The organism is Sphingomonas sp. DG1-23 (assembly GCF_030730875.1).
Lineage (GTDB): Bacteria > Pseudomonadota > Alphaproteobacteria > Sphingomonadales > Sphingomonadaceae > Sphingomonas.
Window position 1 is genome coordinate 57,672 of sequence record NZ_JAVAMA010000006.1, and the last position, 57,671, is coordinate 115,342.

Annotated in this window: 36 protein-coding genes and 1 tRNA gene (2 of these 37 cut by a window edge); 17 read left to right on the plus strand and 20 right to left on the minus strand. The window is 65.0% G+C overall.

Annotated features, from left to right (window positions below):
- Both Q9Q95_RS11295 and Q9Q95_RS11300 read right to left on the minus strand, forming a co-directional pair.
- A protein-coding gene (locus Q9Q95_RS11295) for a hypothetical protein (RefSeq protein WP_306097043.1) crosses the window boundary here: on the minus strand, positions 1-737 show its start. The gene continues 1,345 nt to the left of window position 1, outside the view; 737 of the gene's 2,082 nt are visible here — the first part of the coding sequence; it begins with the start codon at positions 735-737; its stop codon lies beyond the left edge, outside the window.
- A 78-nt stretch (positions 738-815) separates the two neighbouring features.
- Complete coding sequence (locus tag Q9Q95_RS11300) at positions 816-3,341, minus strand: TonB-dependent siderophore receptor (protein WP_306097045.1); 2,526 nt, start codon at positions 3,339-3,341, stop codon at positions 816-818.
- A gap of 591 nt (positions 3,342-3,932) precedes the next feature.
- Here Q9Q95_RS11300 and Q9Q95_RS11305 point away from each other — a divergent pair.
- From Q9Q95_RS11305 to Q9Q95_RS11315, 3 genes are read left to right on the plus strand one after another with little or no spacing between them, the layout of a single operon-like run.
- The gene (locus tag Q9Q95_RS11305) at positions 3,933-4,586 is read left to right on the plus strand and encodes a DUF1080 domain-containing protein (RefSeq protein ID WP_306097047.1); all 654 of its coding nucleotides are present in this window, start codon (positions 3,933-3,935) and stop codon (positions 4,584-4,586) included.
- A complete protein-coding gene (locus Q9Q95_RS11310) occupies positions 4,583-6,292 on the plus strand; it encodes a GMC family oxidoreductase (RefSeq protein ID WP_306097048.1) in 1,710 nt (569 codons plus the stop codon). Before Q9Q95_RS11305 ends, Q9Q95_RS11310 begins: the two co-directional genes overlap by 4 nt.
- Complete coding sequence (locus tag Q9Q95_RS11315; protein WP_306097051.1) at positions 6,289-6,984, plus strand: gluconate 2-dehydrogenase subunit 3 family protein; 696 nt, start codon at positions 6,289-6,291, stop codon at positions 6,982-6,984. Before Q9Q95_RS11310 ends, Q9Q95_RS11315 begins: the two co-directional genes overlap by 4 nt.
- Before the next feature lie 195 nt (positions 6,985-7,179).
- Here Q9Q95_RS11315 and Q9Q95_RS11320 read toward each other — a convergent pair whose 3' ends face one another.
- Together Q9Q95_RS11320 and Q9Q95_RS11325 are read right to left on the minus strand one after the other, a co-directional pair.
- Positions 7,180-8,331: a glycoside hydrolase family 76 protein gene (locus Q9Q95_RS11320; protein ID WP_306097053.1), complete on the minus strand. Its 1,152-nt coding sequence runs from the start codon at positions 8,329-8,331 to the stop codon at positions 7,180-7,182.
- On the minus strand, positions 8,331-11,069 hold the full coding sequence (locus tag Q9Q95_RS11325) for a TonB-dependent receptor (protein WP_306097055.1): 2,739 nt from the start codon (positions 11,067-11,069) through the stop codon (positions 8,331-8,333). Before Q9Q95_RS11325 ends, Q9Q95_RS11320 begins: the two co-directional genes overlap by 1 nt.
- Positions 11,070-11,290: 221 nt before the next feature.
- Here Q9Q95_RS11325 and Q9Q95_RS11330 point away from each other — a divergent pair, with 221 nt between their 5' ends.
- Both Q9Q95_RS11330 and Q9Q95_RS11335 read left to right on the plus strand, forming a co-directional pair.
- Entirely contained in the window at positions 11,291-12,706 is a 1,416-nt protein-coding gene (locus Q9Q95_RS11330) for a Gfo/Idh/MocA family protein (RefSeq protein ID WP_306097058.1), read from the plus strand.
- Positions 12,703-13,476 (plus strand): DUF1080 domain-containing protein, encoded by a 774-nt coding sequence (locus tag Q9Q95_RS11335; RefSeq protein WP_306097060.1) that lies wholly within the window; start codon positions 12,703-12,705, stop codon positions 13,474-13,476. Before Q9Q95_RS11330 ends, Q9Q95_RS11335 begins: the two co-directional genes overlap by 4 nt.
- Before the next feature lie 102 nt (positions 13,477-13,578).
- Here Q9Q95_RS11335 and Q9Q95_RS11340 read toward each other — a convergent pair whose 3' ends face one another.
- The 8 genes from Q9Q95_RS11340 to Q9Q95_RS11375 all read right to left on the minus strand — a co-directional run bounded on the left by Q9Q95_RS11340 (position 13,579) and on the right by Q9Q95_RS11375 (position 25,229).
- A complete protein-coding gene (locus Q9Q95_RS11340; protein WP_306097062.1) occupies positions 13,579-15,264 on the minus strand; it encodes a DUF4157 domain-containing protein in 1,686 nt (561 codons plus the stop codon).
- 20 nt (positions 15,265-15,284) lie between these two features.
- Complete coding sequence (locus Q9Q95_RS11345; RefSeq protein ID WP_306097063.1) at positions 15,285-15,524, minus strand: hypothetical protein; 240 nt, start codon at positions 15,522-15,524, stop codon at positions 15,285-15,287.
- A gap of 266 nt (positions 15,525-15,790) precedes the next feature.
- Positions 15,791-17,452 (minus strand): carboxylesterase/lipase family protein, encoded by a 1,662-nt coding sequence (locus tag Q9Q95_RS11350; RefSeq protein WP_306097064.1) that lies wholly within the window; start codon positions 17,450-17,452, stop codon positions 15,791-15,793.
- Positions 17,449-18,732, minus strand: a complete 1,284-nt coding sequence (locus Q9Q95_RS11355) for an MFS transporter (RefSeq protein WP_306097065.1) — start codon at positions 18,730-18,732, stop codon at positions 17,449-17,451. Before Q9Q95_RS11355 ends, Q9Q95_RS11350 begins: the two co-directional genes overlap by 4 nt.
- An 85-nt stretch (positions 18,733-18,817) precedes the next feature.
- Positions 18,818-19,684 carry a 3-hydroxyacyl-CoA dehydrogenase family protein gene (locus tag Q9Q95_RS11360; protein ID WP_306097066.1) on the minus strand — a complete coding sequence of 289 codons (867 nt, stop codon included), beginning with the start codon at positions 19,682-19,684 and terminating at the stop codon, positions 18,818-18,820.
- On the minus strand, positions 19,665-21,272 hold the full coding sequence (locus Q9Q95_RS11365; protein ID WP_306097068.1) for an AMP-binding protein: 1,608 nt from the start codon (positions 21,270-21,272) through the stop codon (positions 19,665-19,667). The genes Q9Q95_RS11360 and Q9Q95_RS11365 overlap by 20 nt, the downstream gene beginning before the upstream one ends.
- Before the next feature lie 5 nt (positions 21,273-21,277).
- Positions 21,278-23,995, minus strand: a complete 2,718-nt coding sequence (locus tag Q9Q95_RS11370; RefSeq protein WP_306097070.1) for a TonB-dependent siderophore receptor — start codon at positions 23,993-23,995, stop codon at positions 21,278-21,280.
- Between the two features lie 109 nt (positions 23,996-24,104).
- A complete protein-coding gene (locus tag Q9Q95_RS11375; protein ID WP_306097072.1) occupies positions 24,105-25,229 on the minus strand; it encodes an AraC family transcriptional regulator in 1,125 nt (374 codons plus the stop codon).
- A gap of 658 nt (positions 25,230-25,887) precedes the next feature.
- On the opposite strand from Q9Q95_RS11375, the gene Q9Q95_RS11380 reads away from it, so the two are divergent.
- From Q9Q95_RS11380 to Q9Q95_RS11400, 5 genes are all read left to right on the plus strand, one after another.
- Positions 25,888-28,281: a TonB-dependent receptor gene (locus tag Q9Q95_RS11380; protein ID WP_306097074.1), complete on the plus strand. Its 2,394-nt coding sequence runs from the start codon at positions 25,888-25,890 to the stop codon at positions 28,279-28,281.
- Positions 28,282-28,337: 56 nt separating this feature from the next.
- On the plus strand, positions 28,338-28,967 hold the full coding sequence (locus Q9Q95_RS11385) for an RNA polymerase sigma factor (protein WP_306097075.1): 630 nt from the start codon (positions 28,338-28,340) through the stop codon (positions 28,965-28,967).
- Positions 28,960-29,943, plus strand: a complete 984-nt coding sequence (locus Q9Q95_RS11390; protein ID WP_306097077.1) for a FecR domain-containing protein — start codon at positions 28,960-28,962, stop codon at positions 29,941-29,943. Before Q9Q95_RS11385 ends, Q9Q95_RS11390 begins: the two co-directional genes overlap by 8 nt.
- Before the next feature lie 81 nt (positions 29,944-30,024).
- On the plus strand, positions 30,025-32,943 hold the full coding sequence (locus Q9Q95_RS11395) for a TonB-dependent receptor (protein ID WP_306097079.1): 2,919 nt from the start codon (positions 30,025-30,027) through the stop codon (positions 32,941-32,943).
- A gap of 25 nt (positions 32,944-32,968) precedes the next feature.
- Positions 32,969-34,618 (plus strand): FAD-dependent oxidoreductase, encoded by a 1,650-nt coding sequence (locus tag Q9Q95_RS11400; RefSeq protein WP_306097081.1) that lies wholly within the window; start codon positions 32,969-32,971, stop codon positions 34,616-34,618.
- A gap of 167 nt (positions 34,619-34,785) precedes the next feature.
- On the opposite strand, the gene Q9Q95_RS11405 is transcribed toward Q9Q95_RS11400, so the two are convergent.
- Positions 34,786-36,843 (minus strand): hypothetical protein, encoded by a 2,058-nt coding sequence (locus Q9Q95_RS11405; protein ID WP_306097082.1) that lies wholly within the window; start codon positions 36,841-36,843, stop codon positions 34,786-34,788.
- A gap of 722 nt (positions 36,844-37,565) precedes the next feature.
- Between Q9Q95_RS11405 and Q9Q95_RS11410 the strand changes: the two genes are divergently transcribed.
- Positions 37,566-38,273 carry a FadR/GntR family transcriptional regulator gene (locus Q9Q95_RS11410; protein WP_306097085.1) on the plus strand — a complete coding sequence of 236 codons (708 nt, stop codon included), beginning with the start codon at positions 37,566-37,568 and terminating at the stop codon, positions 38,271-38,273.
- A gap of 90 nt (positions 38,274-38,363) precedes the next feature.
- Here the strand turns inward: Q9Q95_RS11410 and Q9Q95_RS11415 are convergent, their stop codons facing one another.
- Positions 38,364-41,216, minus strand: coding sequence for a TonB-dependent receptor (locus tag Q9Q95_RS11415; RefSeq protein WP_306097086.1), 2,853 nt, complete (start codon positions 41,214-41,216; stop codon positions 38,364-38,366).
- Positions 41,217-41,704: 488 nt separating this feature from the next.
- On the opposite strand from Q9Q95_RS11415, the gene Q9Q95_RS11420 reads away from it, so the two are divergent.
- Positions 41,705-43,033 (plus strand): Gfo/Idh/MocA family protein, encoded by a 1,329-nt coding sequence (locus Q9Q95_RS11420; protein ID WP_306097089.1) that lies wholly within the window; start codon positions 41,705-41,707, stop codon positions 43,031-43,033.
- 344 nt (positions 43,034-43,377) lie between these two features.
- Here Q9Q95_RS11420 and phoA read toward each other — a convergent pair whose 3' ends face one another.
- From phoA to Q9Q95_RS11440, 4 genes are all read right to left on the minus strand, one after another.
- Positions 43,378-44,784: an alkaline phosphatase gene (gene phoA, locus Q9Q95_RS11425; protein ID WP_306097091.1), complete on the minus strand. Its 1,407-nt coding sequence runs from the start codon at positions 44,782-44,784 to the stop codon at positions 43,378-43,380.
- A 24-nt stretch (positions 44,785-44,808) separates the two neighbouring features.
- Entirely contained in the window at positions 44,809-47,619 is a 2,811-nt protein-coding gene (locus Q9Q95_RS11430) for a TonB-dependent receptor (RefSeq protein WP_306097093.1), read from the minus strand.
- Between the two features lie 1,007 nt (positions 47,620-48,626).
- On the minus strand, positions 48,627-49,115 hold the full coding sequence (locus Q9Q95_RS11435; RefSeq protein ID WP_306097094.1) for a nuclear transport factor 2 family protein: 489 nt from the start codon (positions 49,113-49,115) through the stop codon (positions 48,627-48,629).
- Positions 49,090-49,254: a hypothetical protein gene (locus tag Q9Q95_RS11440; RefSeq protein ID WP_306097096.1), complete on the minus strand. Its 165-nt coding sequence runs from the start codon at positions 49,252-49,254 to the stop codon at positions 49,090-49,092. The genes Q9Q95_RS11435 and Q9Q95_RS11440 overlap by 26 nt, the downstream gene beginning before the upstream one ends.
- A 123-nt stretch (positions 49,255-49,377) precedes the next feature.
- Here Q9Q95_RS11440 and Q9Q95_RS11445 point away from each other — a divergent pair, with 123 nt between their 5' ends.
- The 5 genes from Q9Q95_RS11445 to Q9Q95_RS11465 all read left to right on the plus strand — a co-directional run bounded on the left by Q9Q95_RS11445 (position 49,378) and on the right by Q9Q95_RS11465 (position 55,652).
- Positions 49,378-49,635 (plus strand): hypothetical protein, encoded by a 258-nt coding sequence (locus Q9Q95_RS11445; RefSeq protein WP_306097098.1) that lies wholly within the window; start codon positions 49,378-49,380, stop codon positions 49,633-49,635.
- Positions 49,632-50,027 carry a hypothetical protein gene (locus tag Q9Q95_RS11450; protein WP_306097100.1) on the plus strand — a complete coding sequence of 132 codons (396 nt, stop codon included), beginning with the start codon at positions 49,632-49,634 and terminating at the stop codon, positions 50,025-50,027. Before Q9Q95_RS11445 ends, Q9Q95_RS11450 begins: the two co-directional genes overlap by 4 nt.
- A gap of 546 nt (positions 50,028-50,573) precedes the next feature.
- Positions 50,574-51,158, plus strand: coding sequence for a hypothetical protein (locus Q9Q95_RS11455; protein WP_306097103.1), 585 nt, complete (start codon positions 50,574-50,576; stop codon positions 51,156-51,158).
- A gap of 20 nt (positions 51,159-51,178) precedes the next feature.
- Entirely contained in the window at positions 51,179-52,546 is a 1,368-nt protein-coding gene (locus Q9Q95_RS11460; RefSeq protein WP_306097104.1) for a hypothetical protein, read from the plus strand.
- 94 nt (positions 52,547-52,640) lie between these two features.
- Positions 52,641-55,652: a hypothetical protein gene (locus Q9Q95_RS11465; RefSeq protein WP_306097106.1), complete on the plus strand. Its 3,012-nt coding sequence runs from the start codon at positions 52,641-52,643 to the stop codon at positions 55,650-55,652.
- Between the two features lie 299 nt (positions 55,653-55,951).
- Here Q9Q95_RS11465 and Q9Q95_RS11470 read toward each other — a convergent pair.
- Positions 55,952-56,028, minus strand: a tRNA-Trp gene (locus Q9Q95_RS11470).
- Between the two features lie 47 nt (positions 56,029-56,075).
- Positions 56,076-57,671, minus strand: the 3' portion of a protein-coding gene (locus Q9Q95_RS11475) for a bifunctional diguanylate cyclase/phosphodiesterase (protein WP_306097108.1). 762 nt of this gene lie beyond the right edge of the window; only the last 1,596 of its 2,358 coding nucleotides appear in the window; its start codon lies beyond the right edge, outside the window — the gene reads right to left on this strand; the stop codon is at positions 56,076-56,078.

Below are 57,671 nucleotides of genomic sequence, written 5' to 3' on the forward strand. Positions count from 1 at the left end.
GCGAGGAACTTCTCACGATAGCTGAGGAAGGCGAGGGCGTCGCGCGCGGCGGGATCGGCGGCGGCGTGGGCGTTGAGCAATTCGGCCTTGCTGAGGCCGGTGAGCGGGGTGTCGCCCGTCGCGGCGACTATGCGCAAGCGGACGCGGCCGTCGGCGCCGGCGAGGATCGCGCCGTTTGCGATCCGGCCGCCGAGCACCTCAAGCTCGAGCCGATAGCCTGGTGCGCCGTCGACACGATCGCGCGCGTAGAGGATGCGATTGCCTTCGATGCGGGCGGGAGTGGCGAGCTCGGGCGGAAAGCCGCGGATCGCCTGATAGTCGCGTAGGAAGCGGACGTTGGAGAGCACTGCCTGGCTGAGCGCGAGGCGCGGCGCATCGATCGTCGCGATCGTCTCGATACCGTGGAGCGGGCGGCCCTTGTCGTCGGTGAGGGTGCGGGGGCGGGGAGACTGGTCGAGGTGCCACGTCGCGGCGCGGGAGAGCGGCTCGAACCACAGGCCGACGCCGCTATTGCCCGCGGGGAAGGCAACGAGGATGCGCGGCTCGCTGCCGTTGCGAAGCAGCAGATGCGCCGCGACCTCGCCGTCGCGGACGAAGGCGTTGAGATTTTGTCCCTCGGTCAGGCTGTAGGCGAGTTCGGGCGCGTTGCCGCGCTGCTGGGCCACGGCTCCCGAAGCCAGAAGGGCACCTGAGAGCAGCAAACCTGCCGTCACCGCCGCGCGCATCGAACCTTGCATTGGCTTCTCCTCTTCCCGATACGAAAAGGCGCGGCGAACTTTTCAGTTGCCGCGCCCCCTTTGCGTCCTTGCGGTCGATCAGAACTTGAACGTGATCGTGCCGCCATAGGTGACGCCGACGATGCCGCGGGCATAGAAATAGCCATCGGTGATCGCCTGGGTCTGGCCCTGGCGCGGATTGCCTTCGGTCAGGCCGACCACGTCGAAGATGTTGTCGGCATTTACGCTGACCTGCAGCCGTTCGCTGAGGTTGAACGAGGCGCCGAGGCTGGTCACGCCATAGCTGGGAAGCGCCACGCCATTGCCCGCATCGGCGTAGATCTTGCCGATATATTTGTAGCGGCCATAGACCTCGCCGAGACCGTTCGGCAGCTTGAAGGTCGGCGTGATCGTGAACAATTGCGCCGGGGTGCGCTCGGGGCGATTGCCCTCGAAGCCCTCCTGGTTGGCGCCGTTGATCGCGAGATTGACCAGCTTGGGATCCTGGAACACGCCCTGGAAGTCGATCGAGAAATAGTCGACCGGACGCACATTGAGGTCGAGCTCGACGCCGTTGGTGCGCAGGTCCGCGTTGATGTTGCTCTGCTGCGTCGGGTTCACCGGATCGGCGAAATTATAGTTCTGGTTGCGGAAATTGGTGCGGAACACCGTCGCCGATCCCGAGAACAGGCGGCCATGCTGATAGCGGATTCCGGCCTCGTACAATTCGATCCCGGTGATCGGGTCGACATTGTTCATCTGGAAGCCGTTGGCGTAGCGGGCATAGACCGAGAAGCCCGGCGTGATCAGATAGTTGGCGCCGAAGGTATAGGCCACCGCCCGCTTCTTCGCGCGGCGCACGGCATAGGTCCCGTCCCAGGTCGAACCGACCGTCGGGAGCACGCCGGCGGTGCCGGCCGGAACCGGCTGGTTTACCGCCGCCTGGTTGCCGTCCCACGCAGTGGCGCTGTCCTGCTCCCAGCGCACGCCGGCGTCGACGTGCAGGTCGCCGATCGAGAATTCGTCGTTCACATAGAGCGAGAGGCTCGAATCCTTGCGGCTGCGGATGCCTGCGCCCCAGTCGCCATAGGAGACGAGGCCGTTGTCCGACAGCGTGCCGATGACGTTGTTCGCGGCGTCGAGCGCGACGACGTCGTAAATGTCGCTATTGGTGCGGACGTCGTTGACCACGCTCGCGGTGGCCGACTGATCCTGGCTGCGCCTGGTATTGTAGTACATCACGCCCGCGGTCAGCGAGTTGGTGAAGCTGCCGCTCTCGAAGTTCCAGCGGCCGCCTAGATTCATGCCGAAGTCATGGGCGTCGATCGCGTCGTGATTGAGCGTCGTCCGCTGGAGGAAGCCGTTGCCGTTGAGCGCGTTGAGCTCTGTGGTCTGGTTGGCGCCGAGCACCTGGCCGGTGCGCAAATTCTTGATGCCGAACCGTGTCGTCGTCGGGAATGCCGCCCGGCCGAGCGTGAGCAGGTCGTTGATCGGCGAGCTGGCGCCCGGCGTCAGATAGTTGACCGCGCTGGTGAGACCGGCATTGCCGGTGCCCGAACCCGGGAACAGGCCGTTGAAATCGTAGGAATAATCGAGATAGCGGCCATGGCCGAACAGCGTGAACGAATCGCTGACGGGCTTCTCGAAGTCGAGCCGCGCCTGCCAGGTCTTGGCAACCACGCCATCGCGATATTTGAAGTCGCGATAGCCGCTGGCATGCGCATTGGTCGAGACCGGCACGGCGATATTGGCGAAGGCGTCGCCGCCGACATTGCCGAATTGGGTGTCGAGGCTCGGGACCCCCGTCGGCTTGCCGTCCTCGAAGCGATAGGGCTGGTCGGCATAATAAGCGTTCTCGACATGGCCGCCCTTGCCCGACAGGCGGACATAGCCGCCATCGTCGAACTTGTATTCGAGCATGCCCTTGAGGCGCCAGCCCTGATAATCGAACGGGTTCTTGCGCACGCCGGGGCTCGACTGGATATAGCCGCCGACGTTGAAGGCGAGCTTGTCGGTGATCGGCTGCGAATAATAGAAATCGCCGCGCTTGAGGCCGTAATTATAGCCGGTGAAGCGGACCATGCCCTCGGGTTTGTCGAAGTTCGGCGCCTTGGAGATGAAGTTGATCGTCGCGCCCGCGCCGTTGACGGTGAGCACGCCCGACGAGCCGCCCTTGACTGCCTCGAGGCGATCGATGGTCAGGTCAGGATCGAAGAAGAAGTCGGCACCGCCGCCGCCATAGAGGATCGGCAGGCCATCCTCCTGGAGCTGGACGAAGCGCTGGCCGCCGCCCTGAAGCCCGCGGACCGAATAATTGTTCGAGATCTGGCCGGCGGTCGCCTCGACGAAGATGCCGGGGACCATTTCGAGCAGATCCGCGGTGGAGCGCGCTGCCTTCTGATCGATCAACTCGCGATTGGCCAGCGTGATGTCGGCCGAGGCGGTGATCAGCGGGCGATTGGGCGTGGTCTGGCCGGTAACGACGATCTCGTCCTCGGCGGCGACGTCCTGCGCGGCGGGAGCGGAGGCCTCGGCGGCCGTGGTCTGGGCCTGAGCAGCGAGCGGCAGCAGGGCGGCACTCGCCAAGAGCGCGGCGCGAACGCCCGCGCGAGCGGAACGCAACATAGATTCTCCTCTCCAACCAGCATCGTCGACGCCACGCGGTCGTGACGCCCGAATTATCGCGAAAGCGGGGTTGTGAAAACGTTTTCTCGAACATCGGCGAAAAATCGCCACCCGGTGGTGCATGATTGCAACATCCCTCTCAAGGAGGCGGTATCGCGATCGCACCGATCTGAAATGCTTTTCAGATCGGTGCGATTATCCAGGCAAGCTTCTCCGGTTTTTGGTTTCTGGCTAGGACCGTCGAGGCAAGCCGCCGTCAACGACCCGGTTGCGTTCGCTTCCCATGAAAGTGTGTCCGCTGGCAGGCCGAACATGTCTTTCAGATCCTGTTGCCGCCGATATTTCCGCTTCTGATCATGGCCGCGCAACGCGATGCTGCCCTGACACGATCCGCGGCGTTGGGGCGATTTCCGCTTCACCAAAGCACAAATCTGGTGGAACGTGGCGCCGCGACCGCAATGTATGCGATCGCCTGCCCGGAAGCGGGCGAGCCACGGGAGGGACCTGATGCGTATCTTATCCGGTTTGGGACTTTGCCTGACGGCGGTGGCGGCAGTTCCCGCACTGGCAGGCTTGCAAGCGGCGCCGAACATGCTCACCGCTCGGGAACGTGCCGAAGGCTGGCAGCTGCTGTTCAACGGCCGCGACCTCAGCGGCTGGCGATCTTTCGACGGGAGCGCGCCTTCGTCGTCGTGGGAAGTGCGCGACGGAATCCTGATGCTGACCGCGAACAGCGGCGGGATGAGCGGGGCCGACCTCGTCACCGCCGAGAATTACGGCGCATTCGAGCTGACGCTCGACTGGAAAGTCGAGCGCGGCGGCAATAGCGGGGTCCTCTATCTCGCGCGAAACGCGCCGCAGACCAGGCATATCTACGAGACCGGCCTCGAGATGCAGATCCTCGACGATGCCGGGCATTCCGACGGCAAGATCCCATCCCATCGTGCCGGGTCGCTCTACGACCTCACCGTGCCGCCGCCGGGCGCGGCGCATCCCGCCGGTAGCTGGAACCACGCGCGGCTGCGCGTCGAGCCGGGCCGCGTGCGCCAATGGCTCAACGGCAAGCTCACTGCCGACGTTACTTTTGGCGACGATGCCTGGCGCAAACGGGTGGCGGGGTCGAAGTTCGCAACGATGCCGTTGTTCGGCACCTTTCCCAGCGGAGTGATCGGTCTCCAGGATCATGGCGATCCGGTGGCATTCCGGAACATCAAGCTCCGCAAGCTCGGCCCCTCCGCGCGATGATGCCGGGTGCGATCGATCCGGCCGAGGGTCCGGCCGACGTCATCATCGTCGGCTCGGGCGCCGCAGGCGGCATGGCGGCCTATAGTCTGACCAAGGCGGGCTTGCGCTGCCTGCTGCTGGAAGCCGGCCGCGATTACGACCCTCAGGCCGAAGTCAACATGTACGCGCCGGAGAGCGATGCGCCGCTGCGGGGAGCCTCTACGCCCGACAAGCCGTTCGGCTATTTCGACGCGACGGTCGGCGGTGGGTGGCAGGTCGATGGCGAGCCGTACACGATGCGCGAAGGCACCGACTTTCGCTGGTATCGTTCGCGGATGCTAGGTGGGCGGACCAACCATTGGGGCCGCCACGTGCCGCGCTGGGGCCCGTACGATTTCAAGCCCTTCTCGCGCGATGGATTGGGCGTGGATTGGCCGATCGGCTATGACGACGTCGCGCCTTTCTATGACCGCGTCGAGCGGATGATCGGCGTCAATGGCGGGCGGATCGATCTAGAGAACCATCCCGACTCCCCGCCGGGCTGCCTGATGCCGCCGCCCAAACCGCGCGTCCCGGAAATGCTCCTCAAGGCAGCCTGCGAGAGCCTCGGCATTCCGGTGCGGCCGGCGCACACCGCGGTGCTGACGCGCGACATGCCCGACGACGTCGCGCCGCGCAGCGCCTGTTTCAACGCGACACCGTGCACGCGCGGCTGCACGATCGGCGCGATGTTTCAGACGACCACGTCGTTCCTGCCGATGGCGAAGGCCACCGGGCGGCTGACGATCGTGACCGACGCAATGGTCTCGCGCGTGGTAATGGCATCCGCAAACCGTGCTGCGGGCGTAGAATATGTCGATCGCAAGACGGGTGCGCGGCATCAGGTCAAGGCGCGCACGGTCATCCTCGCGGCGGGGACCTGCGAGACGACCCGGCTACTGCTCAATTCGGGCGGCGGCGAACGCCCCGGGCTCGCCAATTCCTCCGGGCAGCTCGGGCGCAACCTCACCGATTCTACCGGTGCGTCGTTCCGCGCTTTCATTCCCGGGCTCGCCGATCGGCCACGCTACAATGAGGACGGCATCGGCGGCCAGCACATGTACATTCCGTTCTGGCTGTACCAGCAGCAGAAGAGCGGCGAACTGGACTTCCCGCGCGGCTATCATTTCGAGCTTGGCGGCCGGTTCGGCGTGCCGCCGGCCGCTGCGCTGCCGCGTGTGTGGGGGGCGGGGCTCAAAAAGGCAGTGCGCAGCGCATCGGGCGCGTCGATTGCGATGGTGCTGCGCGGCGAGATGATCCCCAACAAGGACACATATTGCGAGATCGACTCCGGCGTGAAGGACCGATTCGGCATCCCGGTGCTGCGGTTCGCCTTCCGCTGGTCGCAGCACGAGATCAACCAGGTCGCGCACGGGCGCCGGACCGCGCATGCGGTGTTCAAGCGGATGAACGGCACGATCCTCGATCCCGATCTGCCGCCCGAAAAGCTCATCACCGCCGGTGGCGAGATCATCCATGAACTGGGCACCGCGCGGATGGGTGCCGACGCGAAGTCGTCGGTGGTCGACAGCTTTGGCCAGAGCTGGGACGTGGGCAATCTGGTACTGATGGACGGCGCGATCTTCGCCTCCGGCGCGCACAAGAATCCGACGCTCACCATCCTCGCACTGGCGCTGCGCGCCTCCGAGCGGCTTGCCGCCCGCTTCAAGTCCGGAGCCTTTGCATGACGCCGTCGCGCCGCGAGACGCTGCAGTGGATGATCGCCGCGGCGGCGCTGCCGCTCGCCCGCTGGTCGCCGCCCGCGATGGCGGCCGGGCAGGGCACAACCGCTCCATTCGACGTCGTTGACTGGCCCGAGGTGCTGCCCCCGCCGCCTGCTGCCAAGGGTTATGGCCGCGATCCGGATCTGATGACGCCCAAGGTCCCCTGGCCGCTGACGTTGAGCAAGAAGCAGCGTGCGACGGTCGATCTGCTGGGCGACCTGATCCTTCCTGCCGACGAACGCTCGCCGGGTGCCGGCGCGCTGGGGGTCGGAGCATTCGTCGATGAATGGATCAGCGCACCCTATCCGATCCAGCGAGCGGACGGAGCGCAGGTGATCGGCGGCCTGATCTGGCTCGATGCGCAGAGCCGCGCCCTGCACGGGGCCGCATTCGATGCGATCGCGCCGCACCAGCGCGCCGGACTGCTCGATGCGCTCGTCGTCGCGGCGCCCGTCGCGAGAATGACGAAGCCGGTCGCGTTCATGGACACGCTGCGGCACCTCTTCGTGCTGGGCTTCTACAGTCTACCCGAAGGCAAGGCCGACATGGGCTTCATCGGAGACCAGCCTACGCCTGGCGACTATCCCGGGCCGACCCCGGAGGCGCTGGCACATCTCGCGCAAATGCTGGATCATATGGGTCTGACGGGTTCTTAGGCTCGCGCGTCGGAGGGCCGGGGTAGTGCCCGGCGCGTGCGGAGGGGGCGGTGCGTGGTGCCTGCTTGCCCACATCTTGGCGCTCGCTCGAAATGCTCATCCTGGCCCGGCGGTGGCCGGCGCCGAGGGCGAATTTCTGTGCGACACTTCGCGGAAGCGATTCCCGCACGACAAGGCAACGGCGCGCAATCTGGCTCAGTAAAGGCGCGACCAATTGGACGGAGCCCAGCTCAGGACCGCCTCGATCTGCACCATCGCCGCGGTATCGATCAATTCGGCGCGGCCTTCGCGCGGCCGGCACAGCCCGCTCGCCGCGTCGCGACGGTGACGCCACATGCGATCGGCATAAGCGCGCATTGCTGCTGGATGCTGCCGGCCCCCGGTCGCGCTTTCGAGCAGCAGCAAATTCTTGAAATAGATGGCGTTGAACGGGGGCGGCTGGCGGTCGAGCCGCTCGATCGTGAAGCGCTTCGTGCTCGCCGCGGCGATCCGCCTGGCTTCGGCGAGGTAGCGGGCTTCGCGCGTCGCCTGCCAGAGCAGCACGTTCACGCCCACCGGGACGCCCTGATTATAGGTCCAGACGGTTTTCTCGACGGTGCCGTCGCGCTTCAAATGGTCGTGATAGAGGCCGTCGGGCCGTTGCAGCACGGCATTGGTCCAACGATAGAAGCGCAGCGCATCGTCGAGATAGGCACGCTCGCCGGTGATCTGGTGCAGCCGTAGCCCCAGTTGCGCGGCCGGCATGTTGGACACGGTGTTGCGATCGCCATTGTCGGCTTTCTGGGTCCAGCGCACGCCGCCGGGAGAAGGAAGGTCCGCATCGGTCGACCAGCCCGAGCGGATCAGTTCGAAAACCGCCCTGGCGCGTTCCAGCGAAGCGATGTCGCCGCGGAAGCGGTGATGCTGGACGTCGGCCAGCCCGACCCATAGATTGTCGTCATAATAGAGGTCGTCGCCTTGGCCGAGCGGTGCGACGACGCGCGACAGATAGCCGGGACGCCCGGTGGCGCTGGTGTTGGCCCAATAGAGCTGCTGCGCCGCGCGGATATCGGCCAGTGCCGCATCGTAACGGCGCGCGCTCGAGGCGTCGGCCATCACCAGATCGAGATAGGCGATGTGGGCCTGCGAAAACGGCCATTCGGTCGCATATTTGGCATCGTCCGCCGCCGCCGGCGCATATTCGCGGTAGAGCCCGGTGCCGTCATCCAGCGCGAAGCCGCGCTCCATCGCCGCGCGCCAGCTTTCGGCGCGCGTGACAGGTGCCGCCGCGCGGCTGGTGGCGGGCAGCAGCGTGGCGAGCGTTGCGCCCGCCGCAAAGCCGCGTCGCGTCAGTGCCGGCCCGCGCATCAGAAGCGGAAGCGCGCGCCGAGCGCGAAGACGCGGCTGTCGTAGCGCACGTCGCGCGGATAGCCCGGGCCTGCCTGGTCGGGCGATTCACGCAGCGCGCGGAAGGGCGTGCCGGTGATGTTGCTCACGTCGAAGGTCAGCGTCACCGCCTCGATCGGCGTGACCGCCAGCGAGAAATCGAGCCGCTCGATCGGACGGTTGAACTCGGCGCCGATCAACCGGCCTTGCGGATCGGTCGCGAAGAAATTGGTGACGCGTGAGCGCCAGTTATAGGCGAGACGTGCGGAGATCGGCCCCTTCTCGTAAATGCCGACTGCGTTGAAGCTCCATTTGGACACGCCGGGAATGTCGGTGTCCTGGCCCGCTGCGCCGAGCGCCGCCGGCAGCGATTGCGATGCGTCGATATAGGTCGCATTGAGCTGGGTGCCGAAGCCGCTCAGCCAGCCCGGCAGGAAGTCGAAAAAGGTCTGGAAGGCGATTTCAGCCCCCTGCAACCGGCCGCGCCCGCCATTTTCCGGGCGGTTGACCAGCACCTGACCGTATAGCGGGTCGTTCACCGGCACGTTGAGATTGGTGATGAATCCCTGCACGTCGCGGCGGAAGATCGCCCCCGTCAGCGATCCGGTGCGGGTGAAATACCATTCGAGCGACAGATCGTAATTGGACGACTGGATCGGCTGCAGCCCGATATTGCCGCTGCTGCCGGTCAGCGGAGTCGAATTCAGGTTGATCGTCAGCGCGGGGCTGAGCTGGTTGAATTCGGGCCGGGTGCGCGTCTCGGTGGCGGACAGGCGCAATTGGAGCTGGTCGCTCAGATGCGCGCGGAAGGTCGCGCTGGGCAATATGTCGACATAATTCTGACGCGACGTCGCCGGGGTCGGCACGCCGTCGACCAGTCCGGTCCCCGTCGCCTCGGTCGCGGTGTTGACGATGCGCGCGCCGATCACGCCGTCGATCGGCAGCGATCCGATCCGGGTGTCGTAATGAATCTGGCCGTACACCGCGTAGGAGCGCTCGGTCGCGTCGAAACGTTCGTTGGCGATGTAAGCGGGGATGTCCGGTCCATAGGCCGCCAGCTGGGCGAGCGCGTCGGGCGTGCCGATCTGCGCCAGCCCCGCGCGCGCGAGGTCGCGGATCGCATCGATATTGGCGAAGATCGCGTCGCGGGTCGGCGCATACCATTGGCGGAAGGGCTGGGCGTCGCCGCTGCCGCGGAAGCCGGCATGGATCGCGCCGCCGTCGCCCGGGATCGCCGAGAGCGGGATGCCGAGCGGACGCAGTGTCGCATAGCGTCCGCCGCTGCGCAGCCGCGCGTCGCGATCGGTATAGCGGAAGCCGAAATCGAACTGGGTGATGACCGGAAGCTCGGTCTTGATCTTGAGGTCGGTGCGCCACTGGACGCCCCGGCCGCCGGCATAAGAGCGGCGATCCCAGATGCCGCGCAGGATGAAATTGTCCGGGTTCAGCGCATCGAAGCCGGGGATAGAGAGCTGCGGCCCGCCATCGCCGCCGGGCACGTCGAACACGATGTCCGCCGACTGGCCGGAGGCAGGCGCGAAATCGACATTGTGATCGGTATAGACCGCGTTGGTGTCGGTATACGCCAGGTCGGTGGTCAGCGTCGCGCGATCGTCGATCTCCCAGCGCCCGCCGATCGCGGCCTGATAGGTGTTGGTCCGGCCGGCTCGGGTGCTGCGCGAGAAGTCGATATCCTCGCCACCGGCGAAATTGGGCGTGACCGTCACGCTCTCGAGCTGGCCCGGGGCGTCGGGATCGCGGACGATGTTGGTGAGCGCCGGGTTGCCGTTGACCATGTCGACTCCGACGAAGTCGTTCTCGACATTGGTCCGCGCCGCCTGCCACAGCCCTTCGACATAGAATTCGAGATTGGACGCCGGCCGCCATTGCACTGCGCCGTTGATCGACGGCCGCCAGCGCTTGCCGCGGTCGTAATAGACGCCCGCGCTCTCGGGCAGGACGAAGTCGCGCGGGCCGGTCACCGCCTGCTCGGCGCGCGGCGCGACGATGTTGCCGTTGATGTAGCGCGACGAGGTCAGATAATGCAGCTGGGTGTAGGAGAAGTTCACCAGCGCGCCGATGTCGCCGATGCCGGTCTCCCAGCGATCGGTGATCAGGACATTGACGTTCGGATCGATCTTCCCGGACTGATCGGCATAGGTCGCGCGGACCGCACCGGCGATCTGGAATCCCGAAAAGTCGAACGGGCGGCGCGAGCGGACATTGATCAGCCCCGCGATGCCCCCCTCGATCAGATCGGCGGTGGTCGACTTGTAGACCTCCAGCCCCGCCAGCGCACCGGCGGGAAAATCCTGCAGCGCGACGTTGCGCAGCTCGGCGGTGAACACCTCGCGGCCATTATAGGTGGTGGTCAGATTGGGCAGGCCGCGCACCTGAACCCCGCCCGCTTCGTCGCTGCCGCGATTGACCTGGACGCCGGGGATGCGGGCCAGCGCTTCCGACGCATTATTGTCCGGCAGCTTGCCGATGTCCTCGGCGACCACGGCATCGACGATCTGGTCCGAATCGCGCTTGATCGCTTGGGCGCTCTGCAAGCTGCGGCGGTATCCGGTGACGACGATGTCGTCTTGCTCTTCGGGGGCGGCAGCTGGGGCAGGCTCTTCGGCAGGTTGGGCAGCGGTTTGGCCCAGTGCCGGCGACCCCCAGATCAGTGTCAGGCCCGATACCGCAGACAGCAATACGCCCTGTTGCGTTCTCATATCACTCTCCCACACGCGCGCCTTTTGCCTGTTGGGCCGGCGCATTTGAGAGGAGGCATAGCTTGCTGCTGGAAAAGTAAAACAAGTTCGTTTATTATTTGCGATAAACCGTTGGTCGCTGACACCGGGTCGACAGCAATCGTCCCGAAACACAATAACCGGAAGCGTCGCGGACAGAGACTTCGGCGAACAGCCGGCGACAGGAGAGGGAGGACGAAGCCATGATCGACCCAGGAGCCGGCCTCAGCCGGCGCGACTGGATGCGCGGCGCCGCGGCGACTGCGGGAGCGCTCGCGCTGCCGGGCGGTGCATCCGCCCGCCGCATCGCGCCGAGCGACCGGGTCAATGTGGCAGTCATCGGCGCCGGCGGCATGGGCGCGCAGAACATGACCAAGCTCACCAGCCAGAACATCGTCGCGGTGGCGGACGTCGATTTCGCGCATGTCGCCAAGGCGTTCGTCGACGACAGGGGTGCGGTACGGGCAGACCGACAGCCGCTAAAACAGGCCTATGATCGCGCCGTGAAGTTCGCCGACTATCGCCGCATGCTCGACAGCCGCAAGGACATCGACGCGGTAGTGATCGCCACGCCGGATCATCACCATGCGATCGCAGCCAAGACTGCGATGGAACGCGGCCTCCACGTCTATGTGCAGAAGCCGCTGACCTATACCGTGCGCGAAGGGCGGACATTGCTCGATCTCGCCCGCCGCAATCCGAAGCTGGTGACCCAGATGGGCAACCAGGGCCATTCGGGCGATGACGGACGCCGGGTGGTCGAATTGATCCGCGGCGGCGTCATCGGCCGGGTGCGCGAGGTGCATGCCTGGACCAACCGGCCGGTTTGGCCGCAGGGGGAGGCGCGCCCCGCGGCGGTGCCGAAGCCGGCCAGCCTCGATTGGGATCTGTGGCTCGGGCCGGCAGCGGTCGATTGGGGCTACAATCCGGATTATGCCCATTTCAACTGGCGCGGCTGGGTGCCGTTCGGCATCGGCTCGCTCGGCGACATGGGGGCGCATCTTATCGACTTCCCGGTGTGGGCGCTCGAGCCCGGCCTGCCGACGCGGATCGAAACCCGCCACAGCCGCTGGGGCGGCGATACCGACATTTGGGATGGCAAGCCGCCCGCCGATCTCGGCAGCTATCCGCTCGCCAACATCACCACCTACCAGTTCGGCAATGCCAAAGGCGGGCCGCTCACGATGACCTGGTATGACGGCGGGCTGATGCCGCCGACTCCCGCGGCGATGCCGGCGACGGCGCGGATGAACCCCGATGGTGGCGTCCTTTATATCGGCGAGCGCGGGATGCTGATGCACGATACCTATGGCGAGAAGCCGGTGCTGATCGGCGAAGGCACCGCCGCGCGCGCGGCAGCGGTGCCGGTCTCGCTGCCCCGAATCCAGGGCGGTCGCGACGGCCATGAGATGAACTGGATCCGGGCGATCCGCGGGGAGGAGGCGATCTCGTCGCCTTTCTCGGTCGCAGTGCCGCTCAACGAGACGATGATCCTCGGCATGGTTGCGATGCGCGCGGACCAGCCGATAGAGTATGACGGCAGCGCCGGGCGAGTCACCAATCTGGCCGACGCCAACCGTTTTCTGGACCGGGAGTATCGCAAGGGATGGGCAATATGATCGTCACCGCTGCCGTGATTCTGCTCGGCGCAACGCTGGGCGCGCCGGCCGTGCAGACCGCGCCGCAATCGCGCCCGCAGGACACCGAGGTTTGGGCGCCCGAAGTGCCGCTGGTCACGCCCGGTCCGGCGTCGATGGTCCCGCCGCCGTCCGACGCCGTGGTGCTGTTCGACGGCAAGAATCTCGGCGAATGGGTTTCGACCAAGGACAAGGGGCCTGCGCGGTGGACCGTGGCCGATGGCGTGCTGACGGTGCGCAAGGGCACCGGCAATATCGAGACGCGCCGGAAGTTTCGCAACTATCAGCTGCACCTCGAATGGCGGATCCCGGCGAACATCACCGGCGAGGGGCAGGCGCGCGGCAATAGCGGTCTGTTCCTCGCCTCGACCGGCGACGGCGATGCCGGATACGAACTCCAGATCATGGATAGCTTCCGCAACAAGACCTATGTCAACGGTCAGGCAGGCAGCATCTACAAGCAGTTCGCGCCCCTCGCCAACCCGGTCCGGGCGCCCGGCCAGTGGCAGAGCTACGACGTGATCTGGACCGCGCCGGTCTTCGCCGCGGACGGATCGCTGACCAGTCCGGCCTATGTGACCGCATTCCTGAACGGCGTCCTCGTGCAGGACCATGTCGCGCTCAAGGGCGAGACCGTCTATATCGGCGCGCCTCGTTACACCGCGCATCAGGCTGCCTCGATCAAACTTCAGGATCATGGTGATCCCAGCCCGCCGATCAGTTTTCGCTCGATCTGGTTGCGCGAGTTATGAGCTGGCCAGGGCCTCGATCTCTTCGTGGAAGGATGGTGACGGCCGGTGCGCTTGCTGGAGGTCTGCCTGCGACGCTCGAGGGCGAGGCCTGAGTCCAGGCAATCAGATCGTGACTCCCTTGATCTTCGGAAATGGTTTGCTGAGAGTCCAATTCTCGAAGAAGCCGAGGAACAGTTTCCATTCGGGATAAGCGCTCATCCAGTTCGCCATGGGGATGTCGCCATCTTTGGTCTTGACCGTGGTCGCTTTGATTTCTGCCGCGAAGGCCATCACTTCGGCAGAACCGGCTTGTTGCGCCATCTGAAAAATCCCGATCGCGACGGCGCCGGACAAATAGGGTCCGAAGGATAGATAGTTCGTCTTGAGCCAGGCGCGGGCGCTGGCAATCTCCGCAGTCGTCGGCGGGCTGGAGATCGACTTTAGTTGCGCGAAGCCTGCTTTCGGGCCGACCGATCCCATCGTGCCCTGAACGGTAGGATCAAACCCGAATTTCTTGCTTTTGATATCGGCGGCGATCGCCGGTGTGGCGTCTGCACTATGCTTGAGGCGGGAATGCAGCAAAATAGAATCGTCGTTGCTTGTCGTCCCCCCTTTCACCGTCGCTTCGACATCGGCCTGCGTCTTGCCCTTTTCCCAGTCTTTCGAGTCGACGGTAACGCCTTCATAGTCCGGGCCCCATTTTGAAAGCTCGGTTGTCTTTAACGGCCGCAATCCCGTCGCCGCCAGGACCTGATTCACCGACTCGAGCGCGGCCAGGGTCGTGATGCCATCGGAATCCCAAGGCTTGCTCTTGAACCCCGGCGTCCGGAACCTGCCGGTGCCGTGCGCAATCACGTCGTCGATCTGGGTGCGATTGGCCGATGGAATGCTTGTCCAGGTCTTGGCCGCCATGGCATCGCTGCGTCCGGTGATCAGCGCGTCGCGGATCGCCCATTCGGTTTGAAGTATCTTCTCCGCTCGTTCCTGCGCCGTTCCCTTCAGGAAGATATGATTGTCGGTCGTGTCGTTCCAGTCATAGGCGTGATTTCCCAGCCAATGCCCGGCCGCGGCAATGTCGAATACAACGCGCCAATTGTCCCCCTGGGCGACACGTTTTCCCACCAGATAAAATGTGGCCTTTGCGCCGGCCGCATTCAGCGCATCGAGCACGAGGCGCGTGTTTCCGGCACTGTCGGGCCCATCATCATAAGTAAGCTGAACCCTTTGAATGCGGGCGTCCGCCTCGGACAGTGGAGGTGTGGACCGCGACGATCCGGACCCGACTGCTACCGAATATCCGGCAACGTCGAAATATCGGGAATGGAGACCTCCCCAAGCCAGCGAGTTGGCGGCATTGTCGGCTTCCGTCTCCGAAGTCGATCCGGGGGAAGACATCACTCGATCGGGAGTCTGTCCTTTTCGTTGCTGGACGACATGTGCCAGTTCGTGCGCGATGAGCCGTTGTCCGGACGCACTGTTCGGCTGATATTGACCAGAGCCGAATATAATTTCCCCACCCTGGGTATATGCGCGCGCGCCCAATTGACGCGCCGAACGGGCAGCGGCGGAATCGCTGTGGACGCGGATCTCGGCAAAACTACGGCCGAACGCTCGTTCGAATGGCGCTCTTAAATGGCCCTCCAACGGCTTGCCGGCAGAGCCGGACGATGCACCGGGAAAGGGAAGACCTTGATCGGTCCCTGTCAGCGCCTGCGTGTGCGGGGCTTGCGATTGCGGATCGAAGCTGCGGTCGCGATTTGGCTTTGCAGCGGCATCTGGATCCCTGGCAAGTGCGACATGTCTCGCCATCAGCGCCTCCGCCCCATTTCTTACGCGCCCGTCGGCTTTTCAAATTTGCGATCCATGCGGGTCGTGGCGACGAATTCGTATTGCGCAAGACGGCCATGATCGAGACCCTGGGTCGGTAGATCGGCCTGTTCCTCAATGCGCCGGCGCTGATCAGCGTTCGCCCGGCTGGCGTCGTCGATCCCATCGAAATGGGTCTCGAAGTCGACGAAAGAAAACATCTGCACCGCATAGCATAATAGCGTGAGTGCGACAATCTCCATACCGTCCTTTAGAACTATAATGGACTGCCGGCGTTGCACCGGAAAGAACCTGTTGAAGTGCGAAAAGTGCGACACAACGGGTAAAATACTTCGCAGCTTCGGACGGCCATCGCTTCAGCGGCCCGCGACGTCGCGAATATCTGCCGGATTTCTCGTGTCGACGATTTGTCCGCCGTGGGGTGCGCTGTGCGGTTCTCGGAATCGGCTGACGTTCGCATTGCCACGGGACACACCAAGGCGCCTCGCCACCCGAAACCGACTCCGACTTACGGCAACGATGCGCAGGCGGAGCTCGGCACCGGGAGGACCGGCGCGGTGCTGCCGGTGCGCCAGTTCCACGACTGGCTTCCTTCCGCCCGCCGGCGGCACGTCACGCGTTCATGGAGCGCGTACATGCCCGGCATGAGCCCCGCGGAAGCGCGCGGGCTTTCGGCGAAATGCATGAAGGCGCCTGCGGAGCCCGAAGCGTTCCAGGCTGGGCTGCCTGCGGCCGCCGGCTTTCCGTTGCGCGCGAAGCTCGTCCAATAATCCAGCATCTCGCCGGAGAACCGCCGTTCGGCAGCGGTGTCCGGGATCACCGGCCAGAATGACGGCGTGTTCGCGATCGTCCCGAACACGAACGGCACTTCGCTGGCGTGGAAGCCGGGGAGGCCCGTCGCGTCGGCGCTCGGATAGCTGTGGCTGAAATAATAGAGGAAGGCGGGCTGCCCGATCGCGGACTGCTTGCGGACCAGCCGCTCGGACGCCCAGCCGAAGACGGCGTCCCGCGTGCTGTCCAGCCCGTTCTGCTCGAGGTCACGCGCGGCGGGATAGAGGCGGAGATAGTCTTCCGCCAGATCGCCGTAGCGTGATCGGATTTCCGCCGCATAGGCGTCCGCGCTTGCCGGCACCGGCGGCAACAGGTGACGCAGGGTCCGGATCTCGCCGCTGTTGAAGCCGGCGATCAGTGGCACCGGCGCCTGCTCGCCGCGATCGAAGACGTCGACCAGCTGGCGCGGGAGAATCTTGCCGTCGATCGTGCCATAAGGAACATATCCCGTCGCAGCGGATGCCTCGATCAGCTTGCGCGGGTCCATCGCACGCAGCGCTGCGAGATCAGGTGCCCCGAGCTTGCCCATCAGCCATTGGCCGATGTCCTCTGCGGGAAATTCCTCGCCGCGTTTGCTGCGCAGCTCGGGCATGGTGAACAGATAGCCGCTCTGCACGATCGCCCGGTCGAAGCTGCCGCGGGCGCGCGGCGAGGCGAGCAGATATTCGACGCTGAGCGCGCCGGCCGATTCTCCGAAGATGGTCACGTTGCCCGGATCGCCGCCGAACGCGGCGATGTTCCTGCGTACCCACTTCAGCGCCTCGATCTGGTCGAGCAGCCCGTAATTGCCCGAGACATGGTCCGGCGACTCCTTGCTCAGGCCGGGGTGCGCCAGATAGCCGAGCACGCCCAGCCGATAGTTGATCGAGACGAGCACGACCCCGCGTTTGGCGAACTCCTTGCCGTCGTACATCTTCGAGTGGCCTGATCCCCAGATCAGCGTGCCGCCGTGGATCCACACCATCACCGGCGCCTTGCGCGCGTTCGCCGGCGCAGTGACGTCGAGCGTCAGGCAGTCCTCGGACATCGCCACCTTGCCGCGATCATAGGGTCCGGGCGCCATCGGCGGCTGCATGCAGGCGACGCCCATCGTCTGCGCGGCGCGCACGCCTCTCCATCGCGGCATCGGGGCAGGCGCGCGCCAGCGGCGCTCGCCCAAGGGCGGCAGCGCATAGGGAATCGTGCGAAACACCTCGGCGTCGCCCTCGCGCAATCCCTTCAGCGATCCGGCCGGCGCGTTCACGACCGGCGCCCTCGCTGGCGTTTGCGCGAGTGCGCCGCCCGCTCCGACGAGCGCGACGGACACGGCGACGGTCATCGAGCGCGACAGGGTCTTCATGATGGGCTTCCTTCGGAAAGACGTTCGGTGCGGCGGATCAGGCGGGCGAGGAGCAGGAACAATGCGGCCCCGATCAAATACATCGGCGCGAGTGCGAAATAGGCCATTTGCAGAGCGTGGGCGCCGTATTCCGGCCGGAAGAAATCGCTCGCCAGGCCGACATAGGTGGGGCCCAGGCCCAGCCCGATCAGGTTCATCACCAGCAGTAGCAGCGCGCCCGAGATCACCCGCCGTTCGGGCTGGACCTCGCCCTGCACGAAGGTGACCGTCGCCGAGAGAAAGAACGAGTTGAGAAACATGGGCATGCACAGAAAGAGCAAGGCAAGGCGCCAGCCCGGCGCCCAGGCGAAACCCAGGAAGAAGGGCAAGGCGAGCAGCAACGAGAGCGCAGGGATCGTCGCATAGGCAGCCTTGCGGCGCGCCGCGAGCCGGTCGACCAGCCGGCCCGAGGTATAGATGCCGGCGCCCATTCCGATCCCGACCACCAGCGCGTACCAGATCGCCACGTCGCCCAATTCCATGCCCTTTTCGCGCATGAGGAAGAGGACGGTGAAATTGAGCAGGCCATAGGTGATGAAGTTGCCCGCGCCGCTCGCCAGCGACGCGGTAAGCAGCAGCGGGTTGGCGAAGAACTGCACGATCGTGGTGAGGAAGCCCGTCGCGGTGGCTCCGCGATCTCCGGCCGCCACGAGTCCACCTTGCCGTTCGCGTCGCGGATCGCGGACGATCAGATATACGGCAAGCGCCGCCACCACGCCGATCGCGCCGATGACGTAAAAGGGTATCCGCCAATCGAAAGCCGCCGCGAGCGAGGCGCCGAAGGCGACGCCCAGCGCGGACCCGAGCGGCGGCCCGAGGTTGAAGATCGCCATCGCCGTGGTGCGGCGCTCGCGCGGAAAAGTGTCCGAGATGATCGCATAAGACGGCGGCACGCCGCCTGCCTCGCCCACGCCCACCATCATCCGCGCGACGGCCAACTGTGCATAGCTACCCGCAAGGCCGCAGGCTGCGGTCGCGGCGCTCCACAATGCGCAGCCGATCGAGAGGACTTTCACGCGGCTGGTGCGATCGGCCAGCCAGCCGATCGGGATTGCGATCAGGCAGTAGAAGAGGGCAAAATAGAAGCCCGTCAGCAGTCCCAATTGGCCGTCGGTGATCCGAAGACTGTCCTGGATCGGCTTGGCGAGGATCGAAATGAGCTGGCGATCGAGGAAATTGAGGACATAGACGAAGCACAGCATCGCCAGCGTGACCCGCGCGCTCGCAGCGGACCCCGACATCGCTTCCTGGCCGGAGGGCGGCGCGGGAGCTTTGCGCGGTTCACGCGATCCGTCGATTGCAGACACCATTTGCCGGTTCACCTCTTCAGCCGTTCGCCATCCAGCCGGGCTTGCCCCGCCCGCCGGAATAGCCCGCGGCAACACGCTGTTTCAGCAGGGCGGGCGGGCGAAAGCGCTCGCCATAGGCATCCTGCAAAATCTCTTGCACCTGAAGGCAAAGCCCCGAGGTGACATTGTCCATCAAGGCGAAGGGGCCGATCGGATGGCCGAGGCCCAGCCGACATGCGGTGTCGAGATGGTCGGGGCTCGCGACACCCTCTTCGACCAGTCGCACTGCCTCGATCAGCATTGCGTGCAGCATCCGGTTCACCGCGAATCCGGCGACATCCTTCACCGCGATCGGCTGCTTGCCTGCGGCTTCGAGAATGGCGACGGTCCATGCCACCGTCTCCGGATCGGTATCGAAGCCGGGCACGACTTCGACCAGCCGCATCCGGAAGACAGGCGAGAAATAATGAGTGCCCACGAATCTGGGCCGGCGCGCCGGCGAAAGCGCCGCGCCGAGGGTCGAGATCGGCAGTGTCGACGTGTTCGATGCGATCACGCACGCCTCGGGGCATGCCGCGTCGAGCGCCGCCAGAACGTTTCGCTTGACGTCGAGGGACTCGTACACGGCCTCGGTCACCAGATCGCGGTCCGCGAAGCAGGCGAGATCCGGCGCGGGGCGCAGGCGGTCGAGGGCAGTCGAGCGTTGTGCCTCGGTATAGAGGCCTCGCGCGACGCCGCGATCGAGGATGGTGCCCAGTCGGGCCAGCGCCGCGTCGAGCGCGCCCGGATCGCGATCGTTGAGCCGCACGTCCATTCCGGCCAGCGCGAAGACGAGCGCGATCTCCGCGCCCATCAGGCCAGCGCCGACCACGCCGATCCGCATCTCAACGAACGGCTGCGACATAGCGGTCGAACTCCCCTTGCGCATAGTCGGCGCGCAACTGCACCTTGTCGATCTTGCCGGTCGCGGCCAGCGGCATGCGCGGCACTTGCACGACCTCGTCCGGCAACCACCAATCGGCCACCTTGCCGCGCAGTATCTCGACGAATGCCCGCGCGTCGCCGGCGTCGTTCTGGCGAAGCTCGACGATCAGCACCGGGCGCTCACCCCATTTGGGATGCGGCTTGCCGATCACGGCAACCTGCCCGACGCGCGGATCCCGGCCGACGATCGCCTCCATCTCGGCAGGGTTGATCCATTCGCCGCCCGATTTGATCAGATCCTTCGAGCGTCCGCAGATCGTGAGCGACCCCTCCGCGTCGATCGTCGCGAGGTCGCCCGTATCAAAATAGCCTTCGTCGTCGAGCGCATCTTCCTTCGCGTTCAGATAGCGGTCGATCACGGCCGGGCCCTTGACCTTGAGATGGCCGACTACTCCGCGCTGCTCGGGGAGGGGCACTCCCGATGCGTCGGTGAGCTTCAGGTCGACGCCGATCGGAGGACGCCCGGACGATCGTTCGGCCGTCGCCGCGAACTGGATCGAATCGGCGGTGCCGAGCGGCGACATCTCGGTCATGCCCCAGGTCGTCTGTACCCGCACTCCCAAGCGCTCCTCCATCCGACGGATAAGCGCATCGGGGCATTTCGAGCCGCCGATGATGACTCGCTCCAGGCTGGGAAGCTCCTCGCCGGTGGCGTCGAGATACTCGAGAAGCCCGATCCACACCGTCTGCACGCCGCCGGCGATGGTCACCTTCTCGTCGCGGATCAGCGTAGCAAGGCTGGCACCGTCAAGGTCTCGTCCGGGGAGGACCAGGCTGGCGCCCACCGCGGGTGCGGAGAAGGGGAGGCCCCAGGCGTTGGCGTGGAACATCGGGATCGCCACGAGGATCGTATCCTTTGCCGAGAGGCAATAGGCGTCGGGCTGGATCGACATCAGCGTGTGGTGATAATTGGAGCGGTGGGTGAACAGGACGCCCTTCGGTTTGCCCGTGGTTCCGGAGGTGAAGCAGAGGCCGGCCGCACTGTCCTCGTCGAACCGGCCCCATTCGATCGGCTTTCCGCGCGCATCGACCAGCGCATCGATCCCCTCGACCGGAACGGCGAAGCTGCTGGCCGTCCGGGCGTCCACCGCCGCATCCAGCACGAGGATCCGTTCGACCGTCGGACATAGAGGCAGCAATTCCACCAGCGCGGGAAGCAGATTCGCCGCGATCGCCAATATCCGGTCCTCGGCCTCGTTGATCATCGCGGCGAGATGCGCTGCGGTGAGCCGCGGATTCAGCGTGTGACACACCAGCCCGGAATTCATCGTCGCATAATAGAGTTCGAGATGATGCTGGGTGTTCCACGCCAGCGTGCCGACGCGGTCGCCGATCCGCAGTCCGAGCGCCAGCAGCGCACCGGACAGCAGATTGCTTCGGGCACGCAGTTCCGCATAGCCGGTGCGCCGCAGAATCTTGCCGCGCGACGCGGTCGCTACGGTGCTGGTCGCGTGCCATTTAGCGGCATGGTCGACGAACTTGTCGAGGGTCAGCGCATAATGTTGCATGTGCTTCAGAAGCTCTTGCGCAGGTTGAGCGCGACGTAGCGCCCGACAGGATTGTAGGCGCCGCCAATCCCGTCGGTCGCCGGGAAGAAGGGTGGGGTCTGGTCCAGCAGGTCGTTGATCTGCATCGCCAGTTCGGTCCCTTTGGCGAGTCCGCTATCCGGCAGCTTGACCGATACGCGCAGGTCGATCGTCGTATAGGCGCCCGCGCTGTACCCGGCGGTCCCCGTCGGGGTGGCGTAGAGGCCCGTCACGCCGTGCCGATAGTTGACGAAGCCGACCGCGCTCAGCGGCCCTGCCTGCGCGCCGAGCGTGCCGCGCAACGTCATCTTCGGCACGCCGAGCGACAGCTGATCCGAAACCGGCGCCGTCGACGAAAGCTGCGTCTCGAACTTGAGGATATAGTTGCCCGCGAGGCCGGCGAAGACCGTTCCGAAGCCCGTCGCGCGACGATAATTGACGTCGAAATCCAGACCGTTGGTGTCGCGAACCCCGAAATTGCCTTGGCGGAAATCGAGCAGGTTCCCGATCACGGGCAGCGCGCCGGGGACGAAGTTCACCGGCACCGCGATCGAAAGCAGGCTGCTCAATTGCGCCGCGTCAGGATTGCGGAAGACCACCGAAGCGAAGGTCGGATCGGTGAACGCGATGCTGCCTCCCGGCGTGCCGATCACGTCGGTGTAGTGAATGTCGTAGAAGGTGACGCTCGCGCGCAGCCCCGGCACGCCGGCCGGTTGCAGGTCGGCACCGAACGACCAGGTTCGGGCCTTTTCCGGCTGCAGCCCGCGATTGCCGCCCAGCAGGAATATCGTGTCGACCTGCGCCGCGCCGCGGGTCGGATCGCGATAGGTGCTGCCGGCGATCGCAGCGGCGTTGAAATAATAGGCGCCGACGGTGGCGCCGACGTCGCGCAGTCCCGGCGCCCGGAACGAGGTGCCGTAAGTGCCGCGCAAGGTCAGGCCGCCCAGCGGGTCCCAGTTGAGCCCGACCTTGGGATTAAACGTCGACCCGAAATCGCTATAGTCGTCGTAGCGCCCGGAGAGCGACAGCACGAGCCGGCGCATCAGCGGTACCTGATTGCCCGTGCCGAAGATCGGCACGAACAATTCGCCATAAGCCGACTTGATGTTGCGATCGAGCGACTCGGGTACCGGATTGCCGCCATAGATGCCGCGCTGGCGGAACGCCTCGTGCCGGTACTCGGCACCGACTGCGATCTTCAGCGGTCCGCCGGGCAGGTCGGCGAGCGGCCCGTCGATCCGCCCCGCGCCAAGCCAGGTGCGCTGGTGGATGGTCAGGTCGCCGGCATAGTCGGTGATCGCAGCGGCGACGGCCGGCGCGGTGCCGTTGCCGAAGGGATCGAGCGCGGTCGCCGGCGTCGTGCCGAGCGCCGCCGCGTCGAGCGCCGCGGGGTTGATCGCGGGCAAATACGCGTCGTTTCGCGCCCAATCGACGGTGCCGTAGACGGTCAGCCTCAGGTCGCCGGTCAGCCGCGCGTCGATCCCGGCCGACGAATTGCCCGCCCGCACGCGGAAGCGGTTGTCGATATGGTCCGCCCCGTAGAGATTGTCGGTGCGGAACTGGACGAATTCGTTCGTCGCGCCCGTGCCCGGCGGCGTGCGGAAGAACGGGTTGGCGAAGCCCGGCAGGTTGTAGAGGATCACGCCGCCCGAGGCGCCGGCCCCGGCGGGCGGCGGCACCTGCACGATGTCCTTGCGGTCCGAATAAAGGATCTCGCCCCACAGCGTGACCCGGTCGCTCAGATCCTGATGCGCGGTGAGATAGGCGCTGTGCAGCCGTGACTCAGGCACCAGATCGGTTACCGCGCCGTTGTCGCAAGAGTTGCGCGTGTTCGGCGCGAGCGCGGGCGTTGCGTAGCTGACGGCGTAAGCGGTCGTGTTGACCAGCACGTTTGCCGCCGGGCAGACGGTGGTGCGCGAGTCGACGCCGCCATAGGGGCGGAAGTCCACCACGCGATAGCGGCGATCGGCGCCGAGGATATTGTCGTTTCCGGCATATTGATACGCCGCGACGATGGCCCCGCTTTCCCAGTCGTGACCGACCAGCGCGCTTGCGCTGACGCTCGTATAATCGTCGGCCATGCCGTAGCGGACCGACGCCTCGACGCCGTCGGCACGCTTGCGGGTGATGAAGTTCACTACCCCCGCGACTGCGTCCGAGCCATAGATCGCCGAGGCGCCGTCGGCGACGATCTCGACGCGCTCGATCGCGAGGTCGGGCAGGAACGGGAAGTCTGGATTGGTCTGGTTGGTACCGCCCGCGACCAGCCGGTGCCCGTTCATCAACGGCAGCGTGGCGCTAGCCGGCAGGCTGCGCAGGCCCGGCGCGAAGGCACCTGCGCCGCCGTTCGCTGCCCGCGGTGCGCTGTTGAAGCTATTGAGTTGCGGCACGCTGGCGAGCAGATCCGCGGTCGTGTTCGCGCCTACGGTCCGGATGTCCTCGCGCGTGACGCTGATCAGGTTGGACCCGGTGGGCGGCACGCCGCGGATGCTCGATCCCGTCACGACGATCTCGTCTTCGTCGCGTGCTTCCGCAGGCGCGGCTTCGGTCTGCGAGAGCGGCGTCTCGGCTGGCGTGGCCGCTGCATCGTCCTGCGTGCGCGCCGCCGCGCTCTGGGCCCGGGCCGGTGCCGCGGCGTGCAGCATCGCCATGAGGGCCGTGCCCACGAGCAGCATTTGCCTGCCCGGATTCCGAGTGCCTGTCATATGATCCTCCCCCATGTTTTTTTGTTGGGAGCATCGTCGCTCGACAGCGCGTGCCTGGCGATGACGGGTTTGACGGCCAGATTTAACTCAAGTGACCAGATTTGCCCGATCAAGCGCTCGTGCGTTCGCTCAGCAGCATCGTCGCCGCAATCACGCGCGCGCCGTCGGGCTTGTGGCGCATGCGGTATTGGGATGGGGTCAGTCCGGCCCATTCGGTGAAGTTGCGCGTGAAGCTGCCGGGCTCGCTGAAACCGACCCGATAGCCCACCTCGGTAATCGACAGGTCGGTCACCAGCAGATAGGCTGCTGCGAGTTCCCCGCGTAGCCGCGTCCGGATCTGCTGGAAGCTTTCCCCCTCGCGTGCCAGATCGCGGCGCAGCCGGCGGGGGCGGCTGCGCAGCCGCTCGGCGACTGCCTCGATCGGCGCGGACCAATTCTGCGAACGCTGGAAATCCGCCAACGCGTGTTCGGTGCGGGCACGCCATGTCGTGCGGCCAGTCGGCGTCGCGAACCAGTCGGGATTGCTCGCATTATATTCCTGATATTCGGCGAGCGTCCCGTGGATCAGCCGCGCGCTCAGATCGCTGCGTTCATAGAAGAGCGCGTCGAACGGTGCTTCGTATCGGATCGGGCAGCCGAACAGCGCGAAGCGGTCGAACCCGTTCGGCTGCACCGGCCGCGCGGCGCGCACCTGCACGCCGCGCAGACGCAAAGGCCGCCCGATCAGCCAGCTGAACAACTGGAAGATCCACACGAAGCGGAACCACACGAAGATGTCGCGGTCCACGCCTTCGACCGTGTGATAGACGCAGACATGTTTCACGCCCCAGCGGTCCTCGATCAGTTGCGGGCCTATGTCCCTGGACAAGGCCTGGGTGAAGCGGATGCTCACCCGGATCGACTCGCCGAACGTCTCGCAGTGCAGGTAGGAGAGCGTGCGCTCCAGATCGAGCGCGACCCGGCAACGCTCTGCCATGAAGCCGATAAAGGCATCGTCCAGTGCCAGCTGGATCTGCTGGATCAGCCGGAACAGCGCGCGGCCGTCGATTGCGGCGTCCACATCGCCATATGCCGACGGGTCGATGCCGGCGTTTCGCAATAGCTGCTTCGGGTCCCGCCCTTGCAGTACGGCCCCGCCCAGGAGGCGCTCGACCGCAATGCCGTCGAGCCCGAATACGCGCGCCGGGGCCGAGGGTCGCGACGCAAAACCCGACATGTTCGTGACGTCAGCCATGAGAACCCTAGAATTCCACGATCGCTCGCAACGCGCTAGGGCAATCGAGGATCACCCCGACATTGTTGGTGCCCGGACCAAAAGGGCTGAGCGCCTCGCGGCAGCCTCTGCCTCCGCGAGCGGAATTTTCGGGAGAAGGCCTCACGCGTAACCCGCTGAGGGACCTCAACAGGGCGTGAGGTGCATGAGCAGGGGGCGGGCTCGGCCGGCCGAAAGACGCCAGACCGAGACGCTATGCGACTGGCGCAGCGAGGAGGCGCCGCTCCACGCCGTGCGGCTGGACAAGCGGCTCACCCCAAACGCGTGCACGCCGTCCAGGATTCATCGTCGAACGCGCCCGCACATCGAACGATGGCTTTGCGGCAGGCGCGTCCGTCAGGCGTGCGACCCGCTATAACGCCGCGTGATTCAGGTTTCAGTTCGGCGTTCCACGGCTCCGGGATCGGACCGTGCGATTCTGCTAGGCAATGCAAATCATGTATCATACGATACCTTTATAATAAGCTTGCCGTCCTGTCCTTGAGGCAGCCGTCGAATTGACAAGACGAGCGCAGCAACTGGTCATCATTTCGGGGTTGCGGGCTTCGTGCCGGCCAGATGAGCAAGGCAATAATGCCGCATCGTCCTGGTAGACGACCTCGTGTGACAGGGAGGATATATGATCGGAATTCGCAAGATGCCGCGGCCGTATTTGGTCGCCAGCGGCGCAGTCGCCGCGTTGCTTTCGGTGCCGGCCGCGCACGCCCAGGACGAGCGCGACGCGCGCGACAATGAGGAGATCGTGGTCACGGCGACCAAGCGCGCCACGACGATCCAGGACGTCCCGTTCTCGATCAACGCGCAGACCGAACTCGACATCGAGCGTGCCAATGCCGGCACGGTCGAGGATCTGTCACGCAACGTCGCGGGGCTCGCGATCCAGAATCTCGGGCCGGGGCAGAGCCAGGTTTCGGTCCGCGGCGTCTCCGCCGGCCAGGTCGCCCGCGACCAGCCGGGCGTGAAGGAGCAGGTCGGCGTCTATCTCGACGAATCGGTCATCTCGCTCTCGCTGTTCACCCCCGACCTCGACCTCTACGATCTCAACCGGGTCGAGACGCTCCGCGGCCCGCAGGGCACGTTGTTCGGATCGGGATCGGTCGGCGGCACGCTGCGCTACATCACCAACCAGCCGAATACCCGCGAGGTCGAGGGCAGGGTCGAGGCCAATATCAACCTCGTCGACGGCGATGATCTGGGCGGCCATCTGAAAGGCGCGGTCAACGTTCCGATCTCGGAGAAGGCGGCGGTTCGCGCCGTCGGCTATTACACGCGCTATGCCGGTTTCATCAACGCGCGGCGCGAGGGCGGCGGTATCGACGAGGACGTGAACGACGGCGAACGTTATGGTGGCCGTCTGTCGCTGCTGCTCCAGCCGACCGAGGAACTGTCGATCACTCCGCGGGTGGTCTATCAGAAGATCACGACCAACGGCTTCAATCGCCAGGAAGTCTACAACCTCTACGCCAATCCCTATACCACGACGCGGCCGCAGATCTCGCTGGGCGAGCGCGAGCAATATCTGCTGCTGCGCGAAGGCTTCGAGGACGAGATCCTGCTTGCCGACATGACCGTGCAATTGTCGCGCGGGCCGGTCGATGTGACAGCGGTCACCAGCTATACCGATCGCAGGATCCGGGTGAGCCGCGATGCCAGTGCGCTGACCGGCAGCGTTTCGGTCGATCTCGGTTTTCCGGCGGTTGGGGGCGTGCTGTTGCCGTCGAATCTCGTCGACCGTACCAAGCTGAGCCAGTTCACCCAGGAATTGCGCTTCGCGTCGAACGACACCGCCAGCCCGTTCCAATGGCTGGTCGGTCTATTCTATTCGAACACCGACCGTGCCTATACCCAGCGGCTGCCGACTCCGGGCTATGACGCGGCGACCGACGCCACCCTGGGTGCCGGCACCTCGGCAGCGGTGGCGAACGGCTTCGGGCCGGACTCGCCATATAACGCCGATATTCCCTACAGCCTTCAGCAGATGGCGGCGTTCGGGGAGATGAGCTACGACATCACCGATCGCTTCACCGCCACGGTCGGCGGCCGTTACTATGCATTCAACGAAAAGCGGACGTTCACGTCGGGTGGCCTGTTCACCAATCTCGACGACAATACCGACAAGACCAAATCGGAAGGCTTTTCGCCGCGCGCGCTGCTGAGCTTCGAGGCGAGCGATGCCGTCACCTTCAACGCGCAGGTCTCGAAGGGATTCCGGCTCGGCGGCGTCAACGACCCGCTCAATTTGCCGTTATGCGGACCGACCGACGCATCGGTGTTCGGCAATCGCCCCCGCTATGACGATGAATCGCTGTGGAACTACGAAGGCGGGGTAAAGGCGATCAGCGGGCCGTTCCGCCTCGGCGCCGCCTTGTTCTACACCGATATCAAGAATTTGCAGGTCACCGCCGACGCCGGCTCGTGCTCGTCCCGCGTCGTGTTCAACGTGCCCAAGGCGCATACCAAGGGCGTCGAACTCGAGGTCGAAGCGACGCCGGTCAAGGGCCTCGAGCTGTCGGTCTCGGGGAGCTATGTCGAGGCGGAGTTCGACGCCACGATCGCATTGCCCAGCGGCGCGGTCATCGAAGGCATCCGCGACGGCAATCGCCTGCCGTCGGTGCCGAAGTTCCAGATGTCGGCGAGCGCCAGCTACACCTTCCCCGTCGGCGCGGGCAGCGAAGCCTATCTCGCGGCGTCGTTCCAGCATGTCGGCAGCCGTTTCACCCAGCCCGGTGATCAGGAGAATAACCCGCGCACCTTCGTCCACGGCCTGCCGTTCGGCGGCGCGCCTGCCAGCGCCGCGACGACCGTCGACCTCGAATTGCCGGCCTATCAGCTCGTAGGCCTGAGCGCGGGGATCGATTTCACCAGCGATCTGGGGGTCTCGCTCTACGTCAACAATCTGCTCGACGAGAACGCATTGCTCTCGTTCGATCGCGAACGCGGCGGCCGTGCGCGTCTGGGTTTCGCCACCAATCAGCCCCGCACGATCGGCATGACCGTTCGCAAAAGGTTCTGAAGACCATCCGGTTTGGCGCGGGTCACGATTTTCGATTACAGATTTCCGCCGCCAGATTGTCGTGGGGTGCGAAACGGCTGCGACGGGCGGCCGGAACCGGATGCGGTCATTTGGATAAGGATGCGGCAGTTCGCGAGTGGTTCTGCCGGGAGGTGCTCCCGCTGGAGCCATCGCTGCTGCGCTTCATCCGGCGAAACTGGCCGGTGGCGGACGACGCGACCGATTTGATGCACGACGTCTATGAACTCGCGATCACCGGCGCCCGGAGCGCGATCCCGCACCATACGCCGGGTTATCTGTTCACGGTGGCGCGCAACCATCTGATCAACCGCGCCAAGCGGGCGCGGATCGTGTCGTTCGATCTCGTCGCCGATCTGGAGACCATGGTCGCGGACGTCGATATGTTCGAAGCCGAGCGCCAGCTCCATGCGCGCGACGCACTGCGGCGGGTCCAGGCCGGGCTAGAAAGGCTGTCGCCGCGAGTCCGGGAGATCGTCCTGCTGCGCAAGCTGGAAGGGCTCGACGTCGCCGAGACCTCGGCGCGACTGGGCATCGGCAAGGATGCGGTCAATCATCAACTCGCGATGGGCATGAAGGCGCTCGCCGATTATATGCTCGGCGGCACCGGCAAGATCGTGCGGCGCCGATACAGCGCCGGTGGACGGAAAGGGGCGAAACGTGACTGACGCCCGCTCCGCGCGCGATCGTGCCGCCGACTGGATCCTTGCTCGTGAGGAGGAGGGTTGGTCCGCGCAGGACCAGGCGGCGCTGGATGCCTGGCTCGACGAATCGGATCTGCACAAGGCCGCATTCTGGCGGCTCGAGCATAGTTGGCGCGAAGCCGACCGCGCTGCCGCGCTCGGCAGCGGCGCAGCGGCAGTACCGCGACGGCGCGCGGCGGCATGGCGATCGCGGCCGAGGATATGGTCCGCGCTGACTGCGGTTGCGGCCTCCGCGGCGGTCGTTATCGGCGTGAGCTTGCATCAAGGGCGCCCGCCCGCCGGTGAAGCGGCGGGCGCCACTGCCGCCTTCGCCACCGAAGTGGGCGGGCATCGTGCACTCGGGCTTTCCGACGGCAGCCGCGTCGAGCTCAACACCGACACCCGCGTGCGCACCGCGGTCGGCGGCGACCGCCGTGCGGTGTGGCTCGACAAGGGAGAGGCCTTTTTCGAAGTGGCGCACCGCGACGGGCAGCCGTTCGTCGTGCATGCCGGCACGCGCGAAATCACGGTGCTCGGCACCAAATTCTCGGTGCGGCGCTCGGGCGACAAGGTCACCGTATGGGTGCGCGAGGGGCGGGTGCGTGTCGAGAATGTCGAGCATGCCAGCGCGGCCCGCTCGACCGTGGTATCGGCCGGCGGCGTCGCGCTGAGCGACGGAGCGGCGACGCTGGTCACGTCCGCTTCGCCCGAGCGCGTCGAGCAGGCGTTGTCGTGGCGCGAGGGAACGCTCAGCTTCGATCACGAGCGGCTCGCCGACATCGCGCTGGAATTCAACCGCTACAATCGCAAGAAAATCCTGGTCGAGGATTCCGAGGCTGCACGGATCCGGATCGGCGGCACCTTCCCGGCTTCAGAGCCGGGCGCTTTCGCGCGGCTGCTCCGCGACGCCTATGCGCTCGAGATCGAGGAAACGCCGGACGCGATCAAAATTCGGAAGTGAGGTTACAGCGATCGGGACATGGATTGTCTCTATCCCCATGACGGGTGGCTGATGGAGCGCCCGCACGACAGGGGGAAGAGGATGAGGTCCACCAGCCTCGCTGCGGCGCTCGCCGCCAGCGCCGCTATGCTAGCAATCGCCGTGCCGGCGCAGGCGCAGCAGCGAAGCTTCGACATACCCCCGGGCAGCCTCAAGGCGGCGCTGGATGCGTTCGGAAAGCAGTCCGGACGCCCGCTCATCTATCGCGCCGCGGACGTCAGCGGCATCAACTCCCCGGGCTTCCGCGGCTCCAATTCGCCCGAGCGCGTGCTGGCGGCATTGCTCCGCGGCACCGGCTTGAGCAGCAGGAGCGGGGAGGCGGGCGCGATAGCGATCGTACGGTCGGGAAACGGGCAATCGACCGGCGCCGGCGCCTCGCCGCCGGATCTGTCGCAGGCTGAGCTGCCGGCCGAGAGCGTCGAGGACGAGATCGTGGTCAGCGGCATCCGCCGATCGCTGCAGGAATCGATCAACGTCAAGCGCGCCGCCGGCAGCATCGTCGACGTGATCACCGCGCAGGACATCGGCAAGCTACCCGATCAGAATGTCGCCGAATCGCTGAGCCGCGTAACCGGCGTCCAGATCAGCCGTCGCGAGGGCGACGGCTCCAATTTCACCATCCGCGGCATCTCGCAGAACCGGCTCGAGATCAACGGCCGCAACTTCATCGGCCCGGGCAACGGTGGCAACGCGGCGCTGGAGACGATCAGCCCCGAGATCCTCTCGTCGATCGTGGTCATCAAATCGCCTACCGCCGACATGCCGGAGGGCGCGCTCGGCGCCACGGTCAATCTGCGCACCAAACGCCCGCTCGAACTCGACGACCTCGTCGTCGCGGGGCGCATCCAGGGCGCCTATGCCGATCAGGCCGACCATGTCGGCTATCGTGGATCGGCGTTGGTCTCGACCAAGCTCGGCGACCGCTTCGGCGTGCTCGCCAGCGTCGCATATTCCGACACCCAAACGCTCGGCTATTCGTTCGACGCGGGCGGCTGGACGCAGACCAACACGATCGACGGGGACGGGGATGGAGTCGACGATCCCGGCCTGTTCCGCCCCAATCGCTTCATGGCGCGCATCTTCGATCGCGCCGAGCAGCGGCTGACGCTCAACGGCACCGCGCAGTGGCGCCCGACCGACCAGCTCGAGATCATCCTCGACGCGACCTACAATCACCTCAAGCGCCAGCGGAACAGCGTCAATTACCAAGTGCTGTTCAACAACAATGATGTGGACGCGACGGTGAACGACGAAGGCACCGTCGTCGCGGGAACCTTTCAGGGCGTCACGGTCCGCCCGCTCATCTATGACGAGCCGACCGACCTCAAATCGACGCTGTTCGGCGGATCGGTGAAATGGGAGGACGACCGCGCCCGCGTGCGCCTCGACATGTCGTATAGTCGCGGCAAGGGCAGCGACGGCGGGCCGGGCGCCTCCTTCGCCTATGTAGTGGTGCCCCGCACGGGCAGTGTCGCCAATGCAAGCTATGATTTCCGTCCGGGCAATGCCGTGCCCGACCTGTCGATCGACGCCAATTTCGATCCGAACGATCCGACGCGGTACCAATTGCTGTCGATCTTCGATTACGACGCGGTGACCGACAACAAGGGATATGACGCGCGGCTCGATTGGGAATACCAGACCGATTGGGGCATTCTCTCCTCGGTCGAGGCCGGGATGCGATACGAGCGCGCCGAGCTGCTCGCCGCCGATCCGCAGAATCTGCCCGTCGCCGCCAGCCTGCTCGCCGCCGGTGACCGCAACGGCGACGGCATTCTCACCGTCGATGAGCTTCCCGGGCTCAGCTACGGCCGTGATTATGGCGCCTTCTTCCCCGGCGTGGGCGGCACGTTCCCGCGCAATCTGCTCGGGGGTACGCTCGACAAGAATGCCGCGCGCGACGGGCTCGGCCTCGCGACGCCCGATCCGTACGACACCCGCATCACCGTCGGCCCGACCTCGATCAAGGACGTCACGCAGGAGACGCTCGGCGCTTATCTGAAGGCGAATTTCGAGGGCATGGCGGGCGGCGTGAACTATAGCGGCAATGCCGGCCTGCGCTATATCGACACCGCCCGTGCGACGCTCGGCTATCTCTCGCCGACCCTGACCAACGTCATCAAGTCCGATTTCGGCTATTGGCTGCCGAGCGCCAATCTCTCGGTCGATTTCAGCAACGATCTGACGCTGCGCCTCGCCGCGGCGAAAGTGGTGTCTCGGCCGAGCCTCAACCAGGTCAGCGCCAGCTTCGTGCCCAACACCGTTTCGATGACGGGCTCGCGCGGCAATCCCAATCTGCGGCCGTTCGAGGCGATGCAGGCCGACGCCACGCTCGAATGGTATTTCGCGCAGGCGAGCTCGCTGACCGGCGCAGTCTTCTACAAGAAGGTCGACTCGTTCACGGTCAACACGGTGACCCACGAGTTCGTCCCGGGATTCTCGGAGCGCTTCGGATTGTTCGACATCTCGCAGCCGCAGAACGGCGAGGACGGCACGATCCAGGGGTTTGAAATCGCGTGGCAGCACGCCTTCCGCTTCCTGCCGGCGCCCTTCGACAATCTCGGCATCCAGGCCAACTACACCTATGTCGACAGCCGCACCCCGCTCAAGGACGCGATCACCGGCGACCGGCTGCCGCTGCCCGGCCTGTCGCGCGACAGCTACACGCTGATCGGCTATTATGAGGACAAGATCTTCTCGATCCGTGCGGCCTATACCCATCGCAGCAAATATCTGAACAGCGTCGGCGGCGCGGCCAGCGGCGGCAACACTTATGTCGCCGGCCGCGGCCAGCTCGATGCTTCGGCGCAGATCAACCTGACGCCGAACCTGCGGCTGACGGTGGAGGGGATCAACCTCACCAAGGCGATCGACCGCCAGTATCTCGGCGAGCCCGACCGTTTGACCTTCACTGCGCGTGAGGATCGCCGGATCTTCTTCGGCGTCGCCGCGAGCTTCTGAACCGGTACCGGGAAAGGGACATTTCATGACCTGTCGCAACCTCCGCCGGGCGCTGGCCACGGCCATCTGTTCGATGCCGCTGACGATCGCCGCGCCGCAGGTCGCCGCCGCGCCCGCGCCGATGCGCGCCGACATCGTCATCTACGGATGTGCATCGGGCGGCGTCGCGGCAGCGATCGAGGCCCGGCGGCTCGGCCGGTCGGTGCTGCTGGTATGCCGCGAGGACTATCTAGGGGGCATGTCCACCAACGGTCTCGGCTGGTCCGACACCGGAAATCATCGCGCGATCGGCGGGCTCTCGCTCGATTTCTACCGCAAGGTGAAGCGTTACTATGATGATCCCGCAGTGTGGATCCACGCACCGCGTCCGGCGCGCGCCGAGAATTTCGTCGATGGCGACGCGATGTGGCAGTTCGAGCCGAAGGTAGGCGAACGCATCTTCGAGGACTGGGCGCGCGAGGCTGGGGTCGCGATCGTGCGCAACCAGCCGCTCGACCGATCGAAAGGCGGAGTCGAGATGGCCGGGAGCCGCGTCGTCGCCTTCCGCTCGAAAGCGGGACGGCGCTTCGAGGGCAAGGTCTTCATCGACGCTACCTATGAGGGCGATCTGATGGCGGGCGCGGGGGTCGGCTTCACGGTGGGCCGCGAGGCGAATGCGACCTATGGCGAGACGCTCAACGGCGTGCAGCTGGCGAACACCACCAACCACCAATTCACGCTCGACATCGACCCGTGGCGCGTGCCCGGCGATCCCGCGACCGGACTGCTGCCGCGGATCAGCGCCGAACGGCCGGCTCCCGACGGCACCGCCGACGACAAGATCCAGGCCTATACCTATCGCATGTGCCTGACCGACGTACCGGCCAACCGCGCGCCGTTTCCCAAGCCCAAGGGCTATGATGCGGGCCAATATGCCCTGCTCAAGCGCTACATGGACGCCGGCTTTCGCGACTTCTTCCGGAAGTTCGATCGTATTCCCAACGGCAAGACCGACACCAACAATTTCGGCGCCTTCTCGTTCGACAATATCGGCGCCAATTATCGCTATCCCGAGGGCAGCGACGCCGAACGTGCGGCAATCGCGCGCGAGCACATCGTTTACCAGCAGGGGCTGCTCTGGTTCATGGCCAACGATCCCGGCGTACCCGCCGAGACGCGCGCCGAAATGGCGAAATGGGGACTATGCCGGGACGAGTTCACCGCCAGTGGCCATTGGCCGCGCGAAATGTATGTGCGCGAGGCGCGTCGGATGGTCTCTGACTTCGTGATGGCCGAGCCGCATCTGCGCGGCACCAGGCCCACGCCGCGCCCGATCGGCATGGGCTCGTACAACATGGATTCGCACAATGTGCAGCGCATCGTCGATGCGCGCGGCTTCGTGCGTAACGAGGGCAATATCGAAGTGAGCCCCGGGCGCGCCTATCCGATCAGCTACGACGCGATCGTTCCGCGCCGGGGCGAGGCCACCAATTTGCTGGTTCCGGTCGCGCTGTCGGCGTCGCACATCGCCTATGGCTCGATCCGCATGGAACCGGTGTTCATGATTCTCGGCCAGTCTGCCGCCGCAGCCGCCTCGATCGCGATCGGGGACGGGGTCCCGGTTCAGGATGTCGATTACGCCAAGCTCCGGGCAAGATTGCTGGCCGCGGGGCAGATTCTGGAGCTTGTTCCCTGATCGCCGCCTGGCGCGGGCGAGGCCCGGCGGGCATTGAGAAAGCAGCCCAAGGCCATCCCAAATTCGCGTGCAGGGGGCGGGAATCGGCGCATCCTTTGATTCCAGTACCCCGCTGCGGTTAGGGCACATGGCGGCCAGCCGGGCACCATGGATCCAGGTTCAACGCCTCAAGGCTGGTTCACCGTGATCGTGCCAGGCATTCCCATGTTGGATAAATCGGGCCTGTTCTGCTGCGTCACCGCTTGCCTGAACGCAATCTCCTGCATCACGCCCTGGTGGTTCACGCTGCGGGCGAGGTGACTGGCGAACGACAATTGGTTGAAGGCGTCGATTTCGGCCGGTGCGCCTGCCGGCGTCCCGAAGGTCGGATGATCGCGGCGCAATCCGGCAAGCTGCGCCTCGCTCAACTCTATCGAAACGGTATCGCCGACCTTCAGATTGGGATTGTTCGTCAGCTGCGCGGTGGCCGCCTGATTCTGCTGCGTAACCTGCTCGCTGTAACGATAGGTCGCCGCCGAGAAAGTCGTCCCGTCCACCGATTGCCTGGTCATCGTCAGGTCGACCTTGCCGTCGGCATTCGCGTCATAGCTGGTTTCGATGTCCACCCGCCCATCGGCGTAAGTGGTTCGGGTGGTGCGGCCGACTTCGTTATTGCCGGGCTTCGTCGACCCGAACGGGGAGGCGGTGGACAATCCGGCGACCACGCCCATCTGCGAGACTTCGACGGTCTTCAGGCCCGACACCCCATTGACCTCGGCAACCGGTGCCTGGCGCGCCGTCAATGTATCGTTGAAGGTCTGCATTCCGCCGGGTGCCGAGAGGTCGATATTGAAAGAGCGACTGACTGAGGTGTCGAGAGAAGTCTTGTTGCCGATGCCGGCACTGACGCCGGCGAAGCCGACGCTGATCTGGGTGTCGGCCGTAACGCCCTGCGTGGGTCCCACCGAGACGCCGATCCTGCCATCGGCCATCTTCTCCATCGAGATGCTTTGTCCCTGCCGGGTCTCCACCGAATTCTTGAAGCCGAATGCGGAGATCGATGCTGCCATGGCAGTGCCGGCATAGTCTTCGGAATTCATGGAAACTTTCGTGCCGGCGGGCCAATCCGCCGGCTTGGTGACGTCGATCGTCGCGACGTCGACTCCGGTCGGCACCGAAACCGTGTGCACGGTGCGCTGTCCGACGGTCACGCCGACGCTCGCCTGGACGTTGCGCACATCGGCGGCGACGGTACCCGCGACGCTCATTTCACCCGTGACGCTATAGGTCGTGCTGGTCGGCGTGCGGGACAACTGCTCGACGCTCGTCTGCTTATACTCGACCTTGGCGCTGACGGGCTGGCCGGCCGGGGTGGCGAGCGATACGCTGGTGGTCGTCGTGGTCTTGACGCCCTTGTCGTTCACTTGCTGCGACACGCTGTGCTGCGCGCCGAGGCCGCCGATGGAACCTCCGACGCTGCCATTGACGCTGACCCCGTCCTTGCCGACCTGGAGGCCGATCCCGGCATTGGCATTGGCGGGCCCGGCGCCGGCGCCCATCTTGCCCTGTCCGCCGACGCCGTTGGCGTCGAGGGTCGCGGCGCCGGACGCGCTGCCATTGAGCGCCCCCGTCTGACCCGACACGGTCTGGCTATGGCTCACGCCCGTCGGGCCGACTTTCGTCTCGGTCCTGGTCTGGACCTGGGAATTGACCGTTTCGGTCTGCACGCCCGTGGCGCGATCGACAGCCGGCCGGCCGAGCGAGTCGAAGTTCTTCGCCGCCTGGGTCTGGGTCTCGGTGGTCGTGCGGCTCCAGCCGGTGACGCCTGTCTTCGTCTCCGTAGTCTTGGTCGCGCGATCCTGCTCTACGCCATCGACCGACGATCGGGTGGTGGTCTGACTCTCTTTGGTGGTCTGGACGCCCGCGGCATGATTGGTGGTGAGGGACTGGCTGACGTTCATATTCGTCGCGACGTTGGTGGTCGCGGCGGCGCGCGCGGCGTCGACCTGCCGATCGGTCACCGACCGATCGCCATTCTGGCGGTCCAGCGTCGCGAGCGCCTGGCCCGCCGCAACCGGGGCGCCGTTCACGGCAGTGTCCACCAGATCCCGCTCTTTGGGCGTGGATTTGGCGGCTTCGGTGGTCGTCGACCGGGCGGCATCGGCAGCACGGTTCGCAGCCTCGCGGGAAGACGCCTGTGCCGCGTCATTGCCGTTGCTGCCACTCGCTCCGCCAACCGATGACATCGCGCATCTCCCGAATCGCAAATCGTACCAGCGAGGTTCGGTGGTTTCCCGCCGCAAGTGGATACTCGGATCGACTACGGGGCAGCCAAGATGGGTGACGCGTAGCTGCAGCGCGGGCGCAAGCTTCTGAAATCGATCCGCAACGACAGAGCGAGAACGGCACTCGCCCGACTGCCGGGGCATCCGCTTGCGATCGATCGGGGGCGGTCCCTCAAATTCTCTTCGATCACGGCGGCGCCCCAGGACGACAGCGAAAGCGTATCGCTTCTGCCCAGTCTGCGCGCGGTGATGAGCTCGCTCACCGGTGCCTCGCCCGGTGTGAGCGTGGCTGGACGGGCCGAATAGTTGAGGACATAGCGCTCGCGGTGGCCGTTCTTCGGTATGCCGCTGCGCACGATCAGCGGGAAGCGTGTCGTGCCGACCGGAATTCAGGACCGGCGTGCGGTGTCGGCGAGCAGCGCCTCGATCAAGGTATCGCTCGGCATGAACCCGGCATAGGTGAGCTCGCCCTTGCCGTAGCGATTGCGCGTGATCGCGGCGTCGGCGGGCCAGGAAGGATGGCGTCATCGCGCCAGCACCGTCGCCGTGGTCAGTTTGAGCATCTCCATCCACCAGCGCACCTTCAGCGCGCAGGTCAGCGGAGCGTTTCGGAATGACCATGGCGAGCCTTGCCATCGGGCGGGCATAGGTGCGAACACGAATTGGGCGGCGGAGAGTGACAGGTGGCGAGAAAAACTGGGGACGGGCCGGCTCATACGAGTATCGCGCGCAGCATCGGCGTGGCGATCGCAACCGGCGTCGACCAGCCGAACGACATCCTGCCAAGCGAAATGGATCTCGCCGAGAGCCATGGCGTGTCGCGCAGCGTGATCCGCGAGGCTTTGCGGATGCTCGCCGCGAAGGGCCTGGTCGAAAGTCGCCAGAAGGCGGGCACGCGCGTGCGGGAGCGAAAGGACTGGAATCTGCTCGACCCCGCGTTGCTCTCGTGGATGTTCGAAGGCGTCCCATCCTCCGACTTCGTCCGGAACTTGTTCCAGCTGCGGATGATCGTCGAGCCGGCGGCCGCGGAACTGGCGGCCATGTCCCGCACCGCGCGACACCTGTCCCGCATGGGGCACTCGCTGGAACGGATGGAGGAATTCGGACTCACCACCACCGAGGGGCAGAATGCCGACGAGCTGTTTCACGCTACGATTCTCGAGGCGACGGGCAACGAACTCATCGTAAATCTGTCGGCGAGCATCGCAGCAGCGGTCCGATGGACCACTTACTTCAAATATCGCACGTCGAAGCGGCCCAAGGATCCCATGCCACAGCACCGTGCGCTCTATGAGGCGATCGCAGAGGCCAATCCGTCCGCGGCACGCGAGGCGACGGTCGCGCTGGTAAGGCAGGCGCAAATCGACACCGAGAGCGCGCTCACGCCCTGACCTTGTCGGTGGCAGCGGGCCTGCGGGCGAACCCGTGCCGATCGTTCGTCGAAGGAGCGGCGGCCGCCGCTCCTTCGACGAAGCGAGCAATCAGAAGCGGAATCGAGCGCCTAGACCAAAATAGCGGCCCTCATCGCGAATATCGCGTGGATAGTAACGATCTTCCGCATATTGCGCATAGTTGTTGAAAGGCTTTGCGAGAATATTTGCGACATCCAAAGTAAAGGTAACTTCCGGGATCGGCGTATAGTTAAACGAAAAATCCAGGCGGTTGATATTCTCGGTTCCCTCGCCGAGGTAGACACCCTGCGCGTCGACGAAATTTCCATTCAAGAAGGCTGCGCGGTTGTTAAGGGATAGGCGCGAAGATATCTTGCCCTTCTCGAAGAACAGAGCCGCATTGTACGTCCACTTCGACAGGCCCGGGATCTTCACGAACGGCGGTTCGGCGTTGCTGCCCGTTACGTTGGCAAACAGGTTCGCGGGGTATTGCTGCTCGCCATCGAGGTAGGTCAGGTTCGCCTGCACGCCAAAGCCGCTGAGGATGCCGGGCAGGAAGTCGAGGAAGGTCTGGCCACCCACCTCGACGCCCTTGATCCTTCCCGCCCCGGCATTCTCGGGGCGGTTGATCTCGATGAGGCCGTACACGGGATCGAGCGTGCGATTGGTATAGTTCGCGATGAAGCCGTTCAGATCGCGGTAGAATACCGCCGCGCTCAACGAGGCGGTCGGCGAGAAGTAATATTCGACCGAGGCGTCGTAGTTCGTCGAGGTCAGCGGCTTCAGATCCGGGTTGCCGCCGCTGCCATAGGCATTGGGGCGCCCCTGGAGCCCGGGGGCGAAGCGCGTATCCGGAACCACGCCGCCGGGGGGAATAGCGGAGGTGTTCTGGGAGATGGATAGTGCCGGATTGAGCTGCCCGAACTCGGGCTTGGTCCGGGTCTTCGTCACCCCGAAGCGGATCTGCAGCTTGTCGTCCGGGCGGATGCGGAGGCTGAAGTTCGGAAGCACGTCGACATAGTTCGCCTTCGTCACGCGCGGTTCGCTGGTCGTGACGCCGTTGAAGGTGACGTTCGAATTGCCGCTGTATTGGCCGACCGTGTTGACCACCCGGGCGCCAATCAGGCCATCCACGCGGAAACTGCCCAGATCGAATTCGTACTTGGTCTGGCCGTAAAATGCATAGGTCTGCTCTTCCGCGAAGAACGCCTGGCGCGGATCCAGCTGAACCGTAGGGGTCGAAAAGCGGGCGAGCGCATCGCGATAGCCCGCGTCGTTCGGATTTGCTGCGACGATTTGCTGCAGCGCCTCGTACGCAAACTGCCTGAGCGCGGGCGCATTGCCGGCAATGCCCTCGCGCGAAGGCATGAGCCAGCTGGTGAAGCCCTGGTTGCCGCGGAATGCGTCCTTCGTCAGCTCGAGCGCGCCGGCTGGCGTGTTCGCAAGGGGTATGTTGAGCGTGTCGGTATAGGCGTAGCGGTTGCCGCGCCGGAGCGAAGCGTCGCGATCGGTCCAGCGTACGCCGAACTGGAATTTCGGGAGGAACGAGATGTCCGTCTCGAGATCGAGATCGCCCCGCCATTGCCATCCCTTGCCCTGCACGCGGTAGATGCTCTCATAGTAACCGCGCCAGCGATAATTGGCCGGATTTTCGGCGTCGAAATTCTCGAAATCCCATGACACGCCGTTGTCGACGAAGAAGTCGACTTTGGCCGTCGGCGAGCTGAACAGCGAGGAGTCGAAGCTCCATTCGTCCGAGCCGTATTCGCTTCGCGTGTAAGCGAGATCGGTCGACAATTTGGCGCGACCGACATTCCACTTGATGCCGCCCGCAGCCTGATAGGTGTTGGTGTAGCCAGCATTGGTGCTGCGATACGCTTCGGGACGGAAGCCGCCGACCTTGGTCAGGCTCGCTACCTGATCGGGCTTGTCCTCGCGCAGGACGACGTCGGTCAGCGTCGGATTGCCGTCGATCAACGGCGTGCGCCACCAGTCGTTGGCACCGCGACCGCGATAGCCCTGGTAGAGGAAATCATAATAGATTTCGAGATTGGGCGAGGGCCTCCACTGGACGCTCGCATTGAGCGCCGGGCGCCAGCGCTTGCCGCTGTCATTGTACACGCCGACCGCCGCGGGGATGCGGAAATCGCGGCCGACGGATGCAGGCTGGACCGTCGTTCCGGCGCTGGGGCCGGTGATGAAGCCGTCTCCCCAACGCACCGCATTCCGATACTGGGCCTGACTGTAGGAGGCATTCACGAGCACGCCGATCTCGCCGATGCCGCTATCGGCGCGGGCGCTGATCAGAATGTTTCCAAGGGGGTCGTACTTGCCGCTCTGGTCATTGTACGTGCCGCGAATGCCGCCGGCGACGACGAAATTCTCGGTGAAGTCGAAAGGACGGCGTGAGCGAACGTTGATGAGGCCCGCAAGACCGGGCTCGAGCAAGTCCGCCGTGCCCGATTTGTAGACCTCCAGACCGGCCAACGCGCCCGCAGGGAAATCCTGCAACTGGGAACGCCGAAGCTCGGCCGTGAAGATGTCGCGGCCGTTGAACGTGGTTGCGACATCGGGGAGACCCCGCACCAGAACCTGGCTCACCTCGTCGCTGAAGCGATTCACCTGCACCCCGGTGACGCGGGCAAGCGATTCTGCCGCCGTGTTGTCGGGAAGCTTGCCGATGTCCTGGGCGACGATCGCGTCCAGAATTGCATCGGAGTTACGCTTGATTGCCTGCGCGGTACCGAGGCTGGCGCGATACCCCGTCACCACGATGTCGCGAGGATCGGTCTCGCCACCGGCTTCGCCGGCCGGAGCCTTTTCCTTTTGCTCCTGTGCGGCAGGGTCATCCTGCGGCGTCGGCGTGACTGCGGTCTGAGAATAGGCAGGAAGCGCCATCAGCGCGAATGGCGCAACCGAAACGTAAAGCCCGAACCGCTTCATATGAATTCCCCTCTCCTGGCCGTGCCCATTCGGCATCTGGTCAATTTATTTGTCTGACAAACATCGCGCGCGTCAAGGGCGTTTCTATAAGCGCCCGCGTCGTGGAGAGCAGTTCCCCGATTTGGCTGTAAAATTGTCAGGCAAATGCCTACGGTACTCACATCCCGCCTCATGCGGATTACGCTACGGGCGAGGCGGCACTCGGGGGCTTTTGTTCTCCATGGAGTTCGGTCGCTGGAGTCGGCTGATAACGGCGATCGGCCGCCGTTCGATCTGGAACGACAGCTACGCGCCCTCTGTTTGGTTCAGGCCATCTCACTTTGCCGGTGTAAGGCGGCGGCTGCGAGTTTGAGGCTGCAGGAGCTTTGCCGCTCGAGCTTGCAAAGCTCCATGTCAAACCGACACCATCCCAGCAGCACGCACTTTCCGCTCTTGCGAAGGGGCATGTTCGCGCTACCAACGTCGGAATAATAGTGGGGGAGACCAGGATGACCGCCAGCTTTGATCGCCGCACCCTCCTCGTAGGCGGCCTCGCCGTCTCGTCCGCTGCCCTTGCGCCGCTTGGTCAGGCCTTCGCGCAGGACCGGCGCCGCGTATCCGCCAACGACAAGATCCAGGTGGGCCTGATCGGCTGCAAGGGCATGGGCTGGGCGAATCTCAATGCGATGACGAAGGGGGCCGATGTCGCTCCCGTCGCCCTTTGCGACGTGGACGCGAAGGTTCTCGCCGCGCGTGGCGCCGAGCTGCAGAAATCCTCCGGACGCACGCCGCGGCTTTACGACGACTATCGCCGCATGCTCGACGACAAGTCGGTGGACGCGGTCATCATCGCCACGCCCGACCACTGGCACGCGCTCCAGCTCATCGACGCCATGTCGGCGGGCAAGGACGCCTATTGCGAAAAGCCACTGGGCAATTCCATCGCCGAATGCCGCGCCATGGTCGCCGCCAAGGCGCGCCACAACCGCGTCGTACAGGTCGGTCAATGGCAGCGCAGCAACCAGCACTGGGCGGACGCCATCGCGCATGTGCATTCCGGCGGCATTGGCCGGGTACGGAAGGTCAAGGCCTGGGCCTATCAGGGCTGGATGAAGAACGTCGCTCCGCAGCCCGACCAGGCGCCGCCGCCCGGTGTCGACTACGACCGCTGGCTCGGCCCCGCGCCTCTGCGCCCCTTCAACCCCAACCGCTTCCACTTCAGCTGGCGCTGGTATTGGGACTATGCGGGCGGCCTGATGACCGACTGGGGCGTTCATCTGATCGACATCGCCCTGCTGGGCATGAAGGCGCAGGCGCCGAACTCCGTCAGTTCGCTCGGCGGCGCCTATGGCTATCCGGGCTCGGCGATGGAGACTCCGGACACCCAGACCGCAATCTTCGACTTCGGCAATTATTCGGTGGAATGGGAGCATGCGGTCGGCATCAGCCGCGGCCCTTTCGGCGGCGGCGACCACGGCGTGGCGTTCGTGGGCGAAACCGGCACCTTGGTGGTCGACCGCGGCAAATGGTGGGTCTCGCCGGAAGTGAGCGGTGGCGAGGCCATGACCCGGGAAATTCCCGCCACGCCGGCCAAGGACAACGGACTTGATCGGCACACGGCGGACTTCATCGCCTGTGTTAAGGATCGCTCACGCACGCCCGCTTGCCCGATTGAATCGGCGGCAAACACCGCCATCGTCTGTCAGATGGGCAATGTTGCCTGGCGCACGGGCCGCAAGGTGCACTGGGACGCCGCGGCCGGCCAGTTCAAGGACGACGCCGAAGCCAACGCCCTGATCACGCCCCGCTACCGTTCACCTTACCGCCTGCCGGCGTAAGCGGCGCCACGGTCGGGCACGGGTATGACGCGGTCGGAGCCGTCGGCTCCTGGGTGCGGCCAAACGAGTTGTAATCGACGGCTCGGATCAACTGCTCACAGCCGCGCACCGTTGGACTACCCTCTGTTCACGTCGATCGCGCGCCGATGGAGCTGGAAGCCGGAGCTTGATCACCCGGACCGTCCGCTATGTCGCTGTCGCTGACCGGGCAAATTGTAGGAGATAGGCGATTCAGCGAAGGCTATCTGCATTACGAACATTCTGGATTTGCAAGTATCACGTCCGGCCGAATAGCCCCGCGCTGGAGCGCACGAAGCCGATGCGGTTGGATAGCGGATCCTCAATCAATCGAGCTCGAGCGCGTCCCGAATAATGTAATGAAGATCGGTCTGGTCCAGCAGACCGGAGACATTGACCGCGCGCGGACCATAAGCGGCGATGCGCAGCTGGGTGCCGGTGTGGCCCTGCGAGCCTTCCTCGGCGGTGCCGTAATTGACCGTCATCACGCCGCCCTCGCGCGTGTTGAGCGCCGCCGTGAGGCCCGGTGCGCGCGTGCCGTTGCCGACGATCTGGCTGGTATGCGCATGATCAGCGGTGACGATGACCAGCGTATGCCGGTCCGCCCTCGCAAATTCGAGCGCAACCTGGACGGCCTCGTCGAGGTCGACAGTCTCGCCGATCTGACCGCACGGATTGGCGGCATGATCCTCCTTGTCGATCGATGCGCCCTCGACCTGGAGGAAGAAGCCCTTGGGCTTGCTCCTGAGCAGGGCGATCGCCTTGCGGGTCATCGCCGCGAGCGACGGCGTGGCGGCATTGCGCTCGACATTGGGCTGGCAGGTGATCGCGGGCTGGTCGATATTGCCGTGGAAGCTCGCCCGCGGGCCGACCCAGCGGACGGGCATGTTGCCCTCGGCGAACAGGCCGATCAGCGGCTGGCGATCGTCGGCGCGCATCACGGCAGCGAGGTCGGCGGCGTTGCGGACGATGCGATAGCCGCGTGCCTGCGCCTGGTCGAAGAGCGTGCGCCCCTTCCACTTGCCCGCTTTGGCTGACTCCGCGAAGCTCGCGGCGCCGCCGCCAAGGACGAGATCGGCGCGCGTATCGAGCAACTGCTCGGTGATCGAGCCGGCGCCGCCATTCTCCAGCGCGTTCTGCGGACAGCTCTGGCTGGTCACCGTCGGTCCGAAGCATTTGCGCTGAACGACATGGGCTAGCTGCGCCCCGGGGGTCGCGTCCTGGATCTCCGAGGTTGAGACGTCGCCGGTGGCCAGCCCTGCCGCCTTGGCGCGTTCGATCAGCGTCCGATGCGGTTTGCCCTCGATATCGACGCCGATCGCACCGTTATAGCTCTTCACACCCGACGACCATGCGGTGGCCGATGCCGCGCTGTCGGTCACATAGTTCGGTTTGCCGGTCTCACGGTCGAGCGAATAATGGGTGTATTGGCCGGTGAAGGGCAGGGCGTCTATGCCCTTGAAATAGCCTCCGGCACCCTCGGCATAGTTGCGCGCGAGGGTGATTTCCGAATCCCCCATGCCGTCGCCGATCAACAGGATGACGTTGCGGACCTTACCCTTGGCGCTCAGCTTCCGATACGTCTCGCGCATGTCGCCCGGGAGCCGCCGCGCGCCGCCGGGCTGACGCACATCGCCGCGCGCCCCGCGCGACAGATCGGGTGCGGCGTGCTGCGCCAGGACAGGCTGGCTGGCGAGGGCGAGCAGAGCGACGATTGCAATGCGAGAGATCAAGGGGCGATGCTTTCGTAAGAGGTTTTACTCGTGCCGGGCCGCGTCGCCGGACTGCGACGCGGGCCTGCGACGGTTCAGAACTGCGCACGGACTCCGAAGCTGATCCGGCTTCCGGAGAATTCGTAAGGTCGTCGGAAAGGACGGATCCATGGTGTAGCCCGTGGTCCTCTCGTTCCCGATATTGATGCCCTGCAGCTCGATCCGGAAGTTCGGCGTCAGCTGATAGCTCGCCGCGATGTCGAACTGGCCATAGGCGTCGCGATATACCGGATACATGTTGCGCTCGATTCTCTCCACATAGGCGCCCTTGCGATTGTACGACACGCGCAGCGAGAGCGGGCCCTTGTCGTAGAAAATGGTGGCGTTGTAGGTGTTGTCGGCCAGCCCGATCGGCGAGGTCGCGACGTCGAGGTCGGATTCGCCCGTCAGCGAGCTGTCGAGGAAGGTGACGTTGGCGTTGACGCCGAAGCCATCGGCCCAGTCGGCGAACATCCCGAACGGCACCACCGCGTTGAGCTCGATGCCGCTCACATCGTACGAACCCTCGGCGTTGACCGGTTGGTAGACGTCGAAGTCATAGACGCCGTCGATCGTGCCGTTGGCGTTGTACTTGGTGACGTCGGGGACGACGCCCGTCAGTTCGTTCTGCACCACGCCCTTGATCTTCTTCCAGAAATACGACGCCGCCAGGATGCCGCCGCGGCCGAGATATTTCTCGACGCCGACTTCCCACTGGTCGGCATAAGTGGGCTCGAGATTGGGGTTGCCGTCGGTGAAGCGGAAGTCGTTCCAGCTCGCCGTGCGCTTGTAGGCGAGATCGGTCAGCGCCGGACGGATCAGCGTCTGCGACGCGGCGGCGCGCAGATACAGGCTCTCGGTCAATTCGGCATGTGCGTTGAACGACGGCAGGAACTTCTCGTACCGGCCCTCGCTCGATACCGGCGCATCGGTGAGGCCGGTCGAACCATCCGGATTCTGCACCTGATGGAAGCCCTCCGAACGGACCGTCGTGCGAACATAGCGGCCACCCAGGTTGACGAAGAGCGGCACGGAAACGTCGAACTCGAAATCGATCATGCCGTAGCCGGCGAGCGTCTCTTCCTCGACCTTGTAATATTGGCCGTCGTTGAAGGGCGTCTCGAAGCCGTCGGGACGAAAGAAGGCGCGGGCATATTCGTTGGAGATCTGCGCCCAGTTGAGGTCCCGCGCCTGATAGGCCTTGCCGCCGACGATGTCGGTCACGTTCTCGAGCGGGCTGTCGGCGAGCGTACGCCGGTTGACATAGGCGGTGCTGCCGCGCGTCGGGCCCTGGATCTTCTCCTCGCCATATTCGCGCGCGTTGGTCTTGCTGGTGTAGCGCCCGCCGAAGTTGAGCCGTTTCAGCACGGACGAATCGAACTGGTAGCTGACATCGAGTTGCGCGGCGTATTTGTCGTCTTTGATCCGCTCGCGCGTCGTCTCATAGGCCTCGAACAGATAGGATGCCGGCGCGTTGTACATGTCGATCGTGCGCGGATTGGCGCTGGGGATCGTCTCGCCGCCATTCTCGGTATAGCGGGTGCGCGACGGCGCATAGGCCACGTGCTTCAGGTTGGAGAAGTCCAGCGTCTTCCTCGCGCCCGAATAGCCGCCGAGCGCGTTGATCTTCCAGTTGCCGGTCTCCCAGTTCACCTCGCTGCCGAATTGGCGATAGTCCGTCTCGTTTAGATATTCCTTGCTCAGGAATTCATGCTGGGTGTTGGTGTAGGAGACGTCGCGCAGCACGATGATGCCGTTGTCCGCCAGCGTCGTTGCGTCATATTCGTGGATCGTTTCGAGCGTCGAATTGCTCGACGCCGCATAGCCGGCTGCGTCATATTCGTCCTCGACCGTGTCGTAGGAGCCGACGAATGCGTCGAACGCGAGGCTGAAGCTGTCGCTGGGCTTGTATTGAATCGAGCCCGAGAGGCCGAGCCGATCCTGATCGTTCTGATAGACGCGGTCGCCGACCTTATCGAGGAAGACGATCCTGTTCTTGTCGGCGTCGGTGAAGGTGACGCCCGCGTCGCGTTGCAGCACTGCGATGGCCTGATTCCGGTTGGCGCCGGCCCGGTCGGTCCAGCGCGCGATCGGGCGGAAGTTGATCCCCGAGTTCGAATCGGTGCGGTTCGTGCGTTGCTGCCTGGCGATCGAGACCAGCACGCCGAAATTGCCGAAGGTGTTGCTGGCGAGGAAGGAGAAGTTCGGATCGATCTTCTCCGAGATCGAATTGTACGCGCCTTCCGCGCTGCCGACGAGGCGAAAGCCGGAATTGTCGAAAGGGCGCGCGGTGCGGATCGAGACCGAGCCGGCGATGCCGCCTTCCTCGTCCGCCGCGGTCGGCGACTTCTGCACGGTGACCGACTGGATCAACTCGGAGGCGAAGATGTCGAACTCGACGTCGCGGCCGCCCGAGCCGGACGCGGTCGCCAGCTTGTTGATCGAGACAAAGGTAAACTCGCTCGGCAGGCCACGGACATTGACCCGCGTGCCCAGACCCTTTTCGCGCTCGATCGTCACGCCGGGGACGCGCTGGAGCGCTTCGGAGAGGTTCTGTTCGGGGAAGTCCGCGATGTCGGTGGCGACGATCGAGTCCGAGAAGCCGATCGTGTCGCGTTTGATGTCGATCGCTTCCTGGAGGCTGCGGCTGTAGCCGGTGACGACGATGTCCGCCCCTGCGTCCGCATCCGCGTCTGCCCCATCTGTCGATGATGTCGGCGCGGTCTGGGCGGCGACCGGGCCGGCGACGAGTGCGATGAGGGCGGCTCCGAGGAAAAGCGGTGTCGTGCGATCGAAATACTGGAACTTCCGGTTCATTTCGAATTCTCCCTGTGTTCTGTCTGCGTGGCGGCGCGCCGGCCCGAGCCCCCCCGGGACGAGCAAATTTGTCCCCGTGGCGCGGGGCCGCCAAAGGGTGGCGTCTGTCATGGAATTCCGTTGTCGCGAGCGGGGCGCTCGCCCATCGACCTTAATGTGCCTCGGCTACCGGCGAACGCGTCCCTGCCGTACCTGGCGGCATCGCCGCGTCAGGATGACGCTAGCGAAATCTCGTTCGCGCCAACCGGTGCGTTGTATCGGCAAATATCGGCGACTAGCCGTGATCCAAACCATTGCGCCCCCCATCGGCGTTATTCGCCTCGGGGAGTCCGGTGGGGAAGAGTTGTGACGCGCCTGTTACGAGGCCCGGGATTATCTTGGTTTTTCCGCCGTGCGCCGAAACCAGGGGACGAAGCAGCGCTGGTCGCGAGCCGGCATTTACGCATTCCGCCCTTGGCGCCGTTCGCGGATTTGCTTATGAAAACGGAGGCTCCGCCGCAGATTGGCTGTCGCGAGCAATCCAACCGTGAGAAAACAGGTCATTTGCAGCCAGTCTCTGGGCTGCTCTCGGAGAAAACTGCTTTCAGCTTCGTTGCGGTGGGTCGATCGCGGCAGATGGAGATGGCAAAGCTGTAAGCGGCAGCCGCAGCTACCTCATCGCCGCCGAATGCCGACATAGGGCTGGTGCAGGCGAACTGTCCCAGGTCCGCCCGGCCACCTTCAGGCAGTCGATCCGGCTCGTCTCGTCCACGTGCTGCCAGAGGCGGTGCTCAGCGGCGGCGCTTCGGCGTTGGCGACCAGATGCGACATTTCGGCGCGCAGGCGCGGCAGGAGCGTGGTGTCGCTGGCCGCGGTATCGAGGACGAAACGCCCCGGGGGCGGATCGCCGATGCTGACCTACACGACCGGATGGCCGCTCGGCAGCACTTCTTAGAGGCTTCGCGCCGGGCGGCGTAGCGAGAAGGATCAGGGGCAGGGAGGTGAGAAGGAGATGATGAAGGCCTCATTTAGCGGAGGAAAAGGGGGGAAGCGCCGGCTGGGCGCGGCCACCAGATCGCGTTGACGATCAGCCAGCGTGTGCCAAAGCGCCCGAGGTGAAAGAAGTCGACGAACCACGGCGCCTCGACCCGAGCCACGGCAACGTTGCCGGCGATGTCGAGCACCCGGACCGAGCGGACCCATTGCGCGCGCGGCGTCTTGAGCGCACCGTCGGAGGTGAGCGCGATCAACTCGTCGGCGGACATTCGGCGCAGCGGGAAGGTCTCCCGCGCGCTCGGTCCGTCCCCGGCGACCGCGCGTTTGGCGAGATCGGGATGAAGCGAGCTGGCGACCCGCTTCGCATCCCCTTCGAGCTGACCATCGACATAATCCAGCGCGACCTGCTCGATCGCCGCCACCATCGCGCGATCGGGTTCGGCGGGAGCGGAGACGACTGCCAGGGCGCAGCACAGCAGAAGGCCGACATTGCCCCTAGCCCAGCCGGAAGACGGCTTCATGCTCGCCTTCCGTCACCATGATGCGCGCCGGCGAAGCATCCTCGCGCTTGTCGAACACGAACTTGACCGGCAGCGTGTCGCCCGGCCGCGTGGTTGGCGGAGGCGATCCGAACAGCTCGGGCGGGCCGGGGCCGGGCACGGACCGCCTGGCCGCTCTCGACGCCGATGCCTTCATTGTCTTCGAGGCGAACGTCTACGCCCTGCGCCTGGACGAGCGCGCCTGACGAAGCATGGCAAGGTTGATCCGGGCAAGATCGCCGTGGTGCTACCGACTACCTTCCCGAAACTCTATGAAGGGCTGAAGGGATCGCCGTCGGCAATCGGCAGGGATTTGCGCCGGTTCTCCGCTGCAGACGGACGGGCAAATATCATCGCGCACGAGGGACAGCACGGGATCGATATGCGGGCTGCAGGAGGATATATTCTGGACCCGGAGCCGTCGGCCTATGCGACTGGCCGGCTCGTCAACAAGGGCCTCGGCAGCGTTTCGATTCACGATATTCCGGTCAAGAACAAATGAGCGGCTTGCGCTCCGTTGATCGACCGCACCGGGCCGGCATGTTCGTCGTCGGACTGTCGATATTGCTCGCTGGCTGCGAATCTCCTCCGAAGCAGTGTCAGGCGGTGCCGGACGGCTGGCTGGACGGAAAGTCGAAAATTCCGGAACTCGCGCCGATCAATCGCCTGCATCTTGCGAGAGACGGGAGTATGCGCTGGAACGGTATGGCCGTTACCAGCGCTGCTGTGCGCGGCATTCTTCTGACAACGGCCCGCGATCAACCGCGGCCCTTCCTTCTGCTCGATTATGATTCCGGCCTGAGCTGCGATCAGATCTACCGGTTCAGGGAGTTTGTCGATCAGGCCTATCAATGCCGTGCCGGGAACTGCGGCGAAGGCGAGTTGAAGCACTAGGCGGCTCGACCAGATGGCAACTTTCTTTCTCGACGTGCCAGGGTGGTCGCATCGATGGCATTCTTCCGAGAAATTCCGTCCTCTCGCCGGTGGGAATCAATGCAGGATTGTTCTTGCTCCGAGCTGCCTTCCCATGTCGGAAATCCGCTGACCGGGCGCTCAAGGCGTACGCCGAAGGAAGACCGGCCTGCTGCTTAAGCTTTACCGCCGGCCAAGAATGGGATTTTGTACTCGGATTCGTGGTTGGTTGAGAAGGCGCCCGCCTCTAGACAAACGAGACACGCTTGCGGGGGGCGATTCGTGTATCATCAAATCTCAAATTTCGGGGGCCTTGCGCGCGCTTGCGTAGCATCGCTGGTGGCGATGACGCTGCCCGCGGCGGCATTGGCACAGCGCGCTCCGCCGCCACTGAGGCCGAAGTTCAACTCCGCCGCACAACCGCGACCGGCGCGGCCGCCCGCTACCTCCGCCCGGACGCCGGTAACGCAGCGGTCGCCGGCCTCGCCCCGGCCGGCCTTCAATCGGGTAGCGAGCGCGGGCGCTGCGATGCACGCGCTGAGCGGCAGGTTCCGGCCCGCGGCGGCGCGTAATCCCAATTACCAGCTGCTCCAGCGTTCCCAGCAGCAAAGCGCCATGTCCTTCGTGGCGCGGCAGTCGCGCCAAGGGCGCGGTTCGATCATGATCGGCGCCGGTGGCGTCTACCGCCAAGTGGCAGGAAGGGCGGGCGCAGGTTATTATTTTTCCGCGCGTGGGGACTTCGCTCGCGCGGGGCGAAATGTCCGTCGCGATGGCTTCGGCAGACCCACCGCCGCGCGATCGCTGCCCGCGGGATGGCGATCCAACCAGAAGTATATCGTCCGCGCCCTCCTGCGCGGCAGTGCAGTCGGTATCGGCACGCCGGTGCAACACCGGGCGCCGCGCGGTGGGTTCAACGCCGAGATGAAGCTCCTCCGAAGGCTCCACGCCCGCGGCCTGGTCAACTTCCACACGCAACGCGTGCCGATCTCGGGCGGAAAGAGCCGGCTGATGCTGGTGGGATTCACGCCGACCGGGAAGATGCTGAGCCTGCGACCGAAGGGCAACACCACCGGGGCTCCCGCACCGGCACCCGCACCGGGGAAGGTGCGATGAGATATGGTGGGAGGATTGCCGTGGCGGTGCTGCTGGCCGTGGCGGCGCCGGCATCACTCGGCGCGCAGCAATCGGCCGTCGAAACCGAGGAAGCGTATGAGCCGACGGAGGCCGAGCTCGACTCGCTGATCGACGAAACGATCGCCGAAGAGTCGGCGACGAGCCAGGCGAACGAAGACCCCACAGAGCCCCAAGTCGAAGACGGATCTGTCGCCACGGAATCGGGGGAGCCGTCCGCCGTGCTGGACGAAGTGCTGGAGGAGCCGGAAACCGCGCTCTCGCGACCCGGGGGAGGCGCGCGAGTGCAGGTCGCCGTCTTCGCGCCGATACCGGTGTCCGCAACGCTCGTCGCCCAGGCGCAGGACGGCGATACGCTCGTCGATCTTGCCGCTGCGGACACGCGCTGCGACGGCTTTGGCGCGGATCCTCTCGATCCCGATCGACTCATGACGGAAAATGGGCGGATCGATGGCGTCGCGGACGAGCAACTCGAGCTGCGCGACATCATGAAGGAATGCGGGCCGGCGGTCACTGTCGCGACGGTGCGCGACGAGCGGGCGAGGCGCCACGGCTATATCCGGGCCCGCGCGCTGGCGGTGATGCGCCGCTACGACGAAGCGGCGGTGCAATTCGAGATATTGTGCGGTGCCGGCTACGGGATGGCTTGCTACCAGCTTGCGCTGATCAGGTCGGTCCCGCGCAACGGCGCACCCGCCGATCTGGGCAAGGCCCGACATTATGCCAGGCTCGCGTCCGAGCTGTGGGTGCCGGTCGCCGGGGCCCTGCTCGAGCGGCTCGAAGGCGAAGACTGGATCAGCCGGACCGATCTGCCCGAATTTCACCGGGCAATCCTGCGCGAAGACCTCGCCTCGATTCCGCATACGGTTTCTACACAGCGCATCGTGCTGACCCTGTTCACCCGGATCGAGCAGAAAGGAATGATGTGGCGCGATCCGCCGTTCACGATCACAGACCAGCAGAATGCGCTGAAGCTCAAGGTACCGATCCTGTCCGAACGCGCACGGGCGGCCTGGAGCAGCCTGCCGCCCGTGTTCCAGAATGCGCCGCGCGGCAGCGGGCTGGAGGCTTTTGTCGAGAATATGCTGCGCATGGGCGCGGACGTCTTCACGTTCGGCCGGCGCGTCGGAGCGATCGAAGTCGCGGTAGCGGCGGGCGACGCCAAGACGATGACTGCGGACTTCGACGCGCGTCCGAACTCCGGCGACCGCCAGCGTTACACGCGTAGCCTGGGACGATTGATGGCATTGTGGGCGCAACGCGATCCGGAGCCCGATACCCTCGGCATCTGCACGTTGTTCCGCGCCGGCCTGCAGCAGGGATGTCTGCCGCTCGAAGACTATAGCGCCGACGCGCCTTCCATCGGCTGAATCAGGGGTGCACGCGACAAGCTCGGGCTGGGCCCGATTGCTCCTGGCTAGTGAAAGGGACGTGCCGCGCACGCGGCGAAGTCGGATCGTCACCTTGGCGATGATCGTCATAACGGCCAGCTACCTGTTCGTAGAGCTGGCATTCAACTTCACCCTGATCCGGACACTCGGGTCGATCGATTTCGAGAAGGATCGCATCACTCTCGCCTCGATAAGCGGCATGACGGAAATGGGCCGGCGGCTCACTGCGACGATGGTCGCACTGTTTGTGCTTGGGTTCTTCGCCAACAATTACGTGAAGGATCAGCCGCCTTGGCCGCTGCTGCTGCTCCGCAAGCTGTTTTCCCCCGGGCGTGCGTCGCCGCGTTGGGAATGGCGGGCTGGAAGCTTTCTGTTCGCGGCGACCGCGCTGGCTGGAATCTGGTTCGCGACCCATAGGCTTGAAGACGAGATATTCGAGTTCCAGGCATGGATGGCGCCGCCGCAAGAGCGCCAGAACGTCCACATCGCGCTCAACGCCACCAAGGTCGCCCTGGCGGCAGCGAAGATCGCGGCATCCAGCCCCAACGGTGTGGTGGAACCTGTATCGCTGGACGTGCGCGACCCGTGCCTGGCGGTGCCGCGCGCTCGCGAGGGCAGCGTCAGGCTGGACGCCGCATTCCTCGCGCAACCGGGCGCGCGGCCGCTGATCGCCTCGCTTCCGCATTTGCTTTCGACGCGCTGGCAGGACGCGAACATCACGATCGCGGAGCAGCGTTGCGAGATCGCCGCCCGTTGGCGCACCATGCTGCCCAGCCCGCAGAAGAGCTATTCCGAGGCGCGTATCCCTCAGCTTATGCACAGTCTCGAGCGAGCATATGATCCCAATGGCAAGTTCGCCACGCCTCCCCCCGGGATCGTCGAAGAGCCGGACCTGCGCACCTGGCTGGCGATCTCCAACATTCCGGTAGGCCGCGCCGGCCTGTCACAGGCACTCGTGGATGGCTGCATGGCGGGCCGGGCCCGTCTCGATTATCCTGGGCTGATCTGCCTGTGGAAGGGACTGCATGCCGAAGCTCGACGTTTCGGCACGGAGGCCGGGTTCCGATATCGCTCGATGTATCTCGAGCGCCGTGCCGGAACCATTGCCGAGTATCAGAGCCAGATCGACGCGCTGGAGGCCGGCGGCGCGGAACTGGCCGACAATTTCGGCAAAATGGAAGAAGCCGACCGGGCGCGCATCCTGCCGACGGTCAGGGGGGAGGCCGAACGCAACAGCTGCCTCGTCGAACTCGATATCGTCGAGCAGAGCGTGCCGGAGTCGCTCGACGGCATCAACAGCTGCGAACAGCTGGGAAGCAAGATCAAATCGCTGGCCGACAAAGCCGTGCGGGACCGCTATTGCGCGCTCAACGATGGCTATTGCGGCGTGTCGGAGTGGTGGTACGGCGTCAAGACCAGCGGCGCTTCCGAGTTCGAGAGTCGCGCCAAGCGTGCCTGTTCTGCACAGCCCCCTAACGAGATCGTCGAGAAATGTCGTTCGGCGGTCCGCGATGGTGTGGCCGAGCGGGCCCGGGAAGCGCGCGGGCAACTCGAGGCAATCCCGCTCGATCCGCGAGAGGGAATTTATGCGGCACTGAAAGCGCGTCTGGATGAACTCGCGCTCGGCGAGCCCGCGCAATGGCCGTTCGACATCCAGGAGCGGCTGCGCGCCGCGTCCAATCGGATGATGGCAGGGGCGCTCGCGCCTGATCGCAGGGCGGCGGAACGCGTCGCGCTCACCGCGCTCGATGCGCTTCCGGCATGCGAATCCGCCCGGTATTGGATCGACGGCCACGTCGCCGAACGGCTCACCGATTTCAACGAGCAGCGGCAAGTCAGCCGGAAGCTCGCGGAGCTGCCATGGTGCGATACTTTCAGATCGGTAATCGCGGCTGCCGGACGACGGGCTTTCGAGCATGCAGAAGCGCTTCCGAAGCTCCGCGCGGAGGTGCGCCAGGCCCTCGCCATGGCCCTGTGGGAGAATGGAGCGGCGGACCGAAGCCGGGCCAATATGCTCGCGGAGTTATGGATCGGCCAGGACTGGATGCCGCAAACCGAGCAGGCATTCGCCCGGACGATCGAGCACGGCATCATCGCCAATCTGATAAGGCCGTTGGCGATCGACAGGATTTCGGCTGCGGGCAAGATCGATTTGAACGAGGCGGAGCGTTTCCTCGATCGGCCTCCCGAGAGCTTTGCGGCGCTGCTCGGGCACCCGGTATTCGACCGGCGCGCTCGTGAGGAGCTGAATGTGATGCTGGGCGGCTTTTTCGCGTATGCCGGCCTGTCGGAGGATCAGATCGGGCGGGTGCGACTGACCCGACCGTTACGGACGGACCTTCGGGAGAACTGGGAGCAGGAAATCTACCGCCCGCTGATCGACCGCATCGAGAAGACCGTTCTCCAGAGCCGCCTGATCGGCGATACGGCCGATTACGACCGGGTGCACAGCGAGGGCGCGGGTTTCCTGCAGCATCTATCGGCACGAAAAGAGATCGAGGGCGGCCGCTGCTTCGAGGCGGGGGAAAAGGCATATTACGCAGCCTTGCTTCCAACCCTCGGTCTGGGGCTCAGCATCCTCGGACTGTTGCTGCATTCCTGCAAGCTCACATTGTTCACCCTCAAGTTGGTGCCGCTGCGCAAGCGGATCCGCTTTCCGTTGTCCCTTTGTGTGCCGACTGCGCTGGTCCTCCTGCCGGTGCTTGCGCCCCCGCCGATCATGGAGGCGCCGCTGGCGCGGGATCTCTTCCGTCCGGCCAGCCTGTCCCGTCCCTCAAGCCTTTTCCTGCCGTGGATGATCGCGGCCCAAGCGAGATTCGAGGGCCTTTCGAGCGTTCCCTACGGGATCATCGCGGGCGACGACCATCTCTGGGATCTGGGCAGTCTCGCCGACGCAACGGAGAGCCGGGACCATCGGGCGCAGGTGGAGCAAGCGCTGGGGCAGGACCGTCGGATCGTAGAATTGCGCAATCGCTGGCCGGTGCTCGCGACCGAGCAATCGAACAATAAGCAGCTGGCCGAGCTACGCCACATGCTAGACAATCAGTTCCTCTGCACCGCGCCGCGGGTAAAGGCGCAGGGCTAGGTCCGGGTCACAAGCGATGGTGTCGCTCGCCGCAGCCTTGTACCTACAGATCACTGATTGCTTTTCTACGTCATTCAAGCGCACTAGACTGCGCGTGAAAGCAGCCGTCCGTTCATGTGTCGCTTAGCCCGACCTGACGGCCAAAAACACCTGCTGCGGTGGTACTATCGAATTGTTCGTTTCGAGACCGAAAGCTTACCGCGAGCTACCGCAAGCCCTTTGATATACTGCTGAAAAGCCCGCCGCTAAATGCTCTCACGGGCGAAGCCGCGGAGGGCAAAAAAGCCAAAAGTGCGAAATGGCAGGGGCGCTCGGATTCGAACCGAGGGCCTTCGGTTTTGGAGACCGACGCTCTAACCAGCTGAGCTACGCCCCTGTGCGGTTCGCGCCTTTAACCCCGGCGCGCGGGTACGGCAAGAGGTCTCACGCGGCGGCGCTGTTGCCCGTCGCGCGCGTCGCCAACATGCGGGCTTCCTGCACTGGAAGCGGCCGGCCGAAATAATAGCCCTGGACCTTGGTACAGCCCAATTGCTGCACCATTTGATGCTCTTCCTCGGTCTCTACGCCTTCGGCGGTCGTCGCCATGCCGAGGCTCTCCGCGAGCGCGACCACGGCGCGGATGATCGCGATGGCTTCCTTGGTGCCCTTCGATGCGCCCTGCACGAAACTGCGGTCGATCTTGATCGAGCTGAAACGGGTATGGGCGAGATAGCCGAGCGAGGAATAGCCGGTACCGAAATCATCGAGGCTCAGGCGAACACCCAGATCGAGGATCTTTTCGAGTACTTCGATCGCCACGGTGCCTTCGCGCATGAACACGCTTTCGGTCACTTCGAGCTCCAGCCGCTCCGGGGGGAGCCCGGATTGGGCCAGCGCCTGCGCGACGACGCTGACAAAGGCGGGATTGTGCAATTGTTCGGGGCTGACGTTCACGGCGATGCGCACGGGGATGTCCCAGCGCGCGGCTTCGTCGCACGCGGTGCGGAGCACCCATTCGCCGATCGGCGCGATCAGCCGGGCTTCCTCGGCCAGGGGCACGAACTTGACCGGCGAGACGTTGCCGAATTGCGGGTGGGTCCAGCGCAGCAGCGCCTCGAAGCCGGTGAGCTGGCCGTTGGCCGCATTGACCACCGGCTGGTAGGTCAGATGCATCTCGCTATTCTCGACCGCGCTACGCAAAGCGATCTCGAGCACGCGCCGCTCTTCGGCCGCCATATGGAGCTGAGGCTCATAGGCGTGGAAAACCCCGCCGCCGGCGTCTTTCGAGCGGTAGAGCGCCAGATCGGCGGAGCGAATCAGCATTTCGGCGGTACGCCCGTCGCGGGGGCCGACCGCCAGGCCCACCGACGCGCCGATATAGAGGGTGTGCTGATCCACCTCATAGGGCTGGGAGAGCGCATCGATGATCTTCTGGGCGAGCTGCTCGGTGCGCTGGGTATCGGTGGCGTCGCGGACGACCACTGCGAATTCGTCGCCGCCGAGACGGCCGATCATCTCGTTCTCGGTCATGAGCAGGTTCAGGCGTTCGGAGACGCGGCCGAGCAGGCGATCTCCGACGGGATGGCCAAGCGTGTCGTTGACTGCCTTGAAGCGATCGAGATCGATCATCATGAAGGCGCAGCGCGATCCCCATTTGTCGGCGTCGGTCATCGCACGCGCGAGCGTCTCGTTGATCAGCAGGCGGTTCGGCAATCCGGTCAGCGTGTCGAAGCGCGCCATCTGATTGATCTTGTCCGCCGACTTGCGGGCCTCGGTGACGTCGGAGCCGACGCCGCGGAAGCCGATGAACGCGCCGCGCTCGTCATGGCGCGGGCTGGCGGACATCTCCCACCAGCGCTCGTCCTGATTGACATAGACCGGCAGCAGCAGGTCGCGGAACGGCTCGCGCCCTTTCAGCCGTTCGGCGAGGGCGCGCAGACCGGGGGCGAAATTGCCATCTTCCCAAGTCGGCCCCGCAAGTAGCTGGAGAAAGGGCGTTCCGTTGATGGTCTTGGGATCGGCGCCGAGCGAGACCGCGAA

Coding starts and splice junctions, on each gene's coding strand:
- Q9Q95_RS11405 (WP_306097082.1), bottom strand. CDS start 36,843: ATGTCATCGGTTGGCGGAGCGAGTGGCAGCAACGGCAATGACGCGGCA.
- Q9Q95_RS11350 (WP_306097064.1), bottom strand. CDS start 17,452: ATGAAGACCCTGTCGCGCTCGATGACCGTCGCCGTGTCCGTCGCGCTC.
- Q9Q95_RS11320 (WP_306097053.1), bottom strand. CDS start 8,331: ATGCGCGGGCCGGCACTGACGCGACGCGGCTTTGCGGCGGGCGCAACG.
- Q9Q95_RS11355 (WP_306097065.1), bottom strand. CDS start 18,732: ATGTCGGGGTCCGCTGCGAGCGCGCGGGTCACGCTGGCGATGCTGTGC.
- Q9Q95_RS11395 (WP_306097079.1), top strand. CDS start 30,025: ATGAGGTCCACCAGCCTCGCTGCGGCGCTCGCCGCCAGCGCCGCTATG.
- Q9Q95_RS11450 (WP_306097100.1), top strand. CDS start 49,632: ATGAGCGGCTTGCGCTCCGTTGATCGACCGCACCGGGCCGGCATGTTC.
- Q9Q95_RS11305 (WP_306097047.1), top strand. CDS start 3,933: ATGCTCACCGCTCGGGAACGTGCCGAAGGCTGGCAGCTGCTGTTCAAC.
- Q9Q95_RS11315 (WP_306097051.1), top strand. CDS start 6,289: ATGACGCCGTCGCGCCGCGAGACGCTGCAGTGGATGATCGCCGCGGCG.
- Q9Q95_RS11400 (WP_306097081.1), top strand. CDS start 32,969: ATGACCTGTCGCAACCTCCGCCGGGCGCTGGCCACGGCCATCTGTTCG.
- Q9Q95_RS11430 (WP_306097093.1), bottom strand. CDS start 47,619: ATGAACCGGAAGTTCCAGTATTTCGATCGCACGACACCGCTTTTCCTC.
- Q9Q95_RS11330 (WP_306097058.1), top strand. CDS start 11,291: ATGATCGACCCAGGAGCCGGCCTCAGCCGGCGCGACTGGATGCGCGGC.
- Q9Q95_RS11415 (WP_306097086.1), bottom strand. CDS start 41,216: ATGAAGCGGTTCGGGCTTTACGTTTCGGTTGCGCCATTCGCGCTGATG.
- Q9Q95_RS11345 (WP_306097063.1), bottom strand. CDS start 15,524: ATGGAGATTGTCGCACTCACGCTATTATGCTATGCGGTGCAGATGTTT.
- Q9Q95_RS11420 (WP_306097089.1), top strand. CDS start 41,705: ATGACCGCCAGCTTTGATCGCCGCACCCTCCTCGTAGGCGGCCTCGCC.
- Q9Q95_RS11310 (WP_306097048.1), top strand. CDS start 4,583: ATGATGCCGGGTGCGATCGATCCGGCCGAGGGTCCGGCCGACGTCATC.
- Q9Q95_RS11380 (WP_306097074.1), top strand. CDS start 25,888: ATGATCGGAATTCGCAAGATGCCGCGGCCGTATTTGGTCGCCAGCGGC.
- Q9Q95_RS11455 (WP_306097103.1), top strand. CDS start 50,574: ATGCACGCGCTGAGCGGCAGGTTCCGGCCCGCGGCGGCGCGTAATCCC.
- Q9Q95_RS11340 (WP_306097062.1), bottom strand. CDS start 15,264: ATGGCGAGACATGTCGCACTTGCCAGGGATCCAGATGCCGCTGCAAAG.
- Q9Q95_RS11300 (WP_306097045.1), bottom strand. CDS start 3,341: ATGTTGCGTTCCGCTCGCGCGGGCGTTCGCGCCGCGCTCTTGGCGAGT.
- Q9Q95_RS11370 (WP_306097070.1), bottom strand. CDS start 23,995: ATGACAGGCACTCGGAATCCGGGCAGGCAAATGCTGCTCGTGGGCACG.
- Q9Q95_RS11365 (WP_306097068.1), bottom strand. CDS start 21,272: ATGCAACATTATGCGCTGACCCTCGACAAGTTCGTCGACCATGCCGCT.
- Q9Q95_RS11360 (WP_306097066.1), bottom strand. CDS start 19,684: ATGTCGCAGCCGTTCGTTGAGATGCGGATCGGCGTGGTCGGCGCTGGC.
- Q9Q95_RS11335 (WP_306097060.1), top strand. CDS start 12,703: ATGATCGTCACCGCTGCCGTGATTCTGCTCGGCGCAACGCTGGGCGCG.
- Q9Q95_RS11375 (WP_306097072.1), bottom strand. CDS start 25,229: ATGGCTGACGTCACGAACATGTCGGGTTTTGCGTCGCGACCCTCGGCC.
- Q9Q95_RS11325 (WP_306097055.1), bottom strand. CDS start 11,069: ATGAGAACGCAACAGGGCGTATTGCTGTCTGCGGTATCGGGCCTGACA.
- Q9Q95_RS11435 (WP_306097094.1), bottom strand. CDS start 49,115: ATGAAGCCGTCTTCCGGCTGGGCTAGGGGCAATGTCGGCCTTCTGCTG.